The sequence below is a fragment of the Acetomicrobium flavidum genome, from assembly GCF_900129645.1.
Lineage (GTDB): Bacteria > Synergistota > Synergistia > Synergistales > Acetomicrobiaceae > Acetomicrobium > Acetomicrobium flavidum.
The window spans coordinates 460963-515968 of the sequence record NZ_FSQZ01000001.1 but is presented as its reverse complement, the minus strand read 5'-3'; the positions used below and the strand labels follow the sequence as shown (position 1 = coordinate 515968).

Below are 55006 nucleotides of genomic sequence, written 5' to 3'. Positions count from 1 at the left end.
AGGACACGGCAGGCTACGAAGCGCGCGTTACCGTCCTGGGCCACATACAGCGCGGCGGAAGCCCCACGGCCTTTGACGCCACTTTGGCCTCCCGCATGGGGGCTCATGCGGTTAAGGCCTTGCTCGAAGGCGAGTCAGGCATCATGATAGGATCCCTGTGCGGCCAAATGGTGACGCATCCCTTGCCCGTCGCCTGGGAGGAGAAAAAGCCCTTGAGCGACGAGGTGCTCTCGTTGATGGAGATGCTTTCGATATGAGCGCGTTAAACAGGCAAACATCAATGCGCGACGGCGTTCCGACGAAGCGCGTAATGGCAATGGTGGCCTCGGGCTTAACGGGCAGGGGCTTGTCGTCCCTGTCCGACGAAAGCCAGTGGCACGTGGCCCTAAGGCTTCTTCTTGCGTGCAGGCGCCCCGTCATAATCACGGGGTTTTACGTTGAGGAAGCGGGAGCCTGCGAGACGGACGGGCCCATGGGAGCCGCGGTCCTGGGCAGGGCTTTGGAGCGCCTGGGAAAGTCGCCGCTCATCGCCACCGACTGGAGGTGTCGAAGCGTCGTATCGGCTGCATCTGCTGCCCTGCGGGGCCCCAAAGTTTTCGCGGCGTCAAAGGGAAGGCAGCTGCTGAGCTTCGGAGCCGACCTTTTGGTGTTCATCGAACGACCGGGCAGGGCCAGGGACGGCAGGTATTACAACATGAGGGGCCTCGATATCACGGACTCGGTCGAGCCCCTGGATGACGTGGTATCGCTTATCGGTGAGGTTGGCCCTAAGGCGAAAGTGCTTGGGATAGGCGACGGCGGAAACGAGGCGGGCATGGGAAACTTCCTTCAGGATCTTGCGCTTTTACTGCCCGAATATGGCCGATGCCTTTCGGCGGTAAGAAGCGATGCGCCCGTAGCCTGCGACGTCTCCAACTGGGGAGCCTACGGGTTGGTTGCCTTGATGTCGTGTATTACCGGAAGGTTTTTGCTTCACGATGCCGGCGAGGAGCTTCAGATGGTGATGTCAATGCTGGATGCGGGAGCCGTCGACGGAAAGACGCTTGAGCGCGGCCCCTTCGTGGACGGCCTTCACCTCTCCAAAAACGGAGAGGTCATATCCGCCTTGGGCGGCTTGGTTAGAGACTGCCTTAGGACTGCATCGCCCGACGAGGGGGTGAAGCTCAAAGATGAACGCTCCTTTTAGGGGATTTACCCTGATCCTTGGCATTTTGGCCGTGGCAATCGTTGCCCTGTGGGGGATCTCCTTCTGTAAGGCTGGCTTTTACGGATACGGACATGGCATGATGGCTTTTATGCCCATGCCCATGTCGGGGATGCTCGTAATGGCATTGGTGCTTGCCGTCGTGGGCTTGGGGGTATGGTGGATACTGTCGTCGCTTTTTTGGCATAAGTATTTTCCCACCCAAAGCCCGCCTAAGCCTCCGGTGTCGGTGCCCCAAGACTCTAAAAAGGACTTTTCAGACAGCGTCCTTGACAGGGATGAACTGGACATGCGTTTGGATGCCCTGGAAAAGGCCCTGCTTGAGGGCCGCATCTCCGAAGAGACTTACCGCGAGCTCAAGGAAAAATACGAGAAAAAGCTTTACGGCTAACCTCCGGCCACGGGGGGAAAGACATCTACGACGCAGTCGTCGCTTAAGGGCGTATCGAGTCCCTGAAGATGTGCGATGTGGGTGCCGTTTACAAGCACCATGACGCCTACAATGAGCGAGCCGTCCCGCAAAAGCAGGTCTTCAAAGGCCTTGCCGTATTTGTCGCACATCCGCTTCAAGAGTTCGCCCACGGTTTTACAGCCCGCGATGCGGGCTTCCTTGGTGCCGGTTACATCCCTAAGGGAAGCGTAAAACCTCACGATCAATTGTAACCCTCCAGGCGGTGAAAGCCCTCCACCTCAATGTTGTGCGCCGCGCATAGCTCCTTTATCCTTTCTTCGGCCTCGCAGGGGTATCTGCAGGCAAGCCCGCAGCTTGCCGAAAGGCTTCTGGGCACGGGTATGATCCTCACGTCGTAGCCTTCCTTTCTGCACTCCCTTTCAAACCGCAGGGCCATGTGGGTCACGAAAAAGGTCGCTATGCAGGCCAAGGCCTTCACCTCTTTGGTCGATAATCCGTCCTTCAGTAATTATACCTGGACTTGACGGGCTTGTAGAAGTAAAATTTGCACGTTGCAGCTTCGGGCATTAAGTTATTTATGTATTCCTTGTAGGAGGGTGGTATGCAGTGGTGCGCAAGTTAGTGCTGATGTTTTTGGTAGCTGTCGTTTGTTCGGTTGCGTTTGCGGGAGCCGCTTTGGCTGACGAAAAGATAGCCATAATCGATCCGCAAAAGGTGCTTTACTCTCATCCGAAGTTCCAGGATACGCAAAAGCAGATCAAGGCAATGATGGACAAAAAACAGCAGGAAGCCAAGATGGCCATGGATGCCGTAAAGACCGAGGACGAACAGAAGAGGATCTACATGCAAAAAAGGCAAGAGGCCGCTATAGAGGAGCAAAAACTGATGGAAGTTCTCTTCAAGGACATCGACCTGGCCATACGGACCGTTGCTCAGGCGAAGGGCTTCACGCTGGTCCTGGACAAAAATCAGGTGTTCTTTGGAGGCACCGATATCACCAACGACGTGATAGTCGAGCTAAGCAAGAAAAAGTAAGCCGGCCGTTGCCGACGAAAGGCAAAAACAAGTGAGGCGAAGGCCTGCAGGCCTTCGCCTCACTTGTTTTTGTGTTAACTGCTGATAAGCTACTGCTGTTGCGTCTGGGTTTGCTCGCCCTCAGTGGGAGCGGTGCCCTCTGCAGGCTGAGGCTCAGTTGTCTGAGTCGTATCCTGTGAGGCCTCAGGCGTTCCCGTCTCAGCGGAAGGAGTCTCTACGCCTTCCGTCGGCTGCTGTTCGGGCTGAGCGTTCATGGTCTCGGGGGCAGCTTCGGTAGCAGGCTGCTCACCCTGCTGCTCCTCCTGCTGAACGGCCTCATCGGCCGGAGCTTCTTGTTCGGGAGTTGCCGTTTCTTCTTGGGTCACCTCTGTGCTCGTTTCCTCCTGCGTCGGTTGAGTGACCTCAACGGGCGCCTGCTTTGGCCTCAAGGCCAGCACTCCCAGTACGATGAGAACTATGACGATTATTGCGATCCACACTTTTTTCATCGACGTTCACCTCCTTTCGGCCGGCATCATTTCGGTTGCACGTTCCGCCTTCGTTAACGGCCTCACCATTTTATCGCATAATTCGCTTTTTGTGTCTAGGGGTTTTAAAAAGATATCCCCATAGGATAAAATAAATGGGCACAAAGAACTAAAAAAGGATGATGACATGAAAAAGGACCTTTCTTTTACGGATAAGTGGATCGTGTTGGACTTGGACGGTACCGTGATCTATGATGACAGAGTGCCCCGCGATGTGGCCCGTTCGGCGGAGCTGCTTAAGTCGTCGGGCTGGAGCCTTATCGTGGCAACGGGCAGGATACTGGCAGGAGCCTTGAGGCACATTAGGTCTCTGGGGGCCCTTTGGCCGGCGATCGTTTATGACGGCGCTCGGGTGATGGATCCCAAAAGCGGCGCCGTTTACTTTGAAAGAAGGATGCCTGCGGATGTCGCGCGCGAAGTACTAAAGCTTGGCTTTGATTTTCCCCTTGAGGTTCAGGTCTACGGCGACGAGGCCGTTCGCTGCAGGCCGAGCGACCTTCTTAGCATAGCCTACTTTAAGTCGCTCGATGTGAAGTTGGAGCCGGTACTGCTTTCTTCGGACATCAAAGACGACGTATTTAGGATACTTTATTTCGGCAAACCCGCGTTGGTCGCAAAATTAAAAGGGATGCTCGAAGGTTCTTTGAGCGGTAAGGTAAATATAACGCTGGCCGGAGACGATTTCTTGGACGTGTTGCCCTTGGGCACCTCTAAGGGGTCGGCCCTGGCGGAGCTTAAAAAGTTGTCGGGACTGAACGATGTTTACGTGGTGGGCGTGGGAGACCACATGAACGACCTGGAAATGCTCGGCATTTGCGACTTTAAGGTCGCACCCGAAGATGCCGTCTCGGACATCCTTGAAATGGCGGATCTCGTCATACCTCCCGCGTCCAGGAAGGGCTTTTGCGCCCTTGCGGATTTTCTTTTGAGCAGAGATTTCAAGATCACCGTTAACGGGAGGTGTTGATGCAATGTCTGAGCAGATCAGGTGGGAAATCGTGGACATGGAGATGCCGGAGGAGTGCAACATAATAGTTGGACACAGCCATTTCATCAAGACGGTCGAGGACTTGTACGAAGCGCTTGTCACGGCTTCTCCGGTGCTTGAGTTTGGCATTGCCTTCTGCGAGGCCTCGGGCCCTTGTCTGATTCGCTACGACGGCAACGCAAAGGATTTGATCGATGCGGCCGTCAGGAACGCGCAAAAGATATCGGCGGGGCATACCTTCGTAATATTGCTTCGCAAAGGATACCCGATTAACGTCTTAAACAGGATCAAGGCCGTTCAGGAGGTATGTAGCATTTACGCCGCCACGGCAAACCCTCTGCAGCTTTTGGTGTTTGAGACGGACATGGGCAGGGGAGTGGCTGGCGTCGTCGACGGATACGCCTCCAAAGGCGTGGAAGAAGAGTCTCACATCGCAGAGAGAAAATCCCTGCTTCGAGATATAATCGGTTACAAAAGGTGATCCTTAGGGGGGCTGACGGCTGACCTTTGCCTTGCGTTCCGGAGGGTTTTTAAAATGCGCCTTGGAAGTGGCGGTCCTTTGCGTCCTTTTGCTTGTGGTGCCTTCGCAAGCCACAGGTTACGATCCCGTAAAGGAGGGATGGGCACTGCCTGTGTATGTCCTTCCGCCTGAAGGAGGGTGGGACACGCCGGAGGGCAGGTCCGTCTGGAGCGGCCTTGTGGCATACAGGGAGAAAACTGCCGGGACTAGGGCCGGGATAGGTGGATATGAGTTCGAGTTCATGCGGGAATTCGACAAGAATTGCGTTGCCGTGATCAGCTTTCTTGAGGGAAGGCGCGGCAACGATGTCGTTAAAGCCTATGGCAGACAGGGGCCCGTAGTGGTCTCGGGCTTTGGCGAGGACCTCGGGTTGCGTGAGGGCAAGGGCGTGCTTCCTTATGCCTTTGCCCTGGACCTTCCCAGGGGATGTGTGGGGTCAGCTTTGGGAAGGTACGTGAAGGCCTACCGAAAGGGTGAGCGGTTTGCCCCTTTGGCCGATCCGCTTGATATCTACATGAGACCTGCGGTAAACGGCTTCATATATGAACTGCCCGGTGACATTGCGCCTTTTTGGGTGCAGGCCGGAATCTCCCTGGATGCGGCCTTCAGGGAGATTCGTGCCGGAGGGGTGGATGGCATAGCGAGCTTTTTAAACGCATCGGATACGCAGTACCTATGGGTGAAGTGCAAAAATTTAGGCCTTACGCTTCTTTCATCCCTTCCTCTCTGGGCCATATCTCCTTCGCTTGAAGGGATATTGGTGGCAGACCAAGGCTGGGCGGTGGACAATGATCCCCTTCTTCGAGACGTAACGCTTGAGGTGTTTGATGCCGTAAGGGTAAGGCCCGAATGCCCCGGCATGGCCGCCAGGGCATTCGCCGTGGCCTCATGGCTCGGGAATGCCCTAAAGCTTGTTGACAAAGTATCGGAATTGAGGGCGGGCATGGAAAAAGCCGCTTCCTTTTCGCTTGGCTCTCAAACCTTGCTTCCCGACCCCGTGACGCACAGGACAAAGGGGCGCAAGGTTGCGGTCTTAAAGTTGATAAACGGCAACTTCGTCCCCTTGTGTGAGTTTCGCTTGAACCCCGACAGCGAGCTGGAGGCCAGGCTATAGTTTTTCGCCGTGTCGCGACGCCAGCTCGCACCGCACGTCGTCTATAGATACTCCTGCGGCGATCAGGCTTACGAGGACATGATAGACGAGGTCTGAGGCCTCGTATATGATTTGGCCCTTGTCGTTCAAGGTCAGGGCGATAGCAAGCTCGACCCCCTCTTCGCCCACCTTTTGGGCCACGCGGGGAAGTCCCTGGCTTATGAGCTTAGCGGTGTAGCTTTCCTTGGGATCTGCCCCTTTGCGCCTTAGCAGGTACTGCCAAAGCTTACCCGGAAATGTGGCGTCCCCATCGGGGCCTTTCATGATATCCTCGAAAAAGCAGCTCCTGTGTCCCGTATGGCAGGCAGGCCCCTCTGGGCATACCAGTGCCAAAACTGCATCTCCGTCGCAGTCAAGGGTCAGCCTGCGCACCTTCATGACGTTGCCGCTCGTTTCTCCCTTGTGCCAGAGCCTTTTCCTCGAGCGGCTGAAAAGGTAAAGCTCGCCGCTTTCCTGCGTGAGCCGCAAGGCCTCCTCGTTGGCGTAGGCAAGCATTAAAACCTCGCCGGTCGTATAGTCCTGCACCACCACGGGAACCAGCCCGCGTTCGTCAAAGGTTACTGCGCTCATGTCATTCGTCTGTTCCTGCAATTTTTTCACCAGACCTTTCGTACGGGAAAGCCCTCTTTTTCGATGGCTTCCTTCACCTGGGATATGCTGTAGATGCCGAAGTGAAAGACCGATGCCGCCAATACGGCGTCGGCTCCTGCCCTTATTGCCTCGGCAAAATGATGCAGACTGCCTGCCCCTCCGGAGGCTATTATGGGCACGTCTACGGCCTGCCTTATTGCCTCGATTAGGTTCAGGTCGTAACCTAAGTCGGTTCCGTCGCGGTCTATGGATGTTAAAAGTATCTCGCCTGCCCCGAGGCTGCAGCCCTGTCTTGCCCATTCAACCGCGTCTTTGCCCGTAGGGACGGTACCGCCTTTGGCGTAGACCTCCCATTTGCCGTCTTTCGTCGCCTTGGCGTCTATGGCAAGCACTACGGCCTGACTCCCGAGCAAAAGGGCGCATCTCTTTATGAGATCGGGGTCTGATATGGCCTTCGTGTTTATCGATATCTTGTCGGCACCCAGGGCGACTATGTCCCTGGCTTCTTCGGGCGAGCCTATGCCCCCGCCCACCGTGAAGGGCACAAAAAGCTTGTCCGCCACGGCGTGCACCCATTCCTTCCTGGTGCGTCGGCCCTCTTCTGACGCGGATATGTCAAGAAAGACCAGTTCGTCGGCTCCCCCGTTCATGTACATTTCGGCTGCCTCCGCGGGGTCGCCCAGGTATTTCAGATTTTCAAATTGGACGCCCTTGACGACCGATCCGCCCTTGACGTCCAGACAAGGTATGACCCTTTTTTTAAGCATTTGCCGCCTCCTCAAACAACCCTTTGGGATCTATGCTTCCGTCGTAAAGGGCCCTTCCTATGACGGCTCCGAAAATGCCCATATCGGCAAGGGCCTTTACGTCTTCAAGCGAGCTTATGCCCCCTGCGGCGATGATGTTGACCTCCGGGGCTATTCCTGAGAGCTTTTCGTAGAGCTTTATGTCGGGTCCGCGTTTGGTGCCGTCCCTTTCGACGGAGGTGACCAAGACGGTGTCGTATCCCATCTCCCTTAGGTGAAGCATGGCCTCGCGAAAGCTTAACGGAACCGTCCTTTGCCAGCCCGACAGCGCCACCGTGCCCCGCTTTACGTCCAAAGCAGGTATGATCCTTGCTTTAAAGACGGCCAACTTATCCTTTGCGTCGTCTTGCCATACGATGCTTGCCGCGGTGACCCTGTCGGCCCCCTTGTCCAGGGCCGTCTTTATGTCGGCAACAGTTCTAAGGCCTCCACCGTAGTGCACGCATTCGAATATCTGCTTCAATTTCGCTATGACCTCTATGTTGACAGGCCTGCCCGTACGTGCCCCGTCCAGGTCCACGACATGAACGCAGCACGCCCCTGCCTTGCGCAGCATCCTTGCCACTTCAAGGGGATCATCCCCGAAGGTCTCGGATTTATCGAAGTCACCCTGGTAAAGCCTTACGACCTTACCACCGTATATGTCTATGGCGGGATAAATTTTCATGCTCGATCGCACCTGCCCTGAAGGTACGAAATTGATGCCTGAAGCAGCCTTAGGCCCGGGCGGCCGCTTCGTTCGGGATGGAACTGAAATCCCATGACGTTTCCGAGCTTTACCGCCGAGATAAAGGTAACCTCCTGGACGATCGTCGTGGCCATGGCGGCAGGAGAATCAAGCAGGCAGTAGCCGTGGACGAAGTACATGTCAGGGCCCTCAAATGGGCTGACGTCGAAGCCGTCCTCCTTTTTTAGCCAGCAAAGCTCGTTCCAGCCCGTGTGAGGTTTGGGCCTGATGTCAAGGGGAACGATCTCTCCGGGAATAAGCCCGAGCCCCCTGGTGTAGCCGTCCTCGAAGCTTGCCTCGCACAGCAGCTGCATGCCCAGGCAGATTCCCAAGATGGGCCCGCCTTCGCCGTGATGTCTTTCGATGTAGTTTATCCACCCGGACGACTTTAGGTTGGCGTAAGCCGCCGGAAAGGCACCTACCCCGGGAAGGATCAGGATGTCTTTGGGGTCAGGGTTGCCCTGCGGTGTTTTTGCCGTTTCGGCGGAAAGCCCCAATGCCTTGAGTGCCCTAAGCACGTTTCCCATGTTTCCCGCTCCGTAATTTACCACCTTTATCAAGCCAATACCCCCTTGGTGCTTGCAATGCCGCTGCCCGGCTTTAAAGCCGCCCTTAAGGCCCTTCCCGTGGCCTTAAAGGCGGCTTCGGCCAGGTGGTGGGAGTTGTCGACGCTTAAAGCGCGAATATGAAGCGTCAGGGCGGCCTCACGACTCAAGGCCTGCCAAAACTCGGGCACCAGCTCCATGTCGAAATCTCCGCACTTGGGCGACGGAAAAGATGCCTCCCATACGAAGGTTCCCCTTCCGCTTAAATCTAAGGCGACCATCACAAGCGTTCCGTCCATGGGAAGTACAGCCCAGCCGTATCTTTCCCTGGGCTGACTCATCCACATCTCCTTTAAGGCCCTGCCCAATACTATGGCGACGTCCTCTGTCGTGTGGTGGTAATCGACGCAGGTGTCGCCGGAGGCCTTGAGGCGGGCCCCCAGGCCGGCGTTGAAGAAAAAAAGCTCAAGCATGTGGCCCAGGAAAGCGACGGGCACATCGATGACTATTTCCTGTCCGTCGGGGTAGAGCGCAACGTTTACGTTCGTCTCGTTGGTCTTTCTAAAAGCTTCATACATCTTGAGTCCCCCTGCAGTTGCTTTTTATGCCTTCCGTTATCCTTAAACATTCCTTCCAGTAGGAGGCGCTTCCGTGCCTCCTTGAGACCAGTTTAAGCGATACGGGCGATACTTCTTCCAGGACTGTGAGCTCGTTGGCCTCAAGGGTGGTTCCCGTCTGGGTTATGTCAAGGATGCAGTCTGCAATGTTGAGCCGCGGAGCAAGCTCCACGGCACCGTGAAGCTTTACTATCTCGACGCGCACCCCTTTGGAGGCAAAATGCCTGTCGGCTATGTTGGGATACTTGGTGGCAACGCGAAGCCACATTAGCTCCTTTTCGTGTCCGTCAAACCTGGGTTTCAGGCTTCTGGGTCCTGCCACGACCAGCCTGCACCGGCCCAAGTTTGTATCTGCAAGTTCAAGGAGGTTCGCTGAGGCTTCCATGAGCACGTCGCTTCCGGCCAGGGCAAGATCGGTCGTGCCGTAGTAGACGTAGAGCGGCACGTCCATGGGCTTGGCCAGAAAGAACATGAAATTTCCCTCTTCCACGGAAAGCTCCCTGGAGGCCCTTTCCAACTTTTCGGTAGGAACCCCCGCAAACTTTAAGGCCTTTATGGCGTCCCTTTGACCTCTGCCCGTAGGTATGGCTATCTTTATCACGACCCTTCACCTCCCAAGGAATTCATCAAGGAATGCCTCGTCGCCGGAATGCAGGTCCGTGATGCTTTTTTTGCTCAGGTCCAAAAGCAGGTCGCATCCCTTTATCCTGGCAAGCTCTGCAGGTTCGCACTCCCTTTCCCGCCACAGGATCTCGACGCAATATCCAAGTGAAATCAGATTGTCGGCGCAGGCCATGACGGACGAAGGAGTATTTCCGTGGGCCCAAAGAAGGATTTTCTGAGCTTGCGTGGTCTTTTTGTTCATGTTCAGGGCAAGCTTTTCCAGGTCAAGGGCAAATCCCACGGCCTGCCCCATCATTCCGTGGCGCTCAAGGAGGGTATCGTACCTTCCTCCTCCCCCCAAGACGACGCCGCTGTCCTCGAAGTAGGCGTCAAATATGGGGCCGCTGTAGTAGTCAAGCTCCCTCACAAGCGATAGGTCTATCACTATGAAGTCGCCGTATCCCATCTTCGTCAGTTCGGAATATATGGATTTCAGCGGTTTTAGCGCCTCTCCTGTTTCCCCGAGAAGAGACGCTGCCCTGTATAGGACCTCGAAGTTGCCCTTAAGCCATGGAAGCTCCTCGAAAAATTCACGCATATCCGAATGTGGCAGGTCTTGGACGGTCCTTGCGTATTCGTCCATCCTTCCGGTCTCCAGGCAGTTGAGCAATGCACTTGAGTAACCCTTGGGCAATTTGCCCAGTGCCAGCTGTATTAAGGATACGTCCCCCAGCGCTATGCTGATCTTGGGACAGTTGAGCTTGTTTAGGTAAGCCAAAAGCAACCCTATGAGCTCGACGTCAGCCCCCTCTCCCTCCCATCCGATGAGCTCTGCTCCAAGCTGCAGCCTTTCCATGTTGTGTTCCGGAGAATTGGGCCTTCGGTATACCCGCTCCGTGTAGCACAGCCTGTGCGGCCTTTCGTGGGGTTCAAAGTGGGAAGCGCAGTAATCTGCAACGCCCAAAGTCACGTCAGCCCTGAGAGCGCACGGCTCTCCATAGAAGGAGTTGGCGACTATGAGCCTGCCTTGAAGATTGGGGCTCAGTTTATCGGTTACGGCGTCCAGCCGTTGCAGTCCCGTAGGCCAAAAGGGCTTGTAGCCGTAGGGGACGAAGGTATCCATGAACTCCTTTCTCAGCTCCTCCATTGCCGAGGCAACATTGCCTCCCACGTTTCTGCATCCTCGCGGTGTCAGTTTCATCGTGATCCCTGCCCTCATGTGAAATTTCCTGACTATTATTTATCATGCTAATATGATATTCAAAAGAGAAGTTGCCTGTCGGCTATGATATCATGGCCTCGCCCTTCTGTAAAGGCTTCCGGGAAATCGACTTTGACGATGGCTTTTGCTATGATTTAAATTGCCGGAAAGGACGGGAAAATTCATGTCAAAGGCTAAGATAAAAAGATACAGGTGTGCCGAGTGCGGTGCCATAAGCCTGACCTGGAGCGGAAGGTGTCAGACCTGTGGAGGGTGGGGGACGCTCTTTGAGGAAAAGGAAGAGGACCTGCCTGGGCGTCCCAGGGAATCCTACGCCAAGAAAATAACGTTAAGCGAAGTCGGTGAGATCAGGCGTTTCCCCACGGGGATAGACGAGCTGGACAGGGTGCTTGGCGGAGGATGGGTGGAAGGAGGCGTGGTGCTGCTCGGCGGAGAGCCGGGCGTTGGCAAATCCACGCTGCTTCTTCAAAGCGCTATCTCTATGGCCGAGGGCGGCAAAAAGGTGCTTTACGTCTCGGGCGAGGAGTCTCCATCCCAGGTGGCGATGAGGGCAAAAAGGCTCAACGCCAGGGACGGAAATTTATTTTTGCTCTGCACTGACGACATAGACGAAGCGCTGCAGGCTGCCGGAGACGTGGAATTTTTGTTTTTAGACAGCGTGCAGACCATGAGGGACAGGGACGAAGGCGGTTGGCCCGGAAGCCCCTTGCAGGTCAGGGTCGTAGCCCAAAAGTGCATAGAGCTTGCCAAGGCCCTAGGGTTGCCGACGGTACTTGTGAGCCATATAACGAAAAGCGGCCAGATAGCAGGGCCAAAGTTATTGGAGCATATGGTAGACGTGGTGCTCTTTTTTGGGGGCGACAAAACGTCGCGCTTCAGGGTGCTGCGGTCCGAGAAGAACAGGTTCGCCGGCTGTGACGAGATAGGGATATTTGAGATGACCGAACGAGGGCTGGCAGCCGTATTTGATCCGAGCAAGGTCTTTTGGAACGAGATGGCCTTGTCCGAGCCCGGCGTGGCCATGGGAGTGATGCTTGAGGGCACCAGACCTCTTGTGAGCGAGTTTCAGGCATTGGCGTGCGCAACTCCCTTCATGTACCCAAAGCGTACGGCACGCGGGGTGGACTTAAACAAGCTTCACCTTCTTCTGGCGGTCTTGGAGAGGAGGGCTAATTTGAGCGCCAGGAATTTCGACGTCTACGTGAACATCGTAGGGGGAATAAGCACAAAGGACCCTGGGGTGGACCTTGCGATCTGCATGGCCATTGCCTCGACGATAACTGACAAGCCCATACCCCGCGATGTGTGCTTTTTAGGAGAGGTGGGGTTGTCGGGAGAAGTTAGGCCCGTGGCGCGAGCTGCCTTAAGGATCAGGGAAGCCGAGAGGATGGGCTTTAAAAAGATCGTCATGAGCCGGTATGAAAAGGGAGAAAAGAGCTGTAATATAAAACAAATAGGCGTAGAAAGCCTGAAAGAGGCGGTAAGGATGATGCTCTCATGAAGCGCCTCATGTGCTTGTCCGTTATGCTGTTGGCAATCTTTGCTTTGCCTGCCGCGGCTGCTCAAGATAACCCCGTCGTGCTTGTCGTGCCCCTTGACGGTACGGTGGGGACCGTCATGGAAAATTACGTCACTGACATCTTGAAACGAGCCCCCGGCGAGGCAAGCGTGGTGGTCTTTAGGCTCGATACCCCAGGCGGACTTGTGACGTCGATGACGGAGATTACGAGGCAGATAATCGAATCCAAGGTTCCCGTTGTCATGTGGGTTTCCCCTAGCGGTGCCAGGGCTGCTTCGGCGGGGGCCTTTCTCGTCGTATCTGCCCATGTGGCAGCCATGGCTCCGGGCACACGCATAGGAGCAGCGCATCCCGTGCTTGCCTCGGGCGAAGGCGGAGATGAGATCATGCAGAAAAAGGTCGCAAGCGATTTGGCGGCACAGATGCGCTCGCTTTCCTCCATCAGGAAGAGAAATGCCAAGGTCGCAGAAAAGATGGTCACCGAAAGCCTTTCGTTGACGGCCGAGGAGGCGCTAAAGGAACAGGTCATCGACTTCATGGCGGCCGACGAAAAGAGCCTCCTTGCTGCCTTAGACGGACGCGCCGTGAAGCTGGATGGCGGTGAAGTGACATTGAATTTATCGGGCTGCAGGGTAGTTTACGAGGAGATGCCAACGCGCCTTAAAATACTTGAGTTCGTCTCGCGCCCCGACATAGCTTACCTGCTTTTGGTCCTGGGCATATATGCGATAATCTTCGAGGTGCTTTCGCCGGGAGGCTTTGTCATGGGCACGGCCGGGGCGATCATGGTACTGCTTGGGGCTTACGGTTTGAGGATGTTGCCCTTTAATTGGGCCGGTGTGATTCTCCTGGTCGCGGGCATAGTCGTCATGATCGTCGATCTCCTGGTAGGGGGCATAGGGATACTCACGGCCTTCGGGGCCGCGGCCCTCGTCGTTGGCAGCCTCATAATATACAGAGCACCTGGGGGTGAGCTCTTGAGGTTTTCGTTCACTTTTTTGATAGGTGCCATAGTGGCGTTGTCCGCCTTCTTTGTCGTGGCCGCCTGGGCCGTTTTGAGGGCCATGAAGCGCAAAGTCACCTCGGGACGCGAGGAGATGGTCGGCATGTCAGGCAAGGTTGTCCAGGACTTAAACCCCGAGGGAACGGTCTTTTGTCATGGGGAATACTGGAAGGCAAGGTCCCTTGACGGCAGCTTCATAGGCAGAGACGAACCGGTGGTGGTTGAGTCGGTGGACGGCTTCGTCCTTGTAGTAAAAAGAGACGACAAGAGGGGGAATTAATATGTTCGAGGCATTGGAGGGGGTATTAGGCTTGGGAGGCTATTTGGGCGCAATAATCATAATCGTATTGATACTGACTTCGGCGATCAAGGTAATACCGGAATATCAGCGCGGGGTTGTCTTTAGGCTCGGAAGGGTTACGGAGCCCAAGGGTCCGGGCATCGTGGTTATCATACCCATAATCGATAGGCTGATCAAAGTTGACCTGCGGGTTTTGACCATGGACGTGCCCGTGCAGGAGGTATTGACCAAGGACAACGTCCCGATAAAGGTGAATGCAGTCGTTTACTTCAGGGTCATAGATCCCATTAAGTCCGTCGTGGCAGTGGAAAACCACATAATGGCCACGAGCCTGCTTTCTCAGACGACTTTAAGGTCGGTCGTCGGCCGTTGCGAGCTGGACGAGGTGCTGTCCGAGCGGGAGAGGATCAACGTAGAGCTTCAAAAGATAATAGACGAACGAACCGATCCCTGGGGAATCAAGGTCTCGGCCGTCGAAGTCAAGGAACTCGAGCTGCCCGAGAACATGAAGCGTGCCCTGGCCAGGCAGGCCGAGGCGGAACGTGAACGTAGGGCCAAGATCATTAACGCCGAGGGCGAATACCAGGCCGCAGAGAGGCTATCGGCAGCGGCAAAGCTCATGGAGGTCTCTCCCGTCACGCTGCAGCTGCGTTACCTTCAGACATTGAAGGAGATGTCCAGCGAAAAGAACGCGACTATAATAGTTCCCTTCCCGGTGGAGCTGCTGAAGGCCTTTTTACCCGCTGCCGGCAAGGGCAATTCGGGAAATGGCGATCAATAAAGCGGGCCTATTTCCTTGGACTTTGGGACTTGATGTATAATTGGGCTCAAGTTTCACGCTAGAGGAGGTCGGATGAATGCCCTACGATTTTGCTGCCATCGAGGCAAAATGGCAAGAGAGATGGGAAAAAGAGGGGACCTTTAACGTAAGCCCCGATGAAGGAAAACAGAAATTTTACTGTCTGGAGATGTTTCCCTATCCCAGCGGCACGCTGCACATGGGCCACTTGAGAAACTACTCCATAGGAGATCTGATGGCAAGGTTTTTGTCGATGCGCGGATATAACGTGCTTCACCCCATGGGATTTGACGCCTTCGGCCTTCCTGCCGAAAATGCTGCCATAAAATACGGTGTTCATCCCTACGAATGGACATGGAAGAATATCGAGAAGATGACGGAGCAGCTTAAAAGCATGGGGTGCAGCTATGACTGGAGAAGGCGCATAGCCACTTGCCATCCCAGCTATTATCGCTGGAACCAGTGGTTTTTCCTCAAGTTTTTCGAGAGAGGCCTCGCCTACAGGGCGGAAGCTCCCATCAACTGGTGTCCGGGCTGCAAGACGGTGCTTGCCAATGAGCAGGTCATCGAGGGTGGTCACTGCTGGAGGTGCGGCAGCGAGGTAACCAAGAAAAAGCTAAAACAATGGTTTTTCACGATAACGAAGTACGCCCAAGAGCTGCTTGACAGCTTAGACGACCTTCCCGGGTGGCCGGAGAAGGTCAAGATAATGCAGAGAAACTGGATAGGCCGTTCCGAAGGCGTACGGTTAAAGTTCGACGTTCCAAGCTTAGGAGAGACTTTGGAGACCTTTACGACGAGGATAGACACCATCTTCGGCGTTACCTACATAGCCCTTTCTCCGGAGCATCCCTTGGTCTCAAAGATCATCGACTCAAGCTCCGATGGGCAAAGGATAAGGTCCTTCGCCGAAAAGATCATTAAGGCCAATGCTACCATCCGCATAGCCGAGACCGAAAAGGAAGGCATCTTTACGGGATTTTATGCGGTAAACCCTGCCAACGGCAAGGCAGTTCCCATATGGATAGCCAACTACGTCCTCATGGAGTACGGGACCGGCGCCGTCATGGGCGTTCCTGCCCATGACCAGAGGGACTTTGAGTTTGCACAGAAATACGGCATTCCCATAATACCCGTCGTAAGGCCGGAAGGCAGCGAGTTGGCCGAGCTGGCGCACGCCTTTGAAGAAGAGGGAATTGCGTGCAATTCCGGGCAGTTCGACGGCTTGCCCACAGGCGAGGCCTTGAAGGCCATGGCCGAATGGGCCGAAAATGAGGGGTTCGGCAAAAGGGAGGTGCAGTACAGGCTTCGCGATTGGCTTATTTCCCGTCAGCGGTACTGGGGAACGCCCATCCCGGTCGTTTACTGCGATCGCTGTGGAGTGGTCCCCGTGCCTGAAAAGGACTTGCCCGTCCTTCTTCCGACAAACGTTCAGATGCCCAAGGATGGTCACAGCCCTCTGCCTGAGCTTGAGGAGTGGGTCAACACCACTTGCCCCAACTGCGGCGGGCCTGCCAAGAGGGAGACGGACACGCTTGATACCTTCGTATGTTCGTCGTGGTACTTCCTGCGCTTCTGTTCTCCGTGGTGCGACGATAAGCCCTTCGACGACGAGGTGCATTATTGGACGCCTGTCGATCAGTACATCGGAGGCATAGAGCATGCCTGCCTTCACCTCATATATTCGCGCTTCTTCACCAAGGTCCTGGCCGATATGGGCTTGATCCGCTTCAGGGAGCCCTTTCAAAATCTTCTTACCCAGGGCATGGTGATCAAGGACGGAGCGAAGATGTCCAAGTCCAAGGGAAACGTGGTAGACCCAGATGATATCATCAAGCGCTATGGAGCCGATACGGCAAGGCTTTTCATACTTTTTGCCTCGCCTCCCGACAAGGACCTGGAGTGGTCGGACCAGGGCGTTGAGGGCGTGTACAGGTTTTTGTCCAGGCTTTGGCGATACATGGAAGAAAACATGGAACAATTGAATAAGGCCGCCCTTGAGCATGTGGCCATGGATGCTTTAAGCGAGCCACGCAAGCGAGACCTCAAGCGAAGGATACACAGGACGATAGAGCTGGTTACCAGAGATATAGAGGTTGAAAGGCAGTTTAATACGGCAGTCGCAAGGTTCATGGAGCTTTTTAACGACATGTATTCCTATGAGCCCAAGGACGGGGCGGATTGGGCCTTGTTGCGGGAGGCCGCCGAGACGCTTATTGTGTGTCTTTCTCCCTTTGTGCCCCACATATGCGAGGAGCTGTGGGAAAGGCTCGGGCATAAGGAGATGGTCGTAAGGCAGCCTTGGCCTAATGTCGATCCGACAGCTTTGGTCGAGGACGAAATTACCTTAGTCGTTCAGATAAACGGAAAGGTTCGCGAAAGGCTTACCGTCCCAGCAGGGTTGTCGCGGGAGGAGATAGAAAGAAGAGTGCTTGACGATCCCAGGGTTCAAAGAAGGCTGGAAGGACAAAGGCTGATAAAGACAATAGTGGTTCCCGACAAGTTGGTCAACCTGGTGGTGAAGGGGTAGTGCCACACCTGGTGGCGGTACAGCTTGCCTCGTCAGGGCGGAGCGTGATTGCCCATGTCTTAGGTGAGCTTCGGTCCCTTGGTTACGAGCAGGCAGGCAGGCTCGACGGCTCAGTGGGCTGGGAGGAGCTTTTTGCCGCTGCCACTACCCGTGGTCTTTTTGGGGGACGTTTGTTTTACGTCGTCGACGATGCTGACGAACTGGGGCCCTTTCCCGAAAAGTTTGAAGAGTGGATTGAGGGCAAGGAAGCTTCAAACGTGATCGTGCTGGTTTACGGCGGCAAATGCAGCGCCTTTCCCAAAAAGCTCATGGGCAAGATGGATATAGTTCAGGGCAAAGACGTTCCTCGAGGTCAAAGGGACCGCATCAGGGCCATCGAAGAGCTTGCTGCAAACAAGGGCTTGAAGATGACCAGGGAAGCAGCTCTGCTCCTTGAAGAATGGGTGGGGGATTTCGAGGAATTGGAAGGAGAGATTGAAAAGTTCTCTCTTTCCGGCAATGCGATTGTTACCGCCGATTTGGTCAGGGAGTTGTCGAAGGACGAAGGGGCCCGGGCAATGTATCGCCTGCTTGATGGGGTATGCACAAAAGATGCGATAACCGTCATGCTCGCCTTAAGGCAACTGGAGGACCGTATGGAGCTTCTTGCGGTGATCTCCGCCCTTTATAACAGGCTAAGGCTTGCAGCTCTTGTTTCTTCCTTTGGTGATCAATGTCTTGATGCGTTGAATGCAAAGTTCTACCAGGGCAAGATGGCACGCGAGGCAACGAAACATTACGGCAAGGATGTGCTTTGGAGATCTGTGGCGGCGCTCGGGTTGTCTTCGGCTGCCGAAAAGATGGGGCTGGGGAAGGGCTGGTTGGGCCTGGAGATGGTGCTGTTAGAGATGATCCGGACCCAACCTCCTTTTTCCGATCAGTTGCTTCCTTGAGAAGTGGGCTCTGCCTCGGACGACTTCCTGAGGCCGGCGATCAATCTTGCGAGCATGGCTTTGCGGCGTGCGGCGGTGTTCCTGTGCATGACGCCTTTGGTTACGGCTTTATCGATGACGGATTGGGCCTCATTGAAAAGTTGAACCGCCATGTCGAGGTTATTCTGCTCTACGGCTGTGGCCACCTTCTTGACGATGGTCTTTGTCCTCGTCTTCCAGGCGCGGTTGTAGATCCTGTTTCTCTCGGTGACATGTATCCTTTTGATTGCCGATTTCGTATTGGGCATCTTTCGCGATTCACCTCCTGTCGCTAGTATTCGCGCGTTGCTCATTCTATCATGGTTTTGTGCTTTGAGGCAACATCCGGATTTATAAGGTTAGGGGGCTGGAATATGGCTCGGATGGATGACAGCGTAAGAGAAGCCAAGATATTGGATTTCATAAAGAACTTGACATCGGCGTTCTTCGTGGTGATCTCGGTCATCGGTTTTTTATTCGCCAAAGCCGGACGTCCCTGGGGGGAAATGCTTAGTGCTGTTGGAGTATCCGGGGCTGTTGGCATATTTACAAACATATTGGCCGTTAAGATGCTTTTTCGCCCCATATACATACCCCTAATAGGCGTGCCCATACCGGGAAGCGGCGTCATAGCCAAAAACAGGGATCGCATATTGGATACCTTTGCAAACGAGGTCAGAAACAGGCTGCTAACCCCCGATGCCCTGAAGCAGGCCGTAAGCGACGAGGCCTTCTTTCAGTCCGTAAGCCCGGTATTGCAGCGCGAGATAATGCGGCTTTACCTGAGGAGGGATAACTTAAGGGCACTTTTGAGGGTGCTGGAAAAGCCGCTCACCGATTTTTTCAGCAGCCCGGGATTTGAGCAGATGGTAAGAGAAAGGCTGATAGACGTCGAGCGGTCGCATTTTGTCCTGTCTTTGGCCTCCAAGGTGGGCCTGTTTCAGGTGGAAAACCTGACCAAATGGATAGTTTCCCTGGTGAAGGACAGGTGGATACATTTCTTGCAGGGGGAGGAGGGTTTAAGGGAGCTTCAAAGACAGGTGGCATTGATGCTTTCCAAGATCTCCTGGGAGGAGGGGGATGCCATAAAGGTCTTTAGGGAGACCTTCGAGAGGATCGTTCGCCGGATATTGGAAAGGATCGATTTGGGTGAGCTTGCGAAGAGGTCTTTAGGCGAAGTGGAGGAAGGAGATGTGGAGGCTTACCTTGAAAAGCTGGCCCACAAGTACCTCTTCTGGATAGAGATGTGGGGTGGCATAGTTGGTGCTATCATAGGCTTGTTCATGGGCATATGGTTTGTGATATAGAAGCCTTTGGCTTTCGTTTTCGAAAAGATAGCGTAAAATATTTGTAGGAGATTTTCAGAGGTAAAAAATAATGGGACCGCTCCTTTTGGTAGAATCTTTGTGTGACCAAAAACTCATAAAGGAGGGTCCCAACTTGAACAAGGTTATTTTACTACAAATTGTCTCAAACTTCATCTCCGAGATATTGAAGTTTTTTTGCAGTTCCAATGTCAGGACGCTGGCTGAAATAGAAGATGAGCTTTTTCGCATGACGAAGGCCTTCATCCGGGAGATCGTAAAGGCTTACTTCGAGCTTGTAGACGAAGCCATATTAAAGGACAAAACGTCTCGAAAGCAAAGAGGATTGGTCGTAGAAAGGCGTGAGGACAGAAGGAGCTTATATACCATCTTTGGTGATATATCTTTCAAGAGGACCTACTACTTCGACAAAAGTCATAAAAAATATGTATACCCCCTGGACGAAGCATTAAGGTTGGATAAACGTCAAAGGTTGAGCAAAACAGTAACGGTAAAGCTGGTAGAGACGGCAGGCCAGGTATCTTACGCCAAAAGTTCGATGAACGTAACTGAGGGTGAGTTATCCAAACAGACCGTCAAAAACAAGATACACAGCCTAAACCTGGAGGCCTTGAAGGTAGAGGTCCCTAAAAAAAGAGGCGTAGAGGTATTACATATAGATGCAGATGAGGACCACGCATCTCTGCAAAACGGCAGAAGCACGAATCTTCCTTTAGTCTGCATATACGAGGGCACCTTTAAAGAGGGGTCCAAAAACAGATGTATAAACCCTATATACATGAGCGGTTACGGAAAGGACACAGATGAGTTTTGGCTTGAGGTAGCAGATAGGATATACGAGCTTTACGACCCGGAGGACATAAAGGGCATATACATCCATGGAGATGGTGCAAATTGGATAAAGGAAGGTATAAGCTGGCTGCCCGAGTCAAAGCTGGTGCTGGATAAATTTCACCTAAATAAAGCGATCCTTGAATCCACGGCAAGGCAGCCTGAAAAGAGACGTGATATATACAGGGCCATAAATACAAATGACTCGAACTTTTTTAAGAAAATAACCTCCGAGATGTTTAAATGCGCTTCAAGCGAGAGGGAAAGAAAGATGATCGCAGATTTCAGGAGGTATATAACCAACAACTGGCAGTCTATAACGATTCGAAACGAAGAGGATTGCGGCAGCTCAAGCCCCGAGGGTCACATTAGTCACGTGCTTTCTTCTAGGTTAAGTTCCAGGCCTATGGCCTGGAGCAGGAAGGGTTTAAAGAATGTGTCTGCTTTGAGGGCTTACATCTGTAGCGGTGGGAAAGTGAAAGCGGAACACGTAAGGGGAAATGACCAAAAGGGCGACAAGACAGACAAAAGACACAACTTCACATTAAACCTAGAAGATATCTTTAGTTCGACTGTAAGCGAGATAGGCTCCATAACGGTACTCGGCACCGGGAAGGTAACGCCCCTATACACGACCTTAAAGGGCATATGCCATAGCGGGTTTGATTTTAGCTGAACTAAAAGACGTTGCCCTTTAAGATACATGAGGAGTGGTTCCTAAAAATCCTACAAAAACTTGACGCGGTCTTTCGAAAACAAAGTATTGCTACATGAACGCCGCATGTGATATAGTATCCTGGCTCCTTTATTGGTGTAGGTTCGACTAATTTATGAACGTTGAGATTGGAGGTGCTGTCCGTGCCTAAGAGGACCTTTCAACCGCATGTCAAGCCTCGTAAGCGCAAAATGGGATTTTTGGCCCGCACAAGTTCGCCGAGCGGACGACGCATTCTTCGCAACAGGAGGCGTAAAGGACGTCAGAGGTTGGCAGTTTAACAACGATGCGTTTTGGCTATCCCAAGTCGGCGAGGTTGCGCCGAAGAGATGAGTTTGATCGCGTATTTCGCGAGGGAAAGATGGCCCATGGCCGTTATGTCAGGATGTTGTATGTCGAGGTTCCCTGCGATATATCGCGCATCGGTGTGGCAGTCGGAAAAAGGACAGGCAAATCATGGGCTCGAAACAGGGGGAGGCGTTTGCTGAAAGAAGCTGCAAGACGCCTCCTGCCATGGTTGAGGGGCGGATACTGGATAGTTTTTTTGCTTTCTCCTTCGGGTTTGACGCAGAGAGCGCAGGAAATCTACCTAGATATGGCAAACTTGTGTAGTCGTGAAGGTTTGCTCGTCGCCGACTGGCCCGGCATCGATTTTACGCCATGGGCTAAAGAGGACAAAAACGATGAAAAGGACAAATAAGGCTCTCGTATTGCCCAAGATGATGCTTGTGGGTTTTATCAGGGCGTATCAGATTTTCGTTTCTCCCCTTTTGGGGCGCAACTGCAGGTTTTACCCAACCTGTTCGCAGTATGCCATCGAGGCCCTGGAACGGTGGGGAGTAATTCGCGGTAGTTGGTTAACCGTAAAGAGGTTATGTCGATGTGGTCCGTGGCATCCCGGAGGATATGATCCCGTTCCCGGAACAGATCGAAAGATAGGGCAGGTGAAAATATAGTGGGTTCTTTGTGGCAATCTGGTAGCGATTTGCTTTTGGGAGTGCTTAACTTTTTTTACGGCATCAGCCATTCATACGGAGTAGCTATCATACTTTTGACCATCCTGGTCAGAGTGCTGCTGTATCCTCTCTCGCATAAACAGCTTGTGAGCATGAAGAAGATGCAGCAGATTCAGCCCCGCCTCAAAACCTTGCAGGAGAAGTACAAGGATGACAAGCAGAAGTTGAACCAAGAGGTAATGAAGCTTTACAGGGAATATGGGGTGAATCCTGCGGCGGGTTGCTTGCCCTTGCTTGTGCAGTTGCCCATCCTGATACTTCTTTTCAAGGTGATAATGAACTACGACTTTGGGGAGGAGTTTTTCCTCGGCATATCGCTGAAGCACTCGCTTCTTTCGCTGATGAGCCAGGCTCTTGGCGTTGCGACCGCCAAGGCAGGCGTCATGACCGTCATAAGCGGTATAGTCTCCAACCCCGCTGGCCTTCTGAATTTCGGATTATACGGAGGGACCTTGATACTTTGGCTCCTGATAGGTTTTGTTACGTGGTTTCAGCAGAAGATCACCACAACAGGGGCGGCAAGCGAACAGATGGCCTTCATGGGGTGGTTCATGCCCCTCTTCATGATGTTCATATGCCTGAGCCTTCCCGGTGGCGTGTTGCTCTATTGGGGCGTTTCTTCCCTGATCGGAGTGGTACAACAGGTATGGGTACAGCGCAGGACTTCCGTTGAAATATCACAAAAGCCCGTCTTGTACAAGGACAAGCCGCGATCGGCGGAGAAATCCAAGGCGGAATCGGAAGAAGTTTCCAAGGATGTATAGAGAAAGGTAGGGCGATTATCCCTTGAGCGAGAAAGAAGTTATTGTCGTTGAAGCCTCTTCTTTGGAGGAGGCGAGAGCAATTGCCGCGCAGGAGTGGGGAATAAGCCCAAGCGATGTGGTGATCAATTTAGTCGAGGAAGAAAAAAAGCTATTCGGTATCTTGGGCAAACGCCTTAAGGTGGAGGCCAGGCCTGCCCGTGCCATTGAGATCCTAAGGGCTCAGAGGGTATTGGCGGAGTTGCTGGAAAAGATGGGCTTAGATGTGACCTTGTCGTTTGAGGATGACAATACTATAGACATAAGCGGCGACGATGCCGGCATAGCCATTGGAAGGTACGGAGAGACCCTTAGGGCATTGGAACACCTCCTCAACCTGATGATTGCTTCATCCGCCGCAGGTGCCTTTAGGGTGCGCCTGGACAGCGGCGGATATCGAAGCAGGCGCGAGGAGAGCATAAAGAGGATGGCCGTATCTGCCGCCCGAAAGGCAATAAGCAGAAATAAGCCCGTTGGGCTTCAGCCGATGTCAAACTGGGAGCGTAAGGTAGTACACACTACGCTGCAGTCAATGGAGGGCATCGAGACTCGCTCGGTGGGGCAGGATCCTCACAGGCGAGTGATAGTTTGCCCGAAACCTTCGAGGGAAGGCAAAGAGGGCGCCAAGGGAGATCAAGGCGGTACACGGTGAGATTGAAACCAACAACCCTTGCGTCGCTTTAGTTGTAGTGTTAATATGAACATACCCTAGACTAGGTGGATCGGCATTCGTCCTTCTTGGTCAAGGGATTTTTTTAGTGAGGTGATATAGTGATGGAAGATTGGAAGCAGAAGGTCATCGAGGAGTTTAAGACTCACAGCGCCGATACGGGGTCCCCGGAGGTGCAGGTCGCCATACTGACCTACAGGATTCGCTACCTGACGGAGCACCTCAAGGTCCACAAGAAGGACTTTCATTCGAGGAGAGGCCTCCTGAAGATGGTCGGCAAGAGGAGAAAGCTCCTGAAATACCTGCAGGAAAAGGATTTCAACCGCTACAAATCGTTGATAGACAAACTGGGTCTGCGCCGTTAACGACTTCAATTTAAAGGCGAGGAGGTCCTCGCCTTTAATCGTCACGAAAGCTTCAGATCGATATTTTCAATGGGAGGAAAGTTTAGGAATGAGCGATGAAATGAACTTTGAGATGGAGATAGGCGGAGAGGCTCTTACCTTTTCGACCGGGCATCTCGCAAAACAGGCCAACGGTGCAGTATATGCCCGTTATGGAGATACAACCGTCCTTGTCACGGCATGCATGGAAGATACCCCCAGGGAAGATGTGGACTTCTTTCCCCTCATAGTGGATTATGAGGAGCGTTTTTACGCTGCCGGCAAGATACCAGGCGGTTTCATCAAAAGGGAGGGAAAGCCCTCGGAGACGGCCATTTTGAGCGCCAGGCTCGTGGACAGGTCCATAAGGTCGCTGTTTCCAGAGCATATGAAAAATGACGTTCACGTGGTAGCCACGGTGCTGTCGGTAGATCAGGTCAATCCGCCCAACATGCTGGCCATAAATGCCGCCTCTGCAGCGCTCGTCATCTCGGACATCCCCTGGGACGGACCCGTAGGAGCCGTTCGCGTGGGCTACATAGACGGCCGTCTGGTCATAAATCCCAAGGAATCCGACATGCAAGGAAGCGTCCTTGACCTGGTCGTGGCCGGCCATAAAGACGGAATTACCATGGTGGAGGGGGGAGCAAACGAGGTACCGGAAGACGTCTTGATAGACGCCCTTGAGCTTGCCCAAGAAGAGATAAGGCGCCTCGTTGACTTTCAGTTGAGGATGAAAGAAGCCGTCGGCAAGGTCAAAAGCGAGATACCTTCCCCGATCGAGGTCCCGGAAATTGAGGAGTTCGTCGAAAGGAACCTTTACGGCGAGATTTACGAAGCCGTCAAGATCCATGCAAAAAAAGAGCGCAGCGACGCCATCAAGGCCATAGAGCAGAAGGCGTGGGAGCGCTTCGAGGAAGCCTATCCAGAACATGAGGCTTATATCTCCGAAGTGGTGACCCGGTTCGTCAAGAAGGCCATGCGGTCCCTAATCCTTGACGAGGGCAAGAGGGCTGACGGCAGGGCCATGGACGAACTGAGACCCATAACGTGTGAGGTGGGATTTTTGCCCAGGGTTCACGGCTCGGCCGTGTTCACCAGGGGTGAAACTCAAGCCTTGGTCGTCACGACCTTGGGCATGGCCGGAGAGGATGAACAGATACTGGACGGGCTGAAGCTGGACGAGCCGCCAAAGCGATTCATGCTGCATTACAACTTCCCGCCCTTTTCCGTCGGGGAAGTTAGGCCGATGCGCGGTCCCGGAAGGCGCGAGATAGGCCACGGGGCGCTCGCCGAAAGAGCGGTAAAGCCCTTGATACCATCCGAGACGGAGTTTCCCTATATCATAAGGGTCGTATCGGATATACTTGAATCCAACGGCTCCAGCTCCATGGCAAGCGTATGCGGTGCCTCGCTGTCCCTGATGGACGCCGGAGTGCCCATAAGAAAGAGCGTGGCCGGCATCGCCATGGGCTTGATAAAGGAAGGGGAAAGGGTCGCCATATTGACCGATATCCAGGGGCTTGAGGACCATTACGGAGACATGGACTTCAAGGTGGCCGGAACGCGCGACGGCGTTACCGCGCTGCAGATGGATAACAAGGCAGGCGGGATAACCAGGGACATTCTGGTTCAGGCCCTGGAGCAGGCCAAAAGGGGAAGGCTTCAGATACTGGACATCATGGATGCCGTCATATCCTCTCCGAGAGAGGAGCTGTCCCAGTATGCTCCTAGGATATACACCATGAACATCGACCCCGATAAGATAAGGGATGTCATAGGCCCCGGCGGTAAGACCATCAGGAATATCGTCCAAAAAACCGGCGTCAAGATAGACATAGGAGACGAAGGCGTCACTTACATTGCAGCTTCCTCAGAGGCTGCGGCCCATGAGGCCATGTCGATGATCAAATCGCTGACGAAGGAAGTCGAGCCTGGAGAGGTTTACCTTGGCAAGGTTACGAGGCTGACCAGCTTTGGCGCCTTCGTCGAGCTGCTTCCCGGCAAGGAGGGGCTGCTTCACATCAGCGAGGTGAGTTCCTCTCATGTGCCCAAGGTGGAGGACTTCTTCAAGGTCGGAGATCCCGTATTGGTCGTGGTGAAGGAGATCGACGAGCTTGGCAGGATAAACTTGAGCAGAAAAAGGATACTGGAGAACCCCGACGATTTTCCGCTCACCCCCGAGATGCGGGAATTTTTGGAGGAGGATAGAAAGAGGGACTCCTCCCTGACCAAGAAAAGGGATTCGGATAAGGGTCGCCATCCCAGGCCGAAGAGGGATTAGCAATGGGAGACAGCATCAAAGTGAAGGTGTCCCGAAGGGGAAATGCGTTAAGGTTCGACATGCCCTCCTATATGACGCCATCCTCTTCGGGAGTTGATTTGAGGGCAGCCGAGGAGAAGACGATAGAGCCAGGCAGTTGGGCCTTGATAGGCACGGGGCTTTACCTGGAGATCCCAATGGGCTACGAGGCTCAGGTCAGGCCTCGTAGCGGCCTTGCCCTAAAACACGGCGTGACCGTTCTGAACGCCCCGGGCACGATAGATGCGGACTACAGAGGAGAAGTGGGCGTCATACTGATAAACCTGGGGAGAGAACCCTTTGAGGTGAAGGTTGGAGACCGCATAGCACAGCTCGTCATCTCGGCCGTATGCAGGGTCGGTTTCGAGGAAGTGGAAAGTTTGAGCGAAACCGCCCGTGGAGCAGGCGGTTTCGGCAGCACAGGCTTAAAGTGAGTTGCAAATTGATATGAAGGGGTAGTTTTCATGTCGTGGGCTTTGAACAAGGTAATACTATCGCCATATGAGGCATCCGTCTTTCGCCGTGAAACTTTGCCCACGTGCGATGATGTAACCGTAGAGATTGGCTTTGGCAATGGGGAATTCTTGTTGGATATGGCCTCCCGCAACGAAAGAGGTTTCTGCTTCGGCATCGAGGTCTCCATGACCTCCATTCTTAAGGCCGCACGGAAATGTCTGATGCGTCGTTTGCCGAACGTCAGGCTGTTGTGCGGCGACGGAAGCTTCCTGCTTCGGGAGTTTTTCTTGCCGGAGTCCGTCGGCAGGGTTTACGTAAACTTTCCCTGCCCATGGCCGAAAAAAAGACATGCCAAAAGGCGGCTGGTTACGCCGGGATTTGTCTGCAACCTGGCTCATGCGCTGAAGGTCAAAGGGGCCTTTGAGCTTGCAAGTGACGAGCGTTGGTATATAGAGGACGCCCGAACGTGTCTCCTTGAAAACCCTGCCTTTGAGGTTGGCGATGTCTTAGTTGGCGAAAGCAGCTCTTTTAGGACCAAATATGAGGAAAAGTGGATATCCATGGGCAAATCCATATATAGGCTAAAGGCCACAAAGCATGTGCCCTTTAGGGTTGAGCCGGTGGTGGATTGGGAGGTGACGGCGTTGAACGTTAAAGCCAAAAGACCAGATGTATGGGAAGCCTCGAGGTTGAGCTGCCTTTGTGGCCTTACGGGCGGGGAGGAGCGTTTCAGGTGGACCTTTAAGGACCTCTTTTTGGGATCCCAAGAAACGGCCCTTCTTCAGGCGATAACCGTCGATGATGGATTTGAACAGAAGTTTTACATTCGCCTGGTCCCCTGCGAAGGTGAGGTTTTGATAAAGCTCGACGACGCATCATCCATATACAGGACTCCGGCCGTGAAAAGATCCTTTGCCGCGTTGGCGGAGGAGATAGAGCGTCTTTGAGAAAGACTTCCAGTAAGGTCCTTTTGGCCCTCTTTAATGCCATAGGCGACATTAGTGGGAGGTCTTTCCTCGATCTTTTTTCGGGGAGCGGCCAGATTGCCCGTGAGGCATGGGCTAGAGGAGCAAGGCCCGTTGTGGCCGTTGAAGCGGACAAAGCCTCCTGCGCCAACTTGCGCTCTTTATGCAGGGACAGGGAGGGTTTGGAAGTGGTTTGCATGGACGTAAGAAGGGCCTTGCCCAAGCTCGCAAAGGATGGATATGAGTTTTCCGTAATCTTTGCCGATCCGCCTTACGAATATGGCTGGATAGGGTGGCTTCTTTCGTCTCTGTCCAAGTACGATCTATTGTTGAAGCCCGATGGTTTACTGGTCCTTGAGCGCTCGAAGAGGGAGGATCTGCCCCTGCCCTTGGAGGGGTGGAATTTGTGTAAAGAGAGGTCTTACGGCGATACCGTATTGTCCTTTTTATGTCGGGGTGAAGGAAGCCCGAAGGAGGAGAAATAATTGTGCTGAAGGCCGTTTATCCCGGTTCCTTTGATCCCATAACCAACGGACATCTTTATGTGGCCGAAAGGGCTGCCGCTTTGTTCGATGAGTTGATACTTGCCGTGTTGGTTAACCCGCAGAAGAAGTCAACCTTTACGGTAGAGGAGAGAAAGGCAATGGCTCGCGAGGCCTTGAGCCATGTCTCCAACGCAAGGGTGAAGAGCTTTGAGGGCCTTTTGGTCGACTTCATGAGGCAGGAGCGCTGTCGCGTAATTGTCAGAGGCCTTAGGGCCTTGTCCGATTTCGAGTACGAGTTTCAGATGGCCCTGATGAACCGCGAGCTTGCCCCTGAGGTGGAGACCATATTCATCGTGACTGACGCTCAATACTCATACCTGTCCAGCAGCGCAGTCAAGGAAGTCTTTCAGTTCGGGGGATCGGTGCAGGGCATGGTCCCTCCGGGGGTATACAGGAGACTTCGGGAAAGGTTTCCGCCGAAGGACCTCATACGGTGATGGGCTTTTGGATGACATCTTTTCTCCTTTGCGGAGCGTTGCATAGCATCTCCCAAAGCTCGACGGCCTTGTATTCAAAGGCTGCGATGGTCTTGCTGTAGGGGGACTCGAGCGATCCTGTCTTCGTGATCAGGGGAAGGCGAGCTTTCTTTCTCATGGTCTTTAGCAGAGCACGGCCCTTGTCGTCAAAGCCGAGCACGCGTATATAGGGCACCGACAACCTTTGGACGGCCTTGTTTGTCCAGTGATCGTAGGCAAGCAGTATATGCATGAGGTGTCGCTGTACGCGAGCCTTCGGATATCTCTTGGTGGAGATGGCTTCGATGAGCTCCTGCAGGTCTTTGGAGTATTTTGAGGCTTGCATTATCCTGTTTTCGATTCCCTCTTTCATCTCGGCATAGCTTGCAAGCTCCTTGGGCGAAGCCCTCAAGCAGGAGGCGATTATCATCCTGAAGAGCGCATCGTCGTCTATGGCACATCTTCCCCTATCGAAGGCCTTTTTTAATATGAAAAAGCTTTCCTGCGGCACGTAGGGACAAACCTCATCTAAGCCTTTTTCCTTGATCGCCTTCCTTATGGCAGTCGCGCTTGCCACATCGGTCAAAGTGTCGTCCAGATAGGCGCGTCCCGTTCTTTCTACGGGAACGGGAGTTAGGGGATACCCCTTTTGGGTGATCCTCATCATGTAGCCTACGGCCAATATGTTGTTCGAGGAAGACATCAGACGCCCTGCACCGGGTATAAGATCCTCTAGGGCCAGGGAACGTGATTCTACGTATGAATGGCCCTCTTGCAGGTGCCGCTTCAAGTTCTCCTTGAAAGAGGGAGGCTCCTCTATTAAGATATCGATGACTCCTTTAAGTGAATGGAAGGACGTGTCCTCCATTCCAAAGGACAGGTGGGTTACCGTTTCGGTAGCGGCGAGCAGATCGACGCCTGCCGAACAAAAGACGCCGGCGTTATGGCACGAAAAAGCCGAGGGCATCTCTATGACAAGGTTTGCACCTTGCGCCAATGCCATCCTCGTCCGTTCCCATTTGTCGATCATCGATGGCTCTCCACGTTGGACGAAGTTGGAAGAGAGCGCGATGACGGTGCAGCTTGCATGGGTCATTTCCTTGGCCTTGTTCATGTGATACAGGTGTCCGTTATGAAAGGGGTTGTATTCAGCTATTATTCCAAGTATGGCTTCCTGCATCGAATCGACCTCTTTTCGTCAATATATATTTTGAGGGAGGTTTGCAAAGTGAAAATTTTGGTGTTGAACTGCGGTAGTTCTTCGTTGAAGTATCAGTTGTTCGATATGCCTCAGGAGACGGTGGCGGCAAAGGGCCTGGTCGAAAGGATCGGCATCGAGGGTTCCAGGATCAAGCATACCAGGACGGGCTCAAGCACGATATCCAAGGATGCGGATATTCCCAACCACAAGGTCGCCCTTAAATATGTCGTCGATCTGCTCTTGGACGGCGACGAGGGAGTCATAGCAAGCTTGAACGAGCTCGCTGCGGCCGGCCACCGCGTGGTCCACGGCGGAGAAAAATTTGCCTCCTCGGTGCTTGTTGACGACGATGTGATTGAGGCAATCGAAGAATGCGTTCCCCTTGCACCTCTGCATAACCCTGCCAACCTCACGGGAATAAGGGCAATGAAGGAACTTTTGCCGGACTTGCCTCAAGTCGCCGTGTTTGATACGGCCTTTCACCAGACTATGCCTCCAAAGGCCTACATGTACGGCCTCCCTTACAGGTATTATACGACCTACAAGGGTCGCAGGTACGGATTTCACGGCACCAGTCACTACTACGTGGCCAACAGGGCCGCACAGCTGATGGGTAAGCCCGTCGAGGGCTTGAAGATAGTGACATGCCACCTGGGAAACGGCAGCTCCATAACTGCCGTCGATGGCGGAGTATCGGTAGATACATCTTTAGGGTTTGGCACCGTCCCAGGCGTCATAATGGGCACTAGAAGCGGTGATGTGGATCCCACGCTTGTGCTTCACATCATGGAGCAGGAAAATCTGAGCGCGGCCAATATGAGCCACATCCTCCATAAGGAAAGCGGCTTTTTGGGCTTAAGCGGAATAAGCAGCGACCTTCGCGACATAGAGGAAGCCATGGAGAAGGGCAACGAAAGGGCAACCTTGGTCGTCGAGATGCTGGCTTACGGAATTGCAAAGTTCATCGGGGCCTATGCGGCGGCGATGAGGGGGCTGGACTGCATCGTCTTTACGGCAGGCATCGGAGAAAACAGCCCGCTCATAAGGGAGAAGGTATGCGACTACCTCGAGTTTCTCGGGGTGCTTTGCGATAAGGACAAAAATGGTGCCATGATACGAGGCAAGGAAGGGGAGATCAGCGGCGGGGCTTCAAGGGTGAAGGTCCTTGTGATTCCTACCAACGAGGAATTGGTCATCGCCAGGGATACTTACAGGTTGGTTCAGGAAAAATAATCGTGTATAATCGTTAAGTTCCAGTGGGGGGCAAAGAGTTTGGATCGTGAGTTCGATTTGCATTATTTGTTAGACCTCGATGAGGTCAAAAAGGGGGAAGTTTATAGCGCTTCCGCCTCTTTTGACAGGCCTGAGGGGGTAGTCAATTACTGGGGGCAGGATTATTTGTTAAGGTTTCCGCTAGACCTTGGATTGGATGCCCATTGGGATAGCGGTGACCTTACTGTCGATATGCAAATTTCCTTTAGGGCGGAAGTGGCTTGCGCCAGGTGCTTGAAGCCGGTCTTGCTGGAGATCTTCGAGCGGTACAGCTACATCTACACGCTGAGACCGCAGAACTTGGAGCCGGATCACGAGCTGTCCAAAGAGGAAATGTCAATGGTTCATATGGACTTTTGGCCTACCCATCTTGACTTGGCACCCCAACTGTGGGAAAGTATAATCTTGTCTTTACCGTCCATCGTTCTGTGTTCGCCCGATTGTCGAGGTCTGTGCCCCCATTGCGGTAAGGATCTGAACGAAGGGCCTTGTAAATGTAATTCAGCCGAGGTAGATCCTCGCCTGGAAGTCTTGAAAAAAGCGCTAGGTGCGCCAAGCGATTTGGAAAGGAGGAAGGAAAGCCATGGCCGTTCCAAAAAGAAGGGTCTCTCACGCTAAGACGGCTCGAAGACATGCCCAGTGGATTAAGAGCTTGAAAGGACCGGAGCTCACGGTGTGCCCTCACTGCTCAGAGGTCGTGATGACCTACAGGGCATGCCCGGAGTGCGGATATTATAGGGGGCGCGTGGTGGGCAAGCTAGGCAAGGAAGAGGAAAAGTAGATACAATTTGCCAAAAAAGACAGGGAAAGAGGTTTCGGCTCCCTGTCTTTAATTTTATAGACCGTCTTGACTGTCCCAAGGGGGGAGCATATACTTTTTCAATGATACCTGTTATTAAGACCAGCTGACAAAATTCGGAGGTTATTGGCGTGCCAGCTTCGACCAACAGAGAACGTCGACATCAAAGGATCCTGAAATTGCTCAGGGAAAATCCACTGCTTACCGATGACGCCCTGGCTAAGGCGCTAGGGGTGTCCTTGAGCACCATCAGGCTGGATAGGGCGCTTCTTGGGATACCGGAATTGCGGGAGAGAATGAGGAGGATGGCCGAAGAGGCGACAAGCCGATTGCGCTCCCTCAGGTATGAAGAGGTCGTTGGAGAGCTTCTTGAATTGCAACCCAACCAATGGGCTTTATCCGTGCTTCAAACTACCGGCGATATGGCATTTCGTCACTCGAATCTCGTAGCCGATCATCACATCTATGCCCAGGCGACCTCCCTTGCCATTGCCGTCATAGAAGCTGATTATGTCATCACTGCCTCAGCGCATATCAGGTATAAAATTCCCGCACACGTGGGCGACATGTTAGTGGCGAGGGCTAAGGTCGGTACGCATAAGCAGAACAAGTACATTGTGAGTGTCCGGACGAAAGTGGAGGGCAAAGAGATTTTCGTGGGCAGATTTATAGTCGTTGCCCTTGAAAGTTTCCCCTAAAAGAGAGTAAAAAGGAAAGGCAGTGCGGAGAGTTCGATTGATAGGGGTGGATGACATTGATCTTAGCTTTGGATGCCATGGGAGGAGATCACGCTCCCACTGAGATTTGTCTGGGAGCTATCTCGGCTTGCTCCAAGTATCCCGACTTAGAGGTTGTCTTAGTTGGGGACGGCAGCCAGATAGAAAGGGTCATAAAGGACGCGGAGCCCTTCGTCTCCAAGAGGATTCATGTAGTGCATACCGATGAATACATAGCCATGGACGAGTCTCCCACGGTTGCCTTCAGGAAGAAAAAGAGGGCAAGCATAAGGCTTGCCATGGAGATGGTAAAGGCCGGCGATGCACAGGGGTGCATATCGGCAGGAAATACCGGAGCTATCGTTGCAGGGGGCGTCTTGATCTTGGGAAGGATTCCTGGAATTGACAGGCCGGGTTTGGGAGTGCCCATTCCTCTTCCCAACAAGATCACGCTCCTCATAGATGTGGGAGCGACAATTAGATGCAAACCGATAAATTTATATCAGTTCGCTATAATGGGCGAGATTTACATGCGAAATACCTTAGGCGTTAAATCTCCGACCGTGGCGTTGCTCTCAAACGGCGAGGAAGAGATCAAGGGCGATGAGGTCGTATGTGAGGCGAGGAACATGCTCGCCAAGGCGAACGTAGAATTCATAGGTTACGTCGAGGGGAAAGACATACCCTTAGGAGTTGCCGATGTGGTGGTCTGCGACGGGTTCACCGGAAATGTTTTGCTAAAATTCGTGGAGGGCGTCGGGGAAGCCCTTTATCGGCTTTTAAGGGAAGAGATGGATCAGAGGATACTGCCAAAGGTGGGGTTCCTGTTTTTGATCCCCATGCTTAAAGAGCTTTGGAACAGGTTTGACTACGAGAAGTATGGAGGTACGCCCCTCCTCGGCGTGGAAGGGGTAGTCATAAAGGCTCACGGCAGGTCCAAGGCAAGGGCCATAGACAGCGCTCTGAAGGTAGCCAGGGATTTTGTGATGAATCGCGGCGTCGAACTGATCAGAAATGGTTTGGATCGAGGAGGGATGTAATGTGGGCATCTTTAAGGGAAGGCCCGTGTCCATTCTGGGCTCTGGCATGTACGTTCCCGATCGTATTTTGACCAACGATGATTTAGAAAAGATTGTAGATACCAACGACGAGTGGATCCGCACGCGCACCGGCATAGCGGAAAGAAGGGTCGCCGCTGATGATCAGGTAACAAGCGACCTGGCATACCTTGCAGCCGTCGAGGCTTTAAAGGCCTCTAATGTGAGCCCCGAAGAACTGGATATGGTGATCGTGGCCACCAATACGCCCGATACCATATTTCCCGCGGTGGCTGCCAAGGTGCAGGGGAGGTTGTCGGCCAACAACGCCGGAGCCAGCGACATACAGTCCGGCTGTACGAGCAGCGTATATGCCCTATCCTTTGCGGCTGCGGGCATTGCTTCGTGCATCTGGGATAAGGTGTTGGTCATCGGTGCCGAGGTCTTGACCAGGCTGCTCAACTGGGAGGACAGGACTACCTGCGTGCTCTTCGGCGACGGCGCAGGAGCTGTCGTATTGGGAGTTAGCCCTGACGGCAAAAATAGGGTGTTGTCCACCTCCCTTAAGAGCGACGGCACGAAAAGCGACCTCATAATCTTGCCTGGGGGGCTTGTGGAGTGTCCCGCCTCGGTGGAGATGATCGAAAAAAAGCTTCATACGATCCATATGAAGGGCAATGAGGTCTTTAAGTTCGTAAATAAGGTGCTTCCCTCTTTTCTGGAGGAGTTTTGCAGGGAATCAGGGTTATCCCTAGGTGACGTAAATTGGTGGGTGTTTCACCAGGCAAACTACAGGATCATAGAAAGCGTGCTAAAAAGGCTTGACATCTCCATGGACAAGGCGATAGTTAACATAGATAAATACGGAAATACTTCCGCAGCGACCGTGTTTTTGGCCTTTCACGAGGCGCTGGTTGACGGAAGGATTAAGAAGGGCGACAAGGTCATATTCGTCAGCTTCGGATCGGGAATGACCTATGGAGCTACGCTTGTAGAGGTATGAGGTGGGCAGTCATGTGGAAGAGGACAAGAATTCAGGATTTACTTAACGTGGAGTATCCCATAATTCAAGGCGGCATGGCATGGGTGGCCAATGCCGATCTGGCTGCGGCCGTCAGCAACGGAGGGGGATTGGGCGTCATTGCGGCGGGCAGCATGCCCCCCGATCTTCTTGACGCCGAAATAAAAAGGCTCAAGCAAATGACCGATAAGCCCTTTGCCGTGAACATCATGCTCATGTCCCCAACGGCGGAAGACGCCATCGAGGTGGTAGCCGAAAATCGCGTTCCCGTCGTGACAACGGGCGCAGGAAGTCCCGGAAAGGTCATCGAAAGGCTCAAGCCCTTGGGCACCATAATCATCCCCGTCATTGCCTCGGTGGCGCATGCCAAGAGGGTCGAAAGGCAGGGTGCCGATGCGGTTGTTGCCGAGGGCACGGAGGCGGGCGGACATATAGGCGAGCTCACCACCATGGTTTTGGTCCCGCAAGTCGTCGATGCCGTAAGCATACCCGTCGTTGCCGCCGGAGGCATAGCCGACGGAAGGGGTGTCGTGGCGGCATTCGCCCTGGGAGCCGAGGGAGTCCAGGTTGGAACGCGCTTCGTGTGTGCCGCGGAAAGCCCTGCCCACGAGGCCTACAAGCGAGCCATCATAGAGGCCACGGACAGATCTACGGTGGTGACGGGAAGATCGACGGGCCATCCCGTAAGATGTATAAGGAACAAGTTGACAAAGAAGTTTGAGGAGTTGGAAAGCAGTGGGGCTTCCATTGAGGAGCTGGAGGCCCTGGGGACGGGAAGGCTTAGGGCAGCCGTCATCGACGGAGATGTGGAGTGGGGTTCCGTAATGGCCGGCCAGTCGGCAGGACTGGTAAAGAAAGTTCAGCCTGCCGCCGAGATAATAAGGGAGCTTTTTGACGATGCCGAAAGGGTCCTTAGAAAGCTGGGGTCCCATTTGACCGACCAGAACTGCGAAAAGAGGTGAAAGCTCTTGTCTTATGCGTTCGTCTTCCCCGGTCAGGGGGTTCAGGAAGTAGGCATGGGTAGGGACTTTTACGACAAGTTCACCGTCTCTAGGGAGATGTTCCTGCGAGCAGATGAGGCGTTAGGCTTCCCCCTCAGCAGGTTGATATTCGAGGGGCCCGAGGAGGAACTGACGAAGACGGAATACGCTCAGCCTGCCATACTTACCGTCTCCATAGCAGCCTTTGAGGCCTTGAGGACTAAGTCCAACGATCTTCATCCGTCTTTCGTGGCAGGCCACAGCTTGGGCGAGTATACGGCGCTTGTGGCCGCGGGGGCGTTAAAGCTTGAGGATGGCGTCAAGCTGGTCAATATCCGAGGTAAGCTTATGCAGCAGGCCGTGCCCTTGGGCGTTGGAGCCATGGCGGCCATCATTGGCCTTGACAAGGAAACCGTTGAGGCTCTATGTCGCTTGGTCTCTGACAACGATTGCCTCTGCGAGCCGGCCAACTACAATTCTCTCCAGCAGATAGTTGTGTCCGGCCACCTTAGGGCAGTTGAGCGCGTTATAGAGTTGGCAAAAGAAAGGGGAGCTAAAAGGGCAGTAATGCTTAAGGTAAGCGCACCCTTTCATTCTTCCCTGATGCGACCAGTCGCAGAGGGGTTGGCCAAGGCCTTTGAGATGTGCGAGTGGCGAAGGCCAAAGTGGCCCGTGGTCGCCAACGTTAACGCTAAACCCTTGGAAGAGGTGAAGGAGATACAGGAGGCCTTGCTCCTCCAGAGCTACAATCCCGTGCTCTGGTCTCAGTCGGTCGAGTTCATGAGAGGCGCTGGCGTCGATGCTTTCCTCGAGATAGGTCCCGGAAGCGTGCTCGCGGGGTTGATCAAAAAGACGGTCAAGGATGCAAAGGTGTTTTCCCTTGATTCTCCCGATAAATTGGACGGGGCCCTTGATTTTATAGGGGGTGCTCAAGTAGAATGACTTCGGCTTGCAAGGTGGTCTTAATAACTGGTGCCAGCAGAGGTATAGGTAGGGCCATTGCAGTAAAGATGGGAAGCCTGGGTTATACAGTGGCCTTGAATTGCAGGTCCTCGGCCAAACAGGCCGAAGAGGTCGCATCCGAGATAAGAGCTTGCGGTTCGAGGACTGAGGTCTTTGTGGCCGACGTCACCGATGTGACAAGCGTCAAGGACATGTTTGACGCCGTGCGTGATAGGCTTGGTCCCGTTTCGGTGTTGGTCAATAATGCCGGTGTCGTCAAAGACAACCTGCTGATGAGGATGAAGGATGAGGAATGGGAAGAAGTGCTTAAGGCCGATCTGACTTCCGCCTTTTACTGCACGCGGGAGGCGATTCGCGACATGGCAAAGGCGAGATGGGGCAGGATAATATGCATGAGCTCCGTTGTCGGCCTGATGGGAAATGCGGGACAGGCTAACTATGCCGCCGCGAAGGCAGGCCTCATAGGCTTTGCCAAGAGCGTTGCAAGGGAATACGGCACCAGAAACGTAACTGTCAACGTCGTCGCGCCGGGTTTCATCGAGACGGACATGACCAGAGCGCTTGGCGACAAGTACAAAGAGGACTTCCTGCGGCAGGTCCCCCTGGGACGGGCCGGGAGGCCCGAGGACGTCGCAAACCTTGTGGCCTTTTTGGCTTCCGAGGAGGCTGGCTACATCACCGGTCAGGTGATAGCTGTAGACGGCGGAATGATAATGCAGTAACTTTTTGGAAGGAGGTGAACTTATAATGCGAGTCGAAGAAATCGAAAGCAAATTAAAGCAGATAGTGATGGACAGACTGGACGTCGATGAGGATCAGATTACGCCTGAAGCCTCGTTCGTCGAGGACCTGGGTGCCGATTCGCTCGACATAGTAGAGCTGATCATGGGCATCGAAGAGGAGTTCGATATCGAAATCCCCGACGAAGACGCCGAAAAGCTTACGACTGTCGGAGGAGCGCTGGAGTACATTAAGTCCAAACTTGGCGTGGAAGACTAAAAGGAAAGGCTCTTGCGGGTTTTCCTGCAAGGGCCCTTACTCCACTAAATCGAAGGAGTGAACAGCTTGAGAAGAGTGGTGATAACAGGGATTGGCGTCGTTAGCCCCATCGGGAATGGCAAGGAGGAGTATTGGAAGGCCTTAGAGGAAGGGAAAAACGGGGTAGGGCCTATTACGCTTTTCGATGTATCGGAATATCCGGTGAGGATTGCCGCCGAAGTAAAGGACTTCGATCCCGGACAGTGGATGGACAGAAAGGAAGTCAGAAAGACCGACAGGGTCATTCACTTTGCCGTGGCGGCGTCCGATATGGCCATCGAGGACGGCGCCTTGGATCTGAATGGCGAAGACCCCACGAGGGTAGGGGTATATCTGGGCAGCGGCGAGGGCGGAATAGGCACGAGCTTCCAAAACATCAAGACGTTGCTGGAGAAGGGACCGAATAAGATAAGCCCCTTTTTCATTCCCATGATGATAAGCAACATGCCTGCGGCTTATGTTGCCATTAGACATAATGCTAAGGGCCCAAGCCTGTGTGCTGTCACCGCCTGTGCGACTGCGACCCATACCATAGGAGAAGCGATATATTCCATAAGGCGAGGAGAGGCCGACGTGATCCTGGCAGGTGGTGCCGAGGCTGCGATCACCCCGATTGGCGTAGCCGGCTTTGCCGCCATGAAGGCACTCTCTTCGAGGAACGACGATCCCGAACATGCCTCACGTCCCTTCGACGCAGATCGCGATGGCTTTGTGTTGGGCGAGGGGGCAGGAGTTCTCATCCTGGAAGAATTGGAACATGCCAAAAGGAGAAACGCCAAGATATATGCAGAGCTCGTGGGCTATGGCAATACTACCGATGCTTACCATATAACGGCGCCGGATCCGGAGGGGGTTGGTGCCGTGAGGGCCATGAGCATGGCGGTCTCAATGGCCGGTTGGGATCTGGCCGATGTGGAGCTTATCAATGCCCACGGGACGTCGACGCCCCTCAACGACGCCATGGAAGCCAAAGCGATCAGGGCGCTCTTTGGGCAACACACCGATAACATATTGGTCCATTCGACCAAATCCATGATCGGACACGGCTTAGGAGCGGCAGGTGTTTTGGAATTGATAGCCCTACTTTTGGCCTTCGAAAGAGGGGTTATACATCCCACCATCAACCTCGAGAGGCAAGACGAGGAATGTCCCATAAATGTGGTGGGCAGAGAGCCCGTCTACAGAAAGATCAGTCGTGCTCTCTCAAATAACTTTGGCTTTGGAGGACATAACGCGGTATTGGCCATACAGCGTTATGAGGGCTAGGGCAAAGGAAACAGGGCCAATTAGTCTAAGATTGGGCAAATTAGGGGAAGCGTAGCTGTCTTAAAAGAGAGGACAGAACTTCAGGCTTCCCCTTTTTTCCGATGTTTTATTTTATGCAACCGGTTGCATAATAGCCGAACCTTTGCTATACTCTTTCAAAACCTGAACGCCTGTGGGGAGACGAATGCCATGAGGTTGAGAGAAAGCTTAGAAAGAAAGTTGAATAAAAGAAACATCGTAGGGATTGATAAGGGCTTCCTTGAGGATAACCTCTTGGAAGCCCCTTTTTTAAAGGAGGTGTAAGGAGAATGAGGTTGAAGGCTGTGGTTATGGACGATAAGGAAATGGACCTAACGATCAGGAGGATGGCTCACGAGATACTGGAAAAGTTGGGCGGTGCCCAGGATGCCGTGCTCGTGGGCATCCAAAGAAGGGGTGTGTATCTATCGCACAGGATCAGGGACGTCATTAAGTCGTCCGGTTACGGGGAAATGGGCTGCGGAGAACTGGACATAACTTTTTATAGGGATGATCTTTCGATGATGGCAGACCATCCCATGGTGCACAGCACATCCATTCCATTCGACATCACGGGAAAGGACGTTGTCTTGGTCGATGACGTGCTCTTCACGGGCAGGACGGTGAGGGCAGCCTTGGATGCCCTCATGGATATGGGCAGGCCAAGAAGGGTGTTGCTTGCCGTATTGGTTGACCGTGGACACAGAGAGCTACCCATACATCCCGATGTGGTTGGAAGAGTGGTCCCGACGTCGAGGGATGAACTTGTCGAGGTATACGTCAGAGAACTCGATGGCCGTGACGGAATTTCGATCGTGGCCAAGGAATAGGAGGGGAGTTTTATGGCGTGGAAGCATAGACATCTGGTCGATGTGGATGTCTTCAGCGAGGAAGATCTGTATACCGTACTTGAGGAAGCCGTCCGCATGGAGGAGGTCATGAAAAGGCCGCTGAAAAAAGTGCCGGCCCTCAGAGGGAAGGTAGTTGCCAACATGTTCTTCGAGCCGTCGACGAGGACGAGGACTTCCTTTGAGCTGGCGGAGAAGTTCTTGAGCGCCGACGTCATAAATTGGTCGTCATCCGGATCGAGCACGGCAAAGGGAGAATCCTTAGAGGATACGGCTAAAACTATCGAGGCCATGGGCGTCGATGCCGTTGTGGTGAGAAACAAACAAGTGGGCACTCCCGAATATCTCATCAAAAAGCTCAACGGGGCCTGCGTGATGAACGCCGGTGACGGCGCCAGGGCGCACCCAACCCAGGCGTTGCTCGACCTTTATACGGCCTGGAGGCATTTCGGCAGCTTAAGAGGGCGCAAGATGGCCATCGTCGGCGATATCCTTCACAGTCGCGTGGCGCGAAGCGATATATATGCCTTCTCAAAGGTGGGGGTGCAGGTGGTCGTATCCGGTCCGCGGTCGCTAGTGCCCCTTCACGTGTTTGACCTTGCCGAGTACGAACCTGACGTGAGAAAGGCAGTAAAGGGAGCCGACATGGTTTACGCCTTGAGGATTCAGCGCGAAAGACAGGAAGAGGGATTGTTTCCGAGCATCGACGAATACCACAACCAGTGGGGAATAAACGAAGAGGTGCTCTCTCATGCGAGCAAAGAAGCTGTAGTTATGCATCCCGGACCGATGAACAGGGGCGTGGAGATCGACAGCTTCGTGGCCGACGGAGACAGATGTCTGGTGCTTGATCAGGTCAAAAGCGGCGTGGCCGTCAGGATGGCCTTGTTATTTCTTTACTTGGCTGGAGGTGGCGATAGATGATCTGGTTGCGCAACGCTATGTTGTACGATGGAAAGACCTTGAGGGACGGCAGTTGGGACATTTGCATTGAAGGCAGTAGAATAGCCAAGGTTATCCCCTGTGAAGCGGAAAAAACGGCCTTAAAAAACGAGGGTGCAAGTTGCCTCGATCGCGATCTTAGGGGTTGTCTGGTATGTCCGGGATTCGTTGACATTCATGCTCATTTCAGGGATCCCGGACAGACATGGCGGGAAGACATAGAAAGCGGTTCTAAAGCAGCAGCTGTCGGCGGATTTACGCACGTGGTCGCCATGCCCAATACCGATCCGCCCGTAGATGATCCTTCGGGCGTTCGTTACGTAGCGGAAAAGGGAAGGCAGGCAGGGGGTGCCGTTGTGCTTCCGGCAGGCGCCGTGACCGTTGGAAGGCAGGGCAGGACAATCACCGAGATGATCGGCATGGCCAAGGAAGGGGCGGTGCTTTTTACGGATGATGGCTCCCCCGTGCTTTCGAGTAAAGCCATGCGCATAGCGCTTCTTTATCTAAAAGACCTAAACATACCCCTCATGGAGCATCCGGAAGAGGTAAGCCTGTCGGAGGGCGGCCAGATGAATGAAGGAAGGATAAGTGCCCTTTGCGGGCTAAAGGGCATCCCAAGGAGCTCTGAGATCATAGGCGTAGATAGGGCGATCGCACTCTGCAAGGAGACAAAGGGACGCCTTCACCTGACTCATGTCAGCACCAAAGAGGCGCTCGAGTCGATAAGAAAAGCCAAGGCAGAGGGGCTGAATTTGACCTGCGATGTAACGCCTCACCATCTCGTATTCGACGACGAGATGATAGTAAAGTCCGGATATTCTCCGGCCTTCAAGGTAAATCCTCCACTTAGGACCAAAGATGACGTCGAAGCCCTTTGGGAGGGTCTAAAAGACGGCACCGTGGACGCCATAGCCACCGATCATGCCCCTTATCATGTCGATGAAAAGGACTTGACCTTCGAGGAGGCCAAATTCGGCATTGCCTCGCTTGAGTGCGCCGTGGCCGTCGTGCTTGACGAGTGGGACAAGAGGGGAAAGCCCTTTGATTTAAGCAGGCTCCTTGGACTTTTTACGGCCGGTCCAGGTGGGGTAATTGGAATGGATAGGACGATAAAGGTCGGCGGCAAAGCCGACATCACGGTGATTGACCTAAATAGGGAACAAAAAGTTGACGTAAGAAGATGGAAGAGCAAGGCCAGGATCTCGCCTTACGACAGTTTGACGCTAAAGGGTTGGCCGGTGATGACCGTGGTTGCCGGAGAGATACGCCATGCGCTGTGATGATGGACTTGAACGATCCGGCATTTTAAGCGAAAAGGTTCGACTTGCAAAGGAGGTTTATTTGCTTCGCTTTGAGGTCGAGGGCTTTGTGTCCTCAATAATGCCGGGACAGTTTTTCATGATAGGACCCTGTCGGTGGAAAAGAGATCCCTTGTTACTGCGTCCATTTGCCGTGGCGGACAAAAAGGGCTATACTCTGGAGTTTTTGGTCAAGGTCGCAGGTTTTGGGACAAATGACATCGTCCGATGCGAGATTGGCTCTCCCTTTCGCCTGCGCGGTCCCCTGGGCAGGGGCGTCTTTAAGCCCCTGGGTAAAAGCGTGGCACTTGTAGCCGGGGGTATCGGCGTTGCCCCCTTGGTCTTTGCGCGTAAATATTATCCCAAAGTAGTTAGCAAGTTCGTCCTCGGCGTGCCCAACGGAGATTGGGCAGACGTGGCATCCTGGGTTAAATCTGAGTGTCCCGAAGTGGTAATAGCCTGCGATGACGGGACGATCGGCGAAAGAGGCACGGCCGCAGACGTGCTTTTAAATGGCAAATGGCCCATAGAAGAGGTGTGGGCCTGCGGGCCCGTGGCCATGTTTAAGGCTATTTATGCAGGACTCAATGGCAGAGTGCGCATCTTAGGGTCCTTTGAGTCGAGGATGGGATGTGGAATCGGGGGGTGTCACTCCTGCAGCATACCTACTAAGAACGGCATGACCGAGGTTTGTAGTCGCGGTCCCGTCTTAGACGTGGCGGAGGTTTGTCTAGATGAGCTTATCTGAGGCGAGCAAGGCGTTACAACCTGATATGAGCGTCTCCATAGGGGGCCTTGATTTGTCGTCCTTTCTCATAATTGCATCGGGCGTATGGCCCCACGATGTGACCTTTTGGAGGAAACCCTATACGGAAGGCGTTGGGGCCATTTGCAGCAAGGGCTTAACGCGATATCCAAAGGCGGGTAACAGGGGAGTCAGGATATGGGAAACGCCTTCAGGGTTGCTCAACAGCATAGGGCTTCAAAATGAGGGCCTGCAGGCATTCATTGAAAAGGACTTGCCGGAGATATCGTCCTCCGAAATCCCCGTGGTGGTCAACTTGGCCATCGAGACGCTAGAAGAGGCAAAAGAAGGCCTAATTATGTTAAGGTCGGTTGCCAATCGCATCGCAGCGGTTGAGCTTAACGTATCATGTCCCAACGTGGACTTTGGAGGAATGTCGTGGGGCTCAAGCGAGGAAGGCGTTTCTAAGGTACTTGAAGCCTTAAGGCCCATCTGGGAGGGAATGTTGTGGGTGAAGCTCACCCCGCAGGCCAAAGACTTGGTAGGCGTTGCAATGGTTGCCCAACGAAGGGGAGCTGATGCTGTGGTCGTATCCAACACGTGGCTTGGCATGGCCATGGATGTGGACAGAAAGAGGCCGGTTTTTGACCGTATCACGGCAGGCCTTTCGGGGCCTGCTGTTTTTCCTTTGGCGCTTAAAAGCGTTTACGATGTCGCAGGAGCCGTTTCCGTACCTGTAATAGGCTGTGGCGGCATCTCCTGCGGGAAAGACGCTTTGGCGATGCTTCTTGCAGGAGCTACGGCGGTAGAGGTTGGAAGTATGCTGCTTCATGATCTCCGTTGCATGAAAAACGTTTATCATGAAGCCAGGGAAAAACTGACGGAATGGGGCATGTCTTCTGTCAGGGATATTGTTGGAAAGGGAAGGAGAGGGGAAATTTGAGCGAAATCGTATTGGCATTGGATACCGAGGATTTGGCTTCCGCCGATAGGATGCTAGAATTATTGGGTTCAAAGCTGAAGTTTGTCAAGATCGGTCCCAGGCTGTTTTATCTGGGCGGAAGGAATTTTGTGATGTCGCTAAAAAACAGATGGAACGTATTGTTGGACGTCAAATTGCACGATATACCGAATACTGTGGGAGGAGCAGTTTCCGCCCTCGCCGAGATGGGAATATTTGGATTGACATTGCACGTGGCAGGCGGAGAGAAGATGCTGCGCGAGGCAGTAAAGAGGCGCGACGAAGTAAACCCTGATATGAAGATATTTGGCGTAACTGTCTTAACCAGCATCGACGAGTCGGAATGGGGCGCCTTGGCGCCGGGCTCGACGCTTGAAGAGGCCATAAAGGCCAGGACCAGGCTAGCCGAAAGGTCCGGCATAGATGGGGTCGTATGTTCGCCCAAGGATTTGACGACGGTAAAAGAGGTGTCAGGCAAGCTGCTGACATTAGTTCCAGGAGTCAGGCCGAAGGGTGCATCCCTTGACGATCAGGCCAGGATCATGACGCCCGCTGAGGCTAAAAAAAGAGGGGCGGATTTTATAGTCCTGGGAAGGCCGATACTTGCCGCCCCCGACCCCCTTGAGGCTTTAACCGGTATAATGAATGAGGTCGGTTAACATGGACGAGATGGACATAAGGGGAAAACTTATGGAGATGCTTACAGACAGCGGAGCGTTGCTTGAGGGCCATTTCTTGCTCACCTCGGGGCTTCATAGCGGCCATTACTTGCAGTGTGCCCTGCTTTTGCGCTTTCCTTGGTATGCATCCTTTGCGGGCGAAGAGCTTGCCAAGCTGATAAAGCCCCTCGGCCCAGAGATAATAGCAAGCCCCGCGCTGGGCGGAATAATAATAGGTCACGAGGTTGCGAGGGCGTTGGGCGTGCCCTTCATATTTTGCGAAAGAGAAGACGGCCGGATGAAGCTCCGTCGTTTCCCGACACCCGAGGGCATGAAGTTTGCCGTCATAGAAGACGTGGTTACCACTGGCGGCTCAGTGGCAGAGGTTGGCGAATTGCTGAAGTCCATGGGAGGAATATGGGTGGCCTCGGGATGCATCGTCGACAGGAGCGGACAGAATGGCTTTGCCAAACTGCCTGGGGAGCTTCTTAGCCTCGCGAAAATGTCCTTTCCCGTTTACAGGCCTGACGAATGTCCCCTTTGCGGGCGAGGACTTCCCTTGGTTAAGCCAGGCAGCAGAAAGCGCTAGTCCAATTAAAGGCCTATCGGGTGGGAGATCGTAGCGTGAACGCAAAAGAAGGACAAGTTAGAACTAGAATCGAAAAGGTTTTGATGAAAGCTGCCGGCGTAGCTTTGGCGTCTTTGTTCTTCATCGCGCTGGTCTTTCCTCGACCTGCTTCAGCCTTGCCCGAGGGTAAGAAAGTTGCCATAATCGTGGCCATGCCCCCTGAGGTGGCATTGCTTGTCGGGTTCATCGGGGGACAGATGGTGGACGTGCGTTCCAGATTTGATTGGGCGTCCGATGGAACGCTTGTAGTCCGCAGCGGAAGTTTCCCTAAAAATGCCGTCATCATCGCCTTAACTCCGAAAGAGATGGGCATCCCTAAGGGCGGGTACAAGGTAAAGTATCTCTATGAATTTTTGCCCTGCGAAAGGGATGAGTTCGACAAGTACTTCTTCGATCCGGCATCCTTGTCGTTCATGGCAAGTCGTGTTTTGGCCATCTTGGCCGAGATGGACCCCTCCATGTACGACTATTTTCAAAGGCGGTTGGCTGAATTTCAAAGCAGGCTGGACAGCGTGGTCAGCGTCGGCAGGGAGATACTGCAGGGCGTGCCCATTCTTGACCTGACGGGCCGTGCTCAGCTTTTGTTGAAAGCCTCAGGCGCCACAATTACCAGGCCTGGACCTGAGTTATTTGAAATGTGGAAAAGGGGCGACGGCGAAGCGGAGTTAACACAACTCATTCAGGGGGCAAAACTCCGTAACTGCCTTGTGGTTGCAGACGTTTGGTCGCCTAGGACGGTCAGGGAAAAGACGTTAAACGTCTCATGCGGGGTGTTGCTGCCGGCACCAAAGGTCGAAAATATGTGGATATCCTACTTGCATGACCTCTATCTGACGATCTGGAACCGATTTAAGGCCCTTGGGCAACCTAAAGATGCCCAAGGGGCCTTTCATTCTATCTCGATCTTCCCGCAGCCTTGCACGGCCTCACCTATGATGCTGCTTTCTTCGAATCCTGCATCTTTGATCAATTTTAGCGCCTCATTTGCTACGGAAGGATCGACGGCCAAAAGCAGTCCGCCGGATGTCTGGGGATCGAACAATACATCCCGCATATCTTCGTCGAGCGACTCCAAGTTTGCTGCCTTGCCCGCCTCGGTGTAGTAAGCCTTATTGCGGTAAGCTCCTGCAGGGACCAAGCCCATGGAGACCTTCTGCAATACGCCTTTAAGCAGGGGTATTTCTTTTGCGTATAACTTTATGTTGATGTCTTCACCGAGCATGTCCGCCAGATGTCCGATCAGCCCAAAACCCGTGACATCCGTGCAGGCATGAACTTTGCACCGTATCTCTTTGGGCAAACGCAAGGGAAGGTCGTTAAGCTGCGTCATCACTGATATCAGGTTGTTCGCCTCATCATCCTCAAGCATATCGGCCTTTAGGGCCGTTACCAGCACTCCGCTTCCAAGAGGTTTGGTAAGTATTAGTTGATCCCCAGGTCTAGCTCCCCTTGTGTACCATATTTCCGTGAGGGACACTTCGCCGTATACGACCAGGCCGAATTTGGGTTCTTCGTCCTCTACGGTGTGTCCCCCTGCCACAATGGCTCCTGCCCTTGTCGTCCTTTCCATGCCTCCCTCCAGAATGGAAGAGAGCATCTCCAAGGGGAGACAATTGATGGGAAATCCAACGACATTTAGGGCAAGCAAAGGCCTTCCCCCCATGGCAAAGACGTCACTTAGGGAGTTTGCCGCGGCGATCTGTCCCCAGACGTAGGGGTCGTCTACGACGGGGGTGATGATGTCAACCGTAAGAACAGCGGCACGTTCGTCGGACAAGACCCACAGGGCAGCATCCTCTCCGCCCCTCCATGAGGAAAGCAACCTGGGGTGATCCTGCGGCGTAAACCTATCGAGCAGTTTATTGAGGTCCGCCGGACCCAATTTGGCTGCTCAACCGCTCGTCCTGGCCAATTCGGTCAATCGCAATTACGTCACCCCCTTTTTCTTACATGTATGACATCGCCCGTAGCTATCGAATGCAACGTGCCTGACGCTAAGACCTGCAGTGCCCCTTCTTGGGTTATATCTATGGCTTGCCCTGTAATGGACCCTTCATCCAAGATAATGGTTACAGTAGAGCCCAGAGTCGTGCAGTGCCTTTTGTAACTGTCCAATATCTCTTCCTGTCCTTCTTTAGTCTCAAGTTGCGCAATCCTAAAAAGGAGCCTTTCGGCGGAGAGGGACAGCAAACCTTCGAGATCCACCTCGTTTCCGATTATCTCCTTCAGGCAGACGGCGATGTCCTTCAACTCATGCGGAATCTCGGCATTTACGTTTACGCCCACGCCAATTATTACGCGATGAACGTCTGTGCCGCAGCTTGCGGCCTCGCTTAATATACCACAAAGCTTTTTGTCTCGATATAGGATATCGTTTGGCCATTTCAGGTCGCAGGATATATCGGCAATCTCCTTTAAGGCTTCCCTCATTGCCAGCCCGGAGGCGAGGCTTGCAAGTTGGGGAAAACGAACTTCCAGGTTTTCGTAAAAGAGGGAAAAATATAGTCCGCCCCGCGGGGAATGCCAGACCCTCTCCCTTCTTCCCCTGCCCTTTAGCTGTTCCTTGGCCCACACGACGTAGGTGTCATGTTTATATCTGTCGTAAAGCACCTTGGCCATGCGTTGCGTCGATTCTACGCAATTGAACTCATACAAGGGAATGTATCCTCTATCCGTCTTTAATTTTTTCATTATAAATGACATTGTTCGCCATGCTCCCGCTCGTCTAAGTTCGTGTCGATGTTATAATAAATTTTACCCCAGGTATGAAGAATGCATTAATTTGGGAGGAATGTCAATGGAACTTAAGCCTATTTCAACTGTCTTGGAGGAACTGCGCTCGTCCATAAATGAGCTGCGGGGAAGCCTTTGACGTAGATTCGATAAAAAAGCAGGCAGAGACCTTGCTGGAGAGGGCGTCATTGCCTGATTTTTGGGCCTCTTCTGATGCTCAAGGCGTAACACAAAAACTATCTTACCTGCAGGACAAGCTTGACCAGTGGCAAAAGATGGAGAGTGCATATGAAGAGCTGGTCATCTTAGCGGAGCTCATCGGAGAGAGCGACGATGAAGAGCTTTTGGCTGAATTTTACGAAAAGGCATCCCGTCTTCAAAGGGAAATAGAATCCGTAGAGATGGAGCTCTTGCTTGACGAGGAATATGATAAGTCTAACGCGATCCTGACGGTACATGCGGGTGCAGGCGGTCTGGACGCCCAAGACTGGGCGGAGATGTTGTTTAGGATGTACTTGCGCTGGGCGGAAAGGCACGGTTACGAGACGCAGGTCATAGATGCCTTGCCCGATCAGGAGGCCGGAATAAAGTACGCCACCGTGCTTATAAGGGGTTTCTGCTCATACGGTTACCTTAAGGCCGAAAAGGGCATACACAGATTGGTGAGGATATCCCCCTTCGATTCGTCCAAAAGGAGGCATACCAGTTTTGCCTCTGTGGAGGTAATGCCGGAGTTGCCCGACGACGTGGACATAGAGATCAGGCCGGAGGACATAAAGATGGAGACCTTTAGGGCAAGCGGCGCTGGGGGACAGTACGTCAACATGACCGACTCAGCTGTGAGGCTCATACATGTCCCTACGGGCATAGTGGTCACTTGTCAGAACGAGAGATCGCAGCACATGAACAGGCAGATGGCCCTGCGACTTCTCAAGGCCAGGCTCTACGAAAGGTATCAGCAGGAGAAGCAAAAGAAGCTTGAAGATCTTCACGGAGAGAAGAAGGAGATAGGTTGGGGCAGCCAAATTAGATCGTATGTATTGCATCCTTACACCATGGTCAAAGATCATCGTACCGGCTATACGTCCTACAATGTCGATTCGGTCTTGGATGGCGATATTGACGACTTCATATTTGCCTACCTGAGGATGCGCAAAAACCTAATAAAGGCCAAGGGGGCTTGAAGATGTTTGCTCATAAAAATCGTTTTTTCGCGATATTTGCGGCATTTGTTGCGGCTTTGACGTTGCTTTTTTCTGCCGGTGAGTCTGTCGCCTTATCCTTTAAGCCAAGCGTTCCGATATTTCCTTTGAATGAGCTTCGGCCCGGCATGCGTGGAGAGGTGATCACCGTGATAAAGGGCCTGGAGCGCATCTCCTTTCCGGCCGAAGTTATCAGCATAATCCCCAGCACCGGGGAACCTCAAAAGCTCGTCCTCATACGTGCAAGCGGCCCTCTGGTCGATAAGATAGGGGGAATAGCTGCAGGCATGAGCGGCAGTCCCTTTTTTATAGACGGCCGCTTAGTGGGAGCCATAGGTTACGGTTGGGATTTCAGCGATCATAATTTGGGGTTAGTCACGCCCATCGAAGAGATGAGTAAGGCTTGGAGTTGGCAGGCCGATAGGTCGATGCAGAAGGGCAAGGTCCAGTTTAACCAGAGCAAAAGCGCACCTCTGATCGTATCAGGCATTGGAGCTAGAGGGGCAGAGAAGTTGTCCGGTGATTTAAACTGCAAGGTAGAACCTTTGCCCTTCGACATGCCTCCGGGCGGAATAAAAGTGGATTACGCCGCTAAACTGCATCCGGGGGATTCTGTTGGGGCGCTTCTTGCCTGGGGTGATGTGAACGTCGGTGCGACGGGCACCTTAACGGCTGTCGATGACAAGGGCAACTTCCTGGCCTTTGCCCATCCCTTTCTTAACAGGGGAAATGTATCATATCCCCTGACCCGCTCGTGGGTCCACGACATCGTGCCGAGCATCAAAAGCCCCTTTAAATTGGGAAGCCCTGTCTCGATAGTGGGGGTCGTAAGTCAGGACAGGCCTCAAGCCATAGCCGGGCGAATTGGTCAATTCCCGCAGGGCGTGGAGGTATCCGTCAAGTTTTCCGACGATTCGGGGGCGACCGCCTTCAAACGCTTCCAAGTCGTAAACGATCCCTTCCTCATGAATCAGATACTCCCGGGGGCGTTGCTCGGATTATTTGACGACCTTTGGGGCAGAATCGGAGAGGGAACGGGTTTTGTCACCGTCAAGGTAGAGGGGAAGGGATTCGTGGAAGGCTTTACGAAAAAAAATGTGTACTTTTCGGACAGCGACCTGATGGATCAGATAGTCAGCCGTGAGATCATGAGATTGGTATCGTCTATGTCTCTAAATAGGTTCAAGGAAATTGAGCCTCTCGGAATACACGTAGAACTTCAGGTTACAAGAGAGCCCAAAGTCGTTTACATTGAAAAACTGGACATACCTAATAAAGATAACGTCAAGCCGGGCCAGGACCTGGAAGTGCAAGTGACACTGAGGAAGTTCCGTGGCGAGCAGGAGATAAAGAAGCTGTCATTAAAGGTTCCCGATAAGGCCTCGGGATTGTGCGAGGTAGTGGTCAGGGGCGGAGGCATAGCCGAGCCGTCTCAGATTTCTCTCATGTCGGGATGGAGGGCTATAACTTCTTTTAAGGAGTTCTTGAACGAAATCAATGCCGAGGAATCCAACAATCAAGTGATCGTGGAATTGCTGTATGGGCCGTTGCTTGAGCAGGAAGGCGATGAGGGAGGAGAAAACATCCCCCTGGATGAGGAGTACGAACTGGTATCGGAGATGAAAAAGCGCAGGATGGAAGAGGGAACGCTTCGCATATTTGAAACCGATCATTACGTGGAAGGGCTACTGCGGCGTTCTTTGACCATAGTCGGTGAGGGACAGGAAGATCAGAATCCCTAAAGCGGGGAAGGTAAGGAAGGGCCATGTATAAATGGATTGAAATCCTGGGCAAGGCTGTCGTGTCCTTTTTGGATTTGTTGGGGTGGATAGCCTCATTGGCAACTCATGTGTTGGTTCATTGGCCGCTTGCCAAATGGGATACCCGTGCCATAGCCGAACAGCTTGAGAGGGTGGGCGTTCAGTCGGTGTTCATGGTCTCAGTCATAAGCGCCTTTACCGGCATGGTGATGGCCGTACAGACCTTAGACCAATTTTTGAGGTTCGGAGCTTCAAGGTATATAGGCGGAGTGATCGCCTTAAGCATGGTAAGGGAAATGTCTCCCGTCTTGACCGGCATTGTCGTCGCGGGAAGGGTAGGGTCTTCCATGGCGGCCGAGATAGGCACGATGAAGGTCACGGAACAGCTGGACGCCCTAAGGGCCTTCGGATTGGACGAGTACGTCTTCGTGGGATTGCCAAGAATCTTGGCCAGCCTGATAATGGTGCCTATTTTGACCATATATTCCATGGTCGTCGGGACATTTGGAGGGTATCTCTACGTTGCGGTCCGTGGCGTGCATTCGCTCATGTTCAGGGATTCCATAAGGATCTTGGTATCGACGTATGACATAAACGGAGGGTTAATTAAATCCCTAGTATTTGGATTCGTAATTGCCATAGTGGCCTGTGCCTGTGGATTTCGGGCTCAAGGGGGCGCAAAGGGGGTCGGCGAGACCACGACCCTTGCCGTCGTATGGAGTAACATGTTTATTTTGATCCTTAACTATATGCTTTCGACCGTTCTTTTTGGAGGAAGGGTCTAATGGAAGAGGAAATATTGCGCCTGGAGGGCATTAAAAAATCCTTTGGCGACAAAATCGTCTTGAAAGGCCTTTCCCTTTCTGTTAATAAAGGGGAGATAGCCGCCTTGATGGGACCTTCCGGGTGTGGCAAGACGACCGTGCTGCGATCGATATCAAGATTGATTGAGCCGGATGACGGCAAGATAATTCTTTATGGAAATGATATAACTCACCTTTCCGAGAGAGAATTGATCGAGATACGCAAAAGAATTGGCATAGTATTTCAAGGCGGAGCCCTGTTTGACTCCATGACCGTTTTCGAGAACGTGGCATTTCCCCTTCGCTACTGCCTGGAGATCAAAGACGAAAAAAGGATGCGTGAGATGGTGTCTGCGATGCTTGAGTCTGTAGAGCTGTCCGGTATAGAGGACCTGATGCCTGCCGATTTGTCAGGCGGGATGAGAAAGAGGGTAGCCCTTGCCCGCGCACTCGTTTACAATCCTTCGTTTCTATTGCTGGACGAGCCGACGACCGGGTTAGATCCTCAGACGGCTAGACACATAGATCGCCTAGTGGCCAATTTGAGCAGGAAATATAACGTCTCTGCCATGACCGTTACCCATGATGTGGTGTCCGCTCTCGGAATCGCCGATCGCATATTCCTCATGAAGGAAGGGGATATTGTATGGCAGGGAACACCCGAGGAGTGGGAAGCAAGTAATGATCCGGAAGTCGCCGCATTTCTTTTGGGCACTAAATCGATACGCCAAAGGGGGAATGCCCCATGAAACGCGAGATAAAGATCGGCCTTGTCGTGTTCTTTGGCCTGGTGTTGCTCGGTGGATTGATCTTTGTGTCGGGCGGTCGCCTGGTGCATGAGAAGGGCTACATATTGGAGGTCTTGTTGTCCGATGCAAAGGGCCTACCGCCTGGAGCTCCAATTTACATATCCGGTGTCGACTCAGGCTATATAAAGGATGTTCTTTTAACCGATGATGGAGTAAAAGCGCTAGCCTTCATAAAAGGAGACATAAAGATACCCTCCGACAGTCAGTTTTTCGTGCAGGGAGGGGGACTTCTTGGAGAATCTTCCCTCCAGATAAGGAGAGGAAGGAGCGATGAATTTATAGTGCCGCCGGGCCCGGTAAGGGGGGTAGCCACTCCTGACGTATGGAGCGTATTGGCGGAAATAGAGCAAAACTTGAACTCCCTTCGTTCCTTTTTGGATGGCATAAGCGGGCTTGTCGGAGACGAGGAGATGGAAGATCTAAAAAGGGCGGTGAAAGAGCTACCTTATTTTTTAAGCGACGCTAGGGAAGCTTCCAGGCGATTGGGAGAGCTTGCAGACCAGGGAAAGGTCTTTTTGGCCGACAGCCAAAAGCGCATGGGCACTTTTTTTGACAGCGCCAACGATCTGGTGTCGAATGCCAATGTAATGCTTGAGGAAAACAGGCAGGATTTAAGAGGAGTGATCAAGTCAGCCAGAGACCTGACCTATAGGTTGAGCCTTATCGTAAGACAATTGGATGAAGATAGCCCCTTTGCCAGCGACATTAAAAATCTCATGAAAAACATGAGCGATGCGGCGTCGGCTGTAGAACAGTTTGTAAATGAACTCGATGCCACCTTCTTCGGCGCAGAGGAGGACAAACAAGCGAAGGGAAACCTGCCCAAATTGCTGCAAGACGTCAAGGAAACCCAGGAAGTTGCGCAAAAGGCTTTGAAGACCATCCAAAAGATGGAGGTCAAAGGAGATGTCTCTCTAAGAGGAAAGACCTTTGGCAAGGGCGATGACGCCTATGCAGACGTCAATGTGGCAATCGGCATGAAAGATAGACCTACCTTTTTGCTCTTTGGCGTAGACGATATAGGAGACGGAAGCGATTTTTCGTTCAGCTACGGATATAAGTGGCATTCGCTTTCCCTTTGGGGAGGGCTGGTGCGAGATGATCTTGGGCTTGGGTTTAAGTGGGGAGACCCTGCTTTATTTCCGCTGCAATTGATAGGCAAATGGTGGGATGACGGATCGGGGGCATGGTCACTTGAAGGGCGTCTCAGGCTTAGGGACGGATATGGGCTGCTGTTTCGCCATGACGAACTAGACGACGAGAGGCGCGAGTCGGTTGGTGTATACTACAACTTCTGAGGGTGGTATGGTTGTTCATTACATTTGAGGGGATCGATGGTTCAGGCAAATCTACGCAGGCATCGAGATTGTACGAGCATCTGTCCAATCTGCTTGGGAAGGGCATGGTGCTTTTAACCCGAGAACCGGGGGGTTGGAGCCATGGCGACATGCTGCGTGAACTTCTGCTCCATCACGAATGGCGCTCCTGGAGCGAGTTTTTTCTCTTCATGGCCGATAGATACGAGCACGTGCACGAGCAGATAATGCCGGCCTTATCCAATGGCTTGACGGTGATATGTGAGCGCTACATCGATTCAACCCTTGCTTATCAAGGTTGGGGCAGGGGATTGCCCGTGGATGAGATGAAAAGGCTTTTTTCCATCATGATGCTACCCGTGCCGGACCTCACCGTATGGCTGGATGTACCTATAAAAACGGCTATGGATAGGATAAGGTCCAGAAAAGCACCCGATCGCTTGGAGGAGGAGGGCTTTCTCTGCAGGGTGCGGCACGGTTATGTGAAGGTCTTTGAAGAGGACCCCCAAAGGATCAAACGAGTCTCTTCCGATAGGGATAAGGACGTAGTCTTTGTTGAAATTTGTAAGCTGGTGGAGGCCTTCATGGATGAAAGTGGAAAGCGGCGATAGCAAGGGTCGACGTTACAGGATAACTCCCTCGTCGAAGGAAGCTTCTCGCTTTGACGGCAAGGTCGCCGGTGAGGGAAGGGGTTCCTTTGATGAATGTTACGATAGAGAGGAAATAAAGATGATGCTAAGCGAATTGGATGATGTCGGCATGATGCTTTCCAGGTTTCCTTCCAAAGACCTCATAAACAGGTACAAGTCGCTCGTGCGGCGGATAGTGGGCATGATCCTGGAGAATATGAGAGTTAAGAAGGAGTTTGGTTTTTCCCCGCGCAGCAATAAAATGTTTACGTTAATAGAGAAAGCCGAGAAATCCGTTGCAGAGTTAGAAGAAGCCCTGAATAAGGAGCGCGAAAAAATGATAATATTGAACTTGATTGAGGAGATAAAGGGATGTCTGATCTCTTTGCTGCTATAAAAGAGAGCGAGCCCTACAAGGCGTTGCTCTCTGCCTTTGCCTCGTCGCGTGCGCCTCATGCCATCTTGGCGCAGTCGCCTGCCTTATTTCATGAAGCCCTGGCTGTTGAAATAGCGCGTCTTTACCTTTGCGCGAACGGTTCCGGCGACGATGATTGTGCCTCCTGTCTCAGCTGGAAGGGAGGGGAACATCCCGACTTCATACGTCCCCTCCAGTGGGATAGGCCACCGGGGATAGACGATTGTAGAGCTATGGCAGGCGAATTGTACCTTGCGCCCGTTATAGCGCCAAGGCGTTTTGCAGTCATTCCCAATGCGGGGAAGCTGTCCCTTCCGGCTGCCAACAGTTTGCTTAAGATATTGGAAGAGCCCCCCTCCTGGGGAGCCTTGCTGCTTCTCAGCGAAGAGATGAGCTTGCTGCCCACTATCAAAAGCAGGACGTGGCATTTAA

65 protein-coding genes (2 of these 65 running past the window's edge) are annotated in these 55006 nt (G+C 53.1%); 51 read left to right on the top strand and 14 right to left on the bottom strand.

Annotated features, from left to right (window positions below):
- The 3 genes in view from pfkA to BUQ78_RS02620 are tightly spaced (each overlapping or abutting the next) and all read left to right on the top strand, a layout consistent with a single transcriptional unit that may run on beyond the window.
- Nucleotides 1–257, top strand: partial view of a 6-phosphofructokinase gene (gene pfkA, locus BUQ78_RS02630; RefSeq protein ID WP_074200146.1) — the end only. Its footprint begins 703 nt before the window's first position; 257 of the gene's 960 nt are visible here — the last part of the coding sequence; its start codon lies off the left edge, out of view; the stop codon is at nt 255–257.
- Nucleotides 254–1186 carry a DUF4392 domain-containing protein gene (locus BUQ78_RS02625; RefSeq protein ID WP_014806461.1) on the top strand — a complete coding sequence of 311 codons (933 nt, stop codon included), beginning with the start codon at nt 254–256 and terminating at the stop codon, nt 1184–1186. Before pfkA ends, BUQ78_RS02625 begins: the two co-directional genes overlap by 4 nt.
- The gene (locus tag BUQ78_RS02620; protein ID WP_074199181.1) at nt 1170–1595 is read left to right on the top strand and encodes a hypothetical protein; all 426 of its coding nucleotides are present in this window, start codon (nt 1170–1172) and stop codon (nt 1593–1595) included. The genes BUQ78_RS02625 and BUQ78_RS02620 overlap by 17 nt, the downstream gene beginning before the upstream one ends.
- Here the strand turns inward: BUQ78_RS02620 and BUQ78_RS02615 are convergent.
- Together BUQ78_RS02615 and BUQ78_RS02610 are read right to left on the bottom strand one after the other, a co-directional pair.
- A complete protein-coding gene (locus BUQ78_RS02615) occupies nt 1592–1855 on the bottom strand; it encodes a ubiquitin-like small modifier protein 1 (protein WP_245529620.1) in 264 nt (87 codons plus the stop codon). The two genes, BUQ78_RS02620 and BUQ78_RS02615, sit on opposite strands and share 4 nt — an antisense overlap.
- 2 nt (nt 1856–1857) lie before the next feature.
- The gene (locus tag BUQ78_RS02610) at nt 1858–2085 is read right to left on the bottom strand and encodes a putative Se/S carrier protein (RefSeq protein ID WP_014806464.1); all 228 of its coding nucleotides are present in this window, start codon (nt 2083–2085) and stop codon (nt 1858–1860) included.
- 137 nt (nt 2086–2222) lie between these two features.
- Here BUQ78_RS02610 and BUQ78_RS02605 point away from each other — a divergent pair, with 137 nt between their 5' ends.
- The gene (locus tag BUQ78_RS02605) at nt 2223–2651 is read left to right on the top strand and encodes an OmpH/Skp family outer membrane protein (RefSeq protein WP_014806465.1); all 429 of its coding nucleotides are present in this window, start codon (nt 2223–2225) and stop codon (nt 2649–2651) included.
- An 89-nt stretch (nt 2652–2740) separates the two neighbouring features.
- Here the strand turns inward: BUQ78_RS02605 and BUQ78_RS02600 are convergent, their stop codons facing one another.
- On the bottom strand, nt 2741–3139 hold the full coding sequence (locus BUQ78_RS02600; RefSeq protein ID WP_014806466.1) for a hypothetical protein: 399 nt from the start codon (nt 3137–3139) through the stop codon (nt 2741–2743).
- Nucleotides 3140–3305: 166 nt separating this feature from the next.
- Between BUQ78_RS02600 and BUQ78_RS02595 the strand changes: the two genes are divergently transcribed.
- The 3 genes from BUQ78_RS02595 (at nt 3306) to BUQ78_RS02585 (ending at nt 5800) form a co-directional block, all read left to right on the top strand.
- Complete coding sequence (locus tag BUQ78_RS02595; protein WP_074199180.1) at nt 3306–4145, top strand: HAD family hydrolase; 840 nt, start codon at nt 3306–3308, stop codon at nt 4143–4145.
- 4 nt (nt 4146–4149) lie between these two features.
- Entirely contained in the window at nt 4150–4647 is a 498-nt protein-coding gene (locus tag BUQ78_RS02590; protein ID WP_074199179.1) for an adenosine-specific kinase, read from the top strand.
- A gap of 67 nt (nt 4648–4714) precedes the next feature.
- Nucleotides 4715–5800, top strand: a complete 1086-nt coding sequence (locus BUQ78_RS02585) for a hypothetical protein (RefSeq protein WP_318259642.1) — start codon at nt 4715–4717, stop codon at nt 5798–5800.
- Here BUQ78_RS02585 and hisIE read toward each other — a convergent pair.
- Genes hisIE through BUQ78_RS02550 form a run of 7 tightly spaced genes read right to left on the bottom strand, consistent with a single transcriptional unit; the run spans nt 5795 to nt 10929 of the window.
- Nucleotides 5795–6439 (bottom strand): bifunctional phosphoribosyl-AMP cyclohydrolase/phosphoribosyl-ATP diphosphatase HisIE, encoded by a 645-nt coding sequence (gene hisIE / locus BUQ78_RS02580; protein WP_074199178.1) that lies wholly within the window; start codon nt 6437–6439, stop codon nt 5795–5797. The genes BUQ78_RS02585 and hisIE overlap by 6 nt on opposite strands.
- Entirely contained in the window at nt 6436–7197 is a 762-nt protein-coding gene (gene hisF, locus BUQ78_RS02575) for an imidazole glycerol phosphate synthase subunit HisF (protein WP_074199177.1), read from the bottom strand. The genes hisIE and hisF overlap by 4 nt, the downstream gene beginning before the upstream one ends.
- Nucleotides 7190–7903 carry a 1-(5-phosphoribosyl)-5-[(5-phosphoribosylamino)methylideneamino]imidazole-4-carboxamide isomerase gene (locus tag BUQ78_RS02570; protein ID WP_074199176.1) on the bottom strand — a complete coding sequence of 238 codons (714 nt, stop codon included), beginning with the start codon at nt 7901–7903 and terminating at the stop codon, nt 7190–7192. The genes hisF and BUQ78_RS02570 overlap by 8 nt, the downstream gene beginning before the upstream one ends.
- Complete coding sequence (hisH, locus tag BUQ78_RS02565) at nt 7900–8514, bottom strand: imidazole glycerol phosphate synthase subunit HisH (RefSeq protein ID WP_318259641.1); 615 nt, start codon at nt 8512–8514, stop codon at nt 7900–7902. Before hisH ends, BUQ78_RS02570 begins: the two co-directional genes overlap by 4 nt.
- Before the next feature lie 5 nt (nt 8515–8519).
- Nucleotides 8520–9086, bottom strand: a complete 567-nt coding sequence (locus BUQ78_RS02560) for an imidazoleglycerol-phosphate dehydratase (protein WP_074199174.1) — start codon at nt 9084–9086, stop codon at nt 8520–8522.
- Entirely contained in the window at nt 9079–9726 is a 648-nt protein-coding gene (gene hisG / locus BUQ78_RS02555) for an ATP phosphoribosyltransferase (protein ID WP_074199173.1), read from the bottom strand. The genes BUQ78_RS02560 and hisG overlap by 8 nt, the downstream gene beginning before the upstream one ends.
- Before the next feature lie 6 nt (nt 9727–9732).
- Nucleotides 9733–10929 (bottom strand): ATP phosphoribosyltransferase regulatory subunit, encoded by a 1197-nt coding sequence (locus tag BUQ78_RS02550; RefSeq protein WP_318259462.1) that lies wholly within the window; start codon nt 10927–10929, stop codon nt 9733–9735.
- Between the two features lie 184 nt (nt 10930–11113).
- On the opposite strand from BUQ78_RS02550, the gene radA reads away from it, so the two are divergent.
- The 5 genes from radA to holA all read left to right on the top strand — a co-directional run bounded on the left by radA (nt 11114) and on the right by holA (nt 18034).
- The gene (gene radA, locus BUQ78_RS02545; protein ID WP_074199171.1) at nt 11114–12451 is read left to right on the top strand and encodes a DNA repair protein RadA; all 1338 of its coding nucleotides are present in this window, start codon (nt 11114–11116) and stop codon (nt 12449–12451) included.
- Nucleotides 12448–13752: an NfeD family protein gene (locus BUQ78_RS02540; protein ID WP_074199170.1), complete on the top strand. Its 1305-nt coding sequence runs from the start codon at nt 12448–12450 to the stop codon at nt 13750–13752. Before radA ends, BUQ78_RS02540 begins: the two co-directional genes overlap by 4 nt.
- A 1-nt stretch (nt 13753) precedes the next feature.
- Nucleotides 13754–14554 (top strand): slipin family protein, encoded by an 801-nt coding sequence (locus BUQ78_RS02535; protein WP_014806479.1) that lies wholly within the window; start codon nt 13754–13756, stop codon nt 14552–14554.
- 76 nt (nt 14555–14630) lie between these two features.
- On the top strand, nt 14631–17102 hold the full coding sequence (gene leuS, locus BUQ78_RS02530) for a leucine--tRNA ligase (RefSeq protein ID WP_074199169.1): 2472 nt from the start codon (nt 14631–14633) through the stop codon (nt 17100–17102).
- Nucleotides 17102–18034, top strand: coding sequence for a DNA polymerase III subunit delta (gene holA, locus BUQ78_RS02525; protein ID WP_074199168.1), 933 nt, complete (start codon nt 17102–17104; stop codon nt 18032–18034). The genes leuS and holA overlap by 1 nt, the downstream gene beginning before the upstream one ends.
- Here holA and rpsT read toward each other — a convergent pair.
- Nucleotides 18019–18321, bottom strand: a complete 303-nt coding sequence (gene rpsT / locus BUQ78_RS02520) for a 30S ribosomal protein S20 (RefSeq protein WP_074199167.1) — start codon at nt 18319–18321, stop codon at nt 18019–18021. The two genes, holA and rpsT, sit on opposite strands and share 16 nt — an antisense overlap.
- Before the next feature lie 105 nt (nt 18322–18426).
- Between rpsT and BUQ78_RS02515 the strand changes: the two genes are divergently transcribed.
- From BUQ78_RS02515 to coaD, 13 genes are all read left to right on the top strand, one after another.
- On the top strand, nt 18427–19359 hold the full coding sequence (locus BUQ78_RS02515) for a DUF445 domain-containing protein (RefSeq protein WP_074199166.1): 933 nt from the start codon (nt 18427–18429) through the stop codon (nt 19357–19359).
- Nucleotides 19360–19492: 133 nt separating this feature from the next.
- Nucleotides 19493–20884 carry an ISLre2 family transposase gene (locus tag BUQ78_RS02510; RefSeq protein ID WP_074200144.1) on the top strand — a complete coding sequence of 464 codons (1392 nt, stop codon included), beginning with the start codon at nt 19493–19495 and terminating at the stop codon, nt 20882–20884.
- A 173-nt stretch (nt 20885–21057) separates the two neighbouring features.
- Nucleotides 21058–21204 carry a 50S ribosomal protein L34 gene (gene rpmH, locus BUQ78_RS02505; protein WP_404792223.1) on the top strand — a complete coding sequence of 49 codons (147 nt, stop codon included), beginning with the start codon at nt 21058–21060 and terminating at the stop codon, nt 21202–21204.
- 5 nt (nt 21205–21209) lie between these two features.
- Entirely contained in the window at nt 21210–21623 is a 414-nt protein-coding gene (rnpA, locus tag BUQ78_RS02500; protein WP_041459741.1) for a ribonuclease P protein component, read from the top strand.
- Nucleotides 21607–21879: a membrane protein insertion efficiency factor YidD gene (gene yidD / locus BUQ78_RS02495; protein ID WP_014806486.1), complete on the top strand. Its 273-nt coding sequence runs from the start codon at nt 21607–21609 to the stop codon at nt 21877–21879. Before rnpA ends, yidD begins: the two co-directional genes overlap by 17 nt.
- Nucleotides 21879–22703 carry a YidC/Oxa1 family membrane protein insertase gene (locus tag BUQ78_RS02490; RefSeq protein WP_014806487.1) on the top strand — a complete coding sequence of 275 codons (825 nt, stop codon included), beginning with the start codon at nt 21879–21881 and terminating at the stop codon, nt 22701–22703. Before yidD ends, BUQ78_RS02490 begins: the two co-directional genes overlap by 1 nt.
- Nucleotides 22704–22725: 22 nt before the next feature.
- Entirely contained in the window at nt 22726–23391 is a 666-nt protein-coding gene (gene jag / locus BUQ78_RS02485) for an RNA-binding cell elongation regulator Jag/EloR (RefSeq protein ID WP_074199165.1), read from the top strand.
- Between the two features lie 122 nt (nt 23392–23513).
- Nucleotides 23514–23774 carry a 30S ribosomal protein S15 gene (rpsO, locus tag BUQ78_RS02480; protein WP_014806489.1) on the top strand — a complete coding sequence of 87 codons (261 nt, stop codon included), beginning with the start codon at nt 23514–23516 and terminating at the stop codon, nt 23772–23774.
- 88 nt (nt 23775–23862) lie between these two features.
- Nucleotides 23863–26076 (top strand): polyribonucleotide nucleotidyltransferase, encoded by a 2214-nt coding sequence (locus BUQ78_RS02475; RefSeq protein ID WP_074199164.1) that lies wholly within the window; start codon nt 23863–23865, stop codon nt 26074–26076.
- A 2-nt stretch (nt 26077–26078) separates the two neighbouring features.
- Nucleotides 26079–26528, top strand: a complete 450-nt coding sequence (gene dut / locus BUQ78_RS02470; RefSeq protein ID WP_014806491.1) for a dUTP diphosphatase — start codon at nt 26079–26081, stop codon at nt 26526–26528.
- Between the two features lie 30 nt (nt 26529–26558).
- Entirely contained in the window at nt 26559–27497 is a 939-nt protein-coding gene (trmB, locus tag BUQ78_RS02465; RefSeq protein ID WP_074199163.1) for a tRNA (guanosine(46)-N7)-methyltransferase TrmB, read from the top strand.
- Nucleotides 27494–28000: an RsmD family RNA methyltransferase gene (locus BUQ78_RS02460; RefSeq protein WP_074199162.1), complete on the top strand. Its 507-nt coding sequence runs from the start codon at nt 27494–27496 to the stop codon at nt 27998–28000. Before trmB ends, BUQ78_RS02460 begins: the two co-directional genes overlap by 4 nt.
- 2 nt (nt 28001–28002) lie before the next feature.
- Nucleotides 28003–28497, top strand: coding sequence for a pantetheine-phosphate adenylyltransferase (gene coaD / locus BUQ78_RS02455; RefSeq protein ID WP_014806494.1), 495 nt, complete (start codon nt 28003–28005; stop codon nt 28495–28497).
- On the opposite strand, the gene BUQ78_RS02450 is transcribed toward coaD, so the two are convergent.
- Entirely contained in the window at nt 28487–29695 is a 1209-nt protein-coding gene (locus BUQ78_RS02450) for a nucleotidyltransferase (RefSeq protein ID WP_074199161.1), read from the bottom strand. The two genes, coaD and BUQ78_RS02450, sit on opposite strands and share 11 nt — an antisense overlap.
- A 48-nt stretch (nt 29696–29743) precedes the next feature.
- Here BUQ78_RS02450 and BUQ78_RS02445 point away from each other — a divergent pair, with 48 nt between their 5' ends.
- The 18 genes from BUQ78_RS02445 to pyrE all read left to right on the top strand — a co-directional run bounded on the left by BUQ78_RS02445 (nt 29744) and on the right by pyrE (nt 44868).
- Nucleotides 29744–30949, top strand: coding sequence for an acetate/propionate family kinase (locus BUQ78_RS02445; protein ID WP_074199160.1), 1206 nt, complete (start codon nt 29744–29746; stop codon nt 30947–30949).
- Between the two features lie 39 nt (nt 30950–30988).
- A complete protein-coding gene (locus tag BUQ78_RS02440; RefSeq protein WP_074199159.1) occupies nt 30989–31606 on the top strand; it encodes a YceD family protein in 618 nt (205 codons plus the stop codon).
- Nucleotides 31572–31769 (top strand): 50S ribosomal protein L32, encoded by a 198-nt coding sequence (gene rpmF, locus BUQ78_RS02435; protein ID WP_014806499.1) that lies wholly within the window; start codon nt 31572–31574, stop codon nt 31767–31769. The genes BUQ78_RS02440 and rpmF overlap by 35 nt, the downstream gene beginning before the upstream one ends.
- Nucleotides 31770–31918: 149 nt before the next feature.
- Entirely contained in the window at nt 31919–32485 is a 567-nt protein-coding gene (gene fapR / locus BUQ78_RS02430) for a transcription factor FapR (RefSeq protein ID WP_014806500.1), read from the top strand.
- A 56-nt stretch (nt 32486–32541) separates the two neighbouring features.
- The gene (gene plsX / locus BUQ78_RS02425) at nt 32542–33543 is read left to right on the top strand and encodes a phosphate acyltransferase PlsX (protein ID WP_014806501.1); all 1002 of its coding nucleotides are present in this window, start codon (nt 32542–32544) and stop codon (nt 33541–33543) included.
- A 1-nt stretch (nt 33544) separates the two neighbouring features.
- Nucleotides 33545–34543, top strand: a complete 999-nt coding sequence (locus tag BUQ78_RS02420; RefSeq protein ID WP_014806502.1) for a beta-ketoacyl-ACP synthase III — start codon at nt 33545–33547, stop codon at nt 34541–34543.
- 11 nt (nt 34544–34554) lie between these two features.
- Nucleotides 34555–35523: an enoyl-[acyl-carrier-protein] reductase FabK gene (fabK, locus tag BUQ78_RS02415; RefSeq protein WP_014806503.1), complete on the top strand. Its 969-nt coding sequence runs from the start codon at nt 34555–34557 to the stop codon at nt 35521–35523.
- Between the two features lie 6 nt (nt 35524–35529).
- Nucleotides 35530–36483, top strand: coding sequence for an ACP S-malonyltransferase (fabD, locus tag BUQ78_RS02410; protein WP_074199158.1), 954 nt, complete (start codon nt 35530–35532; stop codon nt 36481–36483).
- Nucleotides 36480–37226 carry a 3-oxoacyl-[acyl-carrier-protein] reductase gene (gene fabG, locus BUQ78_RS02405; protein WP_074199157.1) on the top strand — a complete coding sequence of 249 codons (747 nt, stop codon included), beginning with the start codon at nt 36480–36482 and terminating at the stop codon, nt 37224–37226. The genes fabD and fabG overlap by 4 nt, the downstream gene beginning before the upstream one ends.
- Nucleotides 37227–37251: 25 nt before the next feature.
- Nucleotides 37252–37503, top strand: coding sequence for an acyl carrier protein (gene acpP / locus BUQ78_RS02400; RefSeq protein ID WP_074199156.1), 252 nt, complete (start codon nt 37252–37254; stop codon nt 37501–37503).
- Between the two features lie 66 nt (nt 37504–37569).
- Nucleotides 37570–38808, top strand: coding sequence for a beta-ketoacyl-ACP synthase II (gene fabF, locus BUQ78_RS02395; protein ID WP_074199155.1), 1239 nt, complete (start codon nt 37570–37572; stop codon nt 38806–38808).
- 308 nt (nt 38809–39116) lie between these two features.
- On the top strand, nt 39117–39656 hold the full coding sequence (gene pyrR / locus BUQ78_RS02390) for a bifunctional pyr operon transcriptional regulator/uracil phosphoribosyltransferase PyrR (protein ID WP_014806509.1): 540 nt from the start codon (nt 39117–39119) through the stop codon (nt 39654–39656).
- A 12-nt stretch (nt 39657–39668) separates the two neighbouring features.
- Nucleotides 39669–40598, top strand: a complete 930-nt coding sequence (locus BUQ78_RS02385; protein WP_074199154.1) for an aspartate carbamoyltransferase catalytic subunit — start codon at nt 39669–39671, stop codon at nt 40596–40598.
- A complete protein-coding gene (locus BUQ78_RS02380) occupies nt 40595–41896 on the top strand; it encodes a dihydroorotase (protein ID WP_074199153.1) in 1302 nt (433 codons plus the stop codon). The genes BUQ78_RS02385 and BUQ78_RS02380 overlap by 4 nt, the downstream gene beginning before the upstream one ends.
- Entirely contained in the window at nt 41886–42662 is a 777-nt protein-coding gene (locus BUQ78_RS02375) for an iron-sulfur cluster-binding protein (protein WP_074199152.1), read from the top strand. Before BUQ78_RS02380 ends, BUQ78_RS02375 begins: the two co-directional genes overlap by 11 nt.
- Nucleotides 42649–43602 carry a dihydroorotate dehydrogenase gene (locus BUQ78_RS02370; RefSeq protein WP_074199151.1) on the top strand — a complete coding sequence of 318 codons (954 nt, stop codon included), beginning with the start codon at nt 42649–42651 and terminating at the stop codon, nt 43600–43602. Before BUQ78_RS02375 ends, BUQ78_RS02370 begins: the two co-directional genes overlap by 14 nt.
- Nucleotides 43599–44279, top strand: a complete 681-nt coding sequence (pyrF, locus tag BUQ78_RS02365) for an orotidine-5'-phosphate decarboxylase (RefSeq protein WP_074199150.1) — start codon at nt 43599–43601, stop codon at nt 44277–44279. The genes BUQ78_RS02370 and pyrF overlap by 4 nt, the downstream gene beginning before the upstream one ends.
- Nucleotide 44280: 1 nt before the next feature.
- Entirely contained in the window at nt 44281–44868 is a 588-nt protein-coding gene (pyrE, locus tag BUQ78_RS02360; protein ID WP_074199149.1) for an orotate phosphoribosyltransferase, read from the top strand.
- A 928-nt stretch (nt 44869–45796) separates the two neighbouring features.
- On the opposite strand, the gene selD is transcribed toward pyrE, so the two are convergent.
- Both selD and BUQ78_RS02350 read right to left on the bottom strand, forming a co-directional pair.
- Nucleotides 45797–46834 (bottom strand): selenide, water dikinase SelD, encoded by a 1038-nt coding sequence (gene selD / locus BUQ78_RS02355; protein WP_143228314.1) that lies wholly within the window; start codon nt 46832–46834, stop codon nt 45797–45799.
- 5 nt (nt 46835–46839) lie between these two features.
- Nucleotides 46840–47610, bottom strand: a complete 771-nt coding sequence (locus BUQ78_RS02350) for a biotin--[acetyl-CoA-carboxylase] ligase (RefSeq protein WP_074199147.1) — start codon at nt 47608–47610, stop codon at nt 46840–46842.
- 94 nt (nt 47611–47704) lie between these two features.
- Here BUQ78_RS02350 and prfB point away from each other — a divergent pair.
- The 8 genes from prfB to BUQ78_RS02310 form a co-directional block, all read left to right on the top strand.
- A protein-coding gene (gene prfB, locus BUQ78_RS02345; protein WP_143228312.1) for a peptide chain release factor 2 occupies nt 47705–48824 on the top strand; the annotation gives its coding sequence in 2 pieces (ribosomal slippage) (nt 47705–47767 and nt 47769–48824; 1119 coding nt in all).
- A gap of 2 nt (nt 48825–48826) precedes the next feature.
- Nucleotides 48827–50584 carry a SpoIVB peptidase S55 domain-containing protein gene (locus BUQ78_RS02340; protein WP_074199146.1) on the top strand — a complete coding sequence of 586 codons (1758 nt, stop codon included), beginning with the start codon at nt 48827–48829 and terminating at the stop codon, nt 50582–50584.
- 23 nt (nt 50585–50607) lie between these two features.
- Nucleotides 50608–51387: an MlaE family ABC transporter permease gene (locus BUQ78_RS02335; protein ID WP_014806519.1), complete on the top strand. Its 780-nt coding sequence runs from the start codon at nt 50608–50610 to the stop codon at nt 51385–51387.
- On the top strand, nt 51387–52154 hold the full coding sequence (locus tag BUQ78_RS02330) for an ABC transporter ATP-binding protein (RefSeq protein WP_014806520.1): 768 nt from the start codon (nt 51387–51389) through the stop codon (nt 52152–52154). Before BUQ78_RS02335 ends, BUQ78_RS02330 begins: the two co-directional genes overlap by 1 nt.
- Complete coding sequence (locus tag BUQ78_RS02325; protein WP_074199145.1) at nt 52151–53512, top strand: MlaD family protein; 1362 nt, start codon at nt 52151–52153, stop codon at nt 53510–53512. Before BUQ78_RS02330 ends, BUQ78_RS02325 begins: the two co-directional genes overlap by 4 nt.
- Nucleotides 53513–53514: 2 nt before the next feature.
- Nucleotides 53515–54141, top strand: a complete 627-nt coding sequence (gene tmk, locus BUQ78_RS02320) for a dTMP kinase (RefSeq protein ID WP_143228309.1) — start codon at nt 53515–53517, stop codon at nt 54139–54141.
- Complete coding sequence (locus BUQ78_RS02315; RefSeq protein ID WP_014806523.1) at nt 54119–54556, top strand: YaaR family protein; 438 nt, start codon at nt 54119–54121, stop codon at nt 54554–54556. The genes tmk and BUQ78_RS02315 overlap by 23 nt, the downstream gene beginning before the upstream one ends.
- Nucleotides 54532–55006, top strand: partial view of a DNA polymerase III subunit delta' gene (locus BUQ78_RS02310; RefSeq protein ID WP_014806524.1) — the 5' portion only. It continues 290 nt past the right edge of the window; the window shows 475 of its 765 coding nt (coding positions 1–475); it begins with the start codon at nt 54532–54534; the stop codon falls past the right edge of the window. The genes BUQ78_RS02315 and BUQ78_RS02310 overlap by 25 nt, the downstream gene beginning before the upstream one ends.

Excerpts from the sequence above, each read along its gene's own strand:
- BUQ78_RS02570 (WP_074199176.1), bottom strand. The coding sequence starts at position 7,903 with ATGAAAATTTATCCCGCCATAGACATATACGGTGGTAAGGTCGTAAGG.
- BUQ78_RS02350 (WP_074199147.1), bottom strand. The coding sequence starts at position 47,610 with ATGTCATTTATAATGAAAAAATTAAAGACGGATAGAGGATACATTCCC.
- hisF (WP_074199177.1), bottom strand. The coding sequence starts at position 7,197 with ATGCTTAAAAAAAGGGTCATACCTTGTCTGGACGTCAAGGGCGGATCG.
- BUQ78_RS02370 (WP_074199151.1), top strand. The coding sequence starts at position 42,649 with ATGAGCTTATCTGAGGCGAGCAAGGCGTTACAACCTGATATGAGCGTC.
- BUQ78_RS02330 (WP_014806520.1), top strand. The coding sequence starts at position 51,387 with ATGGAAGAGGAAATATTGCGCCTGGAGGGCATTAAAAAATCCTTTGGC.
- pyrE (WP_074199149.1), top strand. The coding sequence starts at position 44,281 with ATGGACGAGATGGACATAAGGGGAAAACTTATGGAGATGCTTACAGAC.
- BUQ78_RS02600 (WP_014806466.1), bottom strand. The coding sequence starts at position 3,139 with ATGAAAAAAGTGTGGATCGCAATAATCGTCATAGTTCTCATCGTACTG.
- BUQ78_RS02385 (WP_074199154.1), top strand. The coding sequence starts at position 39,669 with ATGGCGTGGAAGCATAGACATCTGGTCGATGTGGATGTCTTCAGCGAG.
- BUQ78_RS02340 (WP_074199146.1), top strand. The coding sequence starts at position 48,827 with ATGTTTGCTCATAAAAATCGTTTTTTCGCGATATTTGCGGCATTTGTT.
- rpmF (WP_014806499.1), top strand. The coding sequence starts at position 31,572 with ATGGCCGTTCCAAAAAGAAGGGTCTCTCACGCTAAGACGGCTCGAAGA.
- BUQ78_RS02535 (WP_014806479.1), top strand. The coding sequence starts at position 13,754 with ATGTTCGAGGCATTGGAGGGGGTATTAGGCTTGGGAGGCTATTTGGGC.
- yidD (WP_014806486.1), top strand. The coding sequence starts at position 21,607 with ATGAAAAGGACAAATAAGGCTCTCGTATTGCCCAAGATGATGCTTGTG.
- BUQ78_RS02550 (WP_318259462.1), bottom strand. The coding sequence starts at position 10,929 with ATGAAACTGACACCGCGAGGATGCAGAAACGTGGGAGGCAATGTTGCC.
- pyrR (WP_014806509.1), top strand. The coding sequence starts at position 39,117 with ATGAGGTTGAAGGCTGTGGTTATGGACGATAAGGAAATGGACCTAACG.
- dut (WP_014806491.1), top strand. The coding sequence starts at position 26,079 with ATGGGAGACAGCATCAAAGTGAAGGTGTCCCGAAGGGGAAATGCGTTA.
- BUQ78_RS02380 (WP_074199153.1), top strand. The coding sequence starts at position 40,595 with ATGATCTGGTTGCGCAACGCTATGTTGTACGATGGAAAGACCTTGAGG.
- BUQ78_RS02620 (WP_074199181.1), top strand. The coding sequence starts at position 1,170 with ATGAACGCTCCTTTTAGGGGATTTACCCTGATCCTTGGCATTTTGGCC.
- rnpA (WP_041459741.1), top strand. The coding sequence starts at position 21,210 with ATGCGTTTTGGCTATCCCAAGTCGGCGAGGTTGCGCCGAAGAGATGAG.
- BUQ78_RS02475 (WP_074199164.1), top strand. The coding sequence starts at position 23,863 with ATGAGCGATGAAATGAACTTTGAGATGGAGATAGGCGGAGAGGCTCTT.
- leuS (WP_074199169.1), top strand. The coding sequence starts at position 14,631 with ATGCCCTACGATTTTGCTGCCATCGAGGCAAAATGGCAAGAGAGATGG.
- BUQ78_RS02540 (WP_074199170.1), top strand. The coding sequence starts at position 12,448 with ATGAAGCGCCTCATGTGCTTGTCCGTTATGCTGTTGGCAATCTTTGCT.
- BUQ78_RS02375 (WP_074199152.1), top strand. The coding sequence starts at position 41,886 with ATGCGCTGTGATGATGGACTTGAACGATCCGGCATTTTAAGCGAAAAG.
- BUQ78_RS02625 (WP_014806461.1), top strand. The coding sequence starts at position 254 with ATGAGCGCGTTAAACAGGCAAACATCAATGCGCGACGGCGTTCCGACG.
- BUQ78_RS02325 (WP_074199145.1), top strand. The coding sequence starts at position 52,151 with ATGAAACGCGAGATAAAGATCGGCCTTGTCGTGTTCTTTGGCCTGGTG.
- fabK (WP_014806503.1), top strand. The coding sequence starts at position 34,555 with ATGTGGAAGAGGACAAGAATTCAGGATTTACTTAACGTGGAGTATCCC.
- BUQ78_RS02335 (WP_014806519.1), top strand. The coding sequence starts at position 50,608 with ATGTATAAATGGATTGAAATCCTGGGCAAGGCTGTCGTGTCCTTTTTG.
- BUQ78_RS02315 (WP_014806523.1), top strand. The coding sequence starts at position 54,119 with ATGAAAGTGGAAAGCGGCGATAGCAAGGGTCGACGTTACAGGATAACT.
- BUQ78_RS02590 (WP_074199179.1), top strand. The coding sequence starts at position 4,150 with ATGTCTGAGCAGATCAGGTGGGAAATCGTGGACATGGAGATGCCGGAG.
- BUQ78_RS02560 (WP_074199174.1), bottom strand. The coding sequence starts at position 9,086 with ATGTATGAAGCTTTTAGAAAGACCAACGAGACGAACGTAAACGTTGCG.
- acpP (WP_074199156.1), top strand. The coding sequence starts at position 37,252 with ATGCGAGTCGAAGAAATCGAAAGCAAATTAAAGCAGATAGTGATGGAC.
- BUQ78_RS02595 (WP_074199180.1), top strand. The coding sequence starts at position 3,306 with ATGAAAAAGGACCTTTCTTTTACGGATAAGTGGATCGTGTTGGACTTG.
- fabG (WP_074199157.1), top strand. The coding sequence starts at position 36,480 with ATGACTTCGGCTTGCAAGGTGGTCTTAATAACTGGTGCCAGCAGAGGT.
- BUQ78_RS02450 (WP_074199161.1), bottom strand. The coding sequence starts at position 29,695 with ATGCAGGAAGCCATACTTGGAATAATAGCTGAATACAACCCCTTTCAT.
- rpsO (WP_014806489.1), top strand. The coding sequence starts at position 23,514 with ATGGAAGATTGGAAGCAGAAGGTCATCGAGGAGTTTAAGACTCACAGC.
- BUQ78_RS02515 (WP_074199166.1), top strand. The coding sequence starts at position 18,427 with ATGGCTCGGATGGATGACAGCGTAAGAGAAGCCAAGATATTGGATTTC.
- rpsT (WP_074199167.1), bottom strand. The coding sequence starts at position 18,321 with ATGCCCAATACGAAATCGGCAATCAAAAGGATACATGTCACCGAGAGA.
- trmB (WP_074199163.1), top strand. The coding sequence starts at position 26,559 with ATGTCGTGGGCTTTGAACAAGGTAATACTATCGCCATATGAGGCATCC.
- radA (WP_074199171.1), top strand. The coding sequence starts at position 11,114 with ATGTCAAAGGCTAAGATAAAAAGATACAGGTGTGCCGAGTGCGGTGCC.